We start from the raw sequence: 57671 nt of genomic DNA on the forward strand, positions 1-57671 counted from the left end.
GGATAATTGAAGAGTTCTTTCTTTTTCTTTTTGTTTGAATGAGAAATGTTCTGTCAAGCATTACAATTTTATCTTCAAATCCTGAATCATTTTGCATACTGCTTTCTCCTTTTACAGTGATCCGTTGCCGTCAGGGCATCTGATTTAATAGTTTAAACGTACTTCCGAGTGTCGAACTTTTACTGGTAACTAATACCACTACAAAATCTTTTTCCTTCAGTCTTTTCAAAAACAATCTTTCATTCTCTTCAATATATGTTATATTGACTTCATTATTTTTGAAAAGCAATGCGGCAGTTTTAACCATTTTGAGCAGTTCATCACTGATACTTCCTTTTTTTAAAACCTTTTGCCTTATCGTCATTGAGGTAAAATCAATCAAATAAATTGCTTTGACACCTCTAACACTTTCAAAATATTTAGAATATGCCACTAATATTTCACGGCTTTCTTTGATTAAATCCAACACTATTCCTTTAAAACTGCAATCATTTGATAAAACATCCTTACCTTAAAAGATATTTTATCAAACAACGTGTACAAAAGGAGTGAGCATATAAGAACTCACTCCTTTTCAGTGTATTATCTACTCATATTTTTCAATAGACCATTCACAAAGCCAAGAAGTTGTGGTGTAACTCCTTTAAGATCTTCATTTGTCACATCTAACTCTGCAAGTACGCTCATAAGTTTTTTATAAAACTCTGCAGGTTCTACTGCTCCGGTTTTCATCTCTTCAATATATGTTTTCAAATGTTCTGTTGCCATTGCTACTGCATCTCCCATGCTGATTCTCCTCGTTCACGTCAAAATTTATTAAAATAAAAAAGGTTTAAGTCTTTCATTGCGAAAAACACCTCTATGTCTTTGTTTTTGGTCTTAGAACGCCTGAATATCTTTAACGAACTGTTTCAGCGCAATAACAAGACCGCCCATTTTGTAACCTGATGAAGTTAAAACCGCCAGTGCAATTTCTTCTCCGAGATCTTTTACCGCAACAAATCCGCCGCTGCCTGAAATAATCATTTCATTCAATGCGCCTTTTTCTGTATCTTCCAATGCCCCCATTACGGTAGACAATAACGATGCAGTATCCGCTGCAATAAGCTCTGCATCTCTGTCTTTTACAAAGTAACTTGCCATTTCAAGTCCTTCGGCTGTTGCAATCACTGCACCTTCCAACCCCATTTTTTCGACAAATTTCTGAAGAAGTTCTTCTCCCGATGTATTTAGTTTGCTTACATCAATACCTGTTGACATGTCTAATCTCCTTACGAATTAATTTTTATGAGCGAGTACTTCACTGACTCATAGGCAAATTGTATTCCAATTAAGTTTTAATTCAGTTGATTTAAATCAATCAAATCAATCAAATCAATCAAATCAATCAAATCATGTTATGATTGTGTAAAAAGGAAGGGAGCTATGATCTAAGCTAAAATATGGTTTGGCCATGAATTTGTAGTCTCAATTTATGTATGATGTAAACGAGTTATAAAAATAACATTCCCCGGAAAGAAGTGGGGAATGATTCTTGAATAAATTCAAGAGGAAGCAGTCAGAAAATCAGTTTCTGATTCCCAGGGCATCTTTGATGGTACGCCATCTCTCAAGATCTGTATTCTTGAGATATCTCATAAGTCTTCTTCTCTGACCTACAAGCTTAAGAAGACCAAGTCTTGACGAGTGGTCTTTCTTGTTTGTTTTAAGGTGTTCTGTCAAGTATTTGATTCTTTCTGTTAAAAGTGCAACCTGTACTTCTGTCGAACCCGTATCGTTTTCGCCTTTTGCGTACTTGGCAATAATTTCTGCTTTTTTCGCCTGATCCAAAGCCATAATGACCTCCTGATTGGTAGTTAAATTCTCAATTGATATTCAAAATGAGTGCGCAATCATATCATATTAAACTTACTTGAGACTTATGAGAAAAGAGATGAAAGTATTTGAAACCTCTTTATAATATGAATTGGAGTAAAATACTCCTAATTGATTTGATTAAAGGCAACTATATGTTATTAACACGTGCAACCGAATATGCCCTGCTCTCTCTTGAGTCTATCAGCAGAACAGAAAAACCTATCGGTGCGGAGCAGTTGGCAAATGAACTGGGTATTCCCAAAAGTTTTCTTGCCAAGATCCTGCAGAGCCTGGCAAAACAGGATATTCTTGAGTCACGTAAAGGTGCCCATGGCGGATTTGTACTTACCAAAGACATTCATGATATTACCATTAACAGCATCATTATTGCCGCAGAGGGGAAAGCACCCGCAGTATTTGACTGCAGCAGCTATTCGGATACCTGTCCCAACGGTGCCATAGGTACCTGCGTTATTTCTCCGTTTCTGGCAAACTTTCAGACAAAGATCAACGACTTTCTTGACGGGCTTACCCTCGGTGATATTCTCTGATTCGCTTTGGCGGACAGAGATTCAATTTTTATCTTCAGCAAGGCACACTTTATGCAACAACATATTTATCATCTCTCCCATATCGATCTTGACGGCTACGGCTGCCAATACCTCAGTACTAAATGCTTCGACAAGATCGAATGCTACAATGCCAACTATGGTCCCGAAGTCACTGCACGTCTCGAAGAGATCGTCAAAAAAGTAGAGCAGGACAAATTTATCCACGGGGAGAAGATGGAACCGCTTATCCTCATTACCGACCTCAACCTTACCACCAAGGAGGGGAACTGGATAGAAAAAGAAGTGATACGTATCGGCGCAAAACTACAGCTTCTTGACCATCATGCCACAGGAAAATCTGCGGCGGAACGTTTTGCCTGGTACAAACTCGATACGACAAAGTGTGCTACACTTATCACCTATGAGTGGCTGCAGCAGCATTACGGGTTTGACAAAAGCAACGAATATGCACAGATCGTCAAAGCGATCAATGCCATTGATATCTGGCTCTCCGACGATCCGCTTTTCGAGTATGGAAAAGTGATGCTCGGTATGATCTCCGGAGCCAGAGAGATCAACCGTATCTTGTTCCCGGCTGAAGACAGGGCTTTCAAGCTTTCTCTCATTGAAGCGGCAAAAGAGCGTATCCATATCGAAAATGCCCCGATTATACTCGATGACGATCTTCATCAGATCAAAAAATCTTTTTTCAAACAGCAGCAGAACAATACCAAAGACAATCTTGTCGCTTTCTTTGTCACAGATCTTCTGACAAAAGACAGACAGCGTCTGACCATTCATTACAAAGGATACAAGGGTATCCTGGGATACAATGTCGGCAACACTTCCATTATAGGGAACACTTGCATGGTAAATAACCCCGACTATGACTTCTACATGGATGTCAACTTCAGGGGAAATTTCTCACTCAGAAGCAATAACAGACTCGATGTATCCAAAATGGCTGCCGAAATTGGAAACGGCGGGGGACACCCCAATGCCAGCGGCGGAAAAATAGAAGGCTATAAAGATTCTTTTGTTTATGCCGATGTACGTAAGTTCATACAAAACTATATAGATCAGAAATCTCAGTAGGTTTGGCCTTGCCAAACGCCAAGAGCAAATTCAAACGTACAGTACAATTTCAAATAACTACATATCCACATTGGATTTAACGTTTGGTGGGACCAAACCTACAGGATCATATCTTCACTCTTGCCTCAAGCGCACGCGAAAGCGACATCACATCAATATTCTCCAGCTCCACTCCCGTGGGAACACCCTGCGCGATCTTTGTAAATTTAATGGACAATCCCTGCAGTTTCTCTTCGATATAGAGTATCATGGTATCGGTAGCGATACTCGGGGGAAATGCAAAGATAATTTCTTCCACTCCCTCAACCGCATAGAACAGGTGTGCTTCATCCAGGTCACGTACTTCGGAGATGACATAATATACCCCGTCAAACTGTCTGCTCTCTTCAATGGTCAAAATATCTTTTGCACTTTGAACAACACAGAGTTTTGAACTGTCACGGTAAGGGTCCGAGCAGATCGTACACAGTTCATCTTCACTCATATTGTGGCATTTGCTGCATTTATGAATACTGTTCACTGCTGTTTCGATAGCATGAGCCAGCTTCATTGCGGCAAACCCATCTTCCATAACGGAGTGGTAGGCCAGGCGGATCGCGGATTTTTTTCCTATGGAGGGGAAGGCCCCAAAAGCTTCTACCAGATTCTCGAAAGCTTCTATTTTGTAATTTTTCATTATTGTTCTTTTTGGTCCGTGAGTACGCACCCTACATTATTCTCTATGATAGTCAACCACTTTGGAATATTCCACAACCTCTTTGATGAAGTCGACCGCTTTAAGATGTTCCGGGTGTATGGCATAGGCATCCAGGTTTTCTTTGCTTTCAAATGAGGTAATAATACTGAGATCCATGGCACGTTCTTCTTCGGAAAAATTCATACCTACATCCATACTTCTCAAACCCGGTACCGCACCCATAAGATTTTCAAGCATTTGTTTTGCCTGTATCATATTGGCTTTTTTATTTTCATCTTTAAACTTGAACATCACAATATGTACGATCATTGCTACCACCTGATTTTTATTCGCCATTATAACTAAATTATGGTAGAATTCGCCAAAATTATTCCTTATTGCCATACTATTTATATGGTAATAAAACAGGAGCGTTGCACATGAGTGAAATGGATTATTATGAAGTACTAGAGGTCAGCAGAGACTGTTCAGGTGCGGAGCTGAAAAAAGCGTACCGGAAACTGGCACTGAAGTATCACCCGGACAGAAATCCGGATGACAGGGAAGCAGAAGAAAAATTCAAAATCGTCAATGAAGCCTATCAGGTACTCAGCGATGATGAGAAGCGTGCCATCTATGACCGCTACGGAAAAGAAGGACTTCAGGGACAAGGTATGGGTGGAGGTTTCGGCGGAGCCAACATGGATGATATTATGGATATTTTCAACTCTATGTTCGGCGGAGCCAGCGGCGGCTTTGGCGGCGGTTTCGGAAGAACCCGAAGGGACCCGAGCCAGAAATATGCTCTGGATTTTGAAATGGAACTGCCTCTGGCCTTCAATGAAGCGGTATTCGGCTGCGAGAAGAAAATAGACATCACCTATAAAACCCCCTGTGAGGACTGCGGCGGAACCGGCGCCAAAGATGGTAAGATGGAAACCTGCGACTACTGCGGCGGACAGGGACAGGTACTTATGAGACAGGGGCCGATGCAGTTCGCACAGACCTGTCCGAAATGTCATGGAGAAGGCAGAAAGATCGTCCAGAAATGTCCAAGCTGTCATGGCAAAGGCTACCATGAAGCATCAGAAACCGTTACCATCAATATTCCCGCCGGTGTCGACAGCGGTAACCGTCTGCGTGTACAGGGACACGGCAATGAATCCAGGAACGGACAGAGAGGCGATCTTTATCTTACTTTCTATGTAGAAGAAGATGAACATTTCATCCGTAACGGAAGTGATATTTACATAGAAGTTCCCGTCTTCTTTACACAGGCGATCCTGGGAGAGACCATCTCCATCCCTGCCCTTGAAGGAGAGTTGGAGCTCAAACTCAAACAGAGTACCAAAGATAAAGAACAGTTCATTTTCGAAGGAGAAGGGGTACAGGACGTCCATTCCGGCCGAAAAGGACGTCTGATCGCCCAGGTCCGTATGGTTTTACCCAAAAAAATCAACGATACACAGAAAGAACTGCTTGAAAAACTCCAGGAGAGTTACGGTGTTGAAAGCCGCCCGCACAAAAGTACTTTTGAATCAGCATTTGACAAAGTAAAAAACTGGTTCAAATAGCAGACTAAGTCCGCTCTGCACTTTTCCCCGCAGAAGCTGGGCACTTTCACTTCTATTATTACTTCATTAATAAAACAAGTCTATACTGTAGAATAATTTTTTTAAGGAGTACATATATTATGAGACAGTATGAATCATATCGATGCAATCAATGCGGAAATGTCGTGGAAGTATCACACGTAGGTGGCGGTACGCTTGTATGCTGCGGGGAAGAGATGGAGTGCGTTACCGTTGACCTTACCCTTGTCAATTTGATGAAAGCGGTTGCCGGGGAAAGTAAAGCCCGAAACAAATATGAATATTATGCCAAAGTGGCACAAAAAGAAGGCTATAGAGATATCGCGGCACACTTTCAGCGCGCAGCAAACAATGAAAAAGAACATGCCAAACTTGAACTGGCACTTCATAACCGTATGAAAAACAACAGTGAAGCATCATGGGGTGACACCTTGGCCAATCTCGAAGATGCGATTGCCGGTGAAAGCTATGAAAATCTGACTATGTATCCTGATTTCGAAGCAATTGCAAAAGAAGAAGGCCACAGCGAAGCAGCGCGGCTTTTCAAGAATATCGGTCAGGTGGAAGTAGAGCATGAAAAAATGTACAGAGAACTTCTCAACCGTCTCAGCAAAGGACATGAATTTGCCAGTGATGAAGAGGAAGTCTGGATCTGTGAAGTATGCGGGCATGTCCACTACGGCAAAAAAGCACCGAAGAAGTGCCCTGTGTGCGGTCATCCGGAACCCTACTTTTCCCGCAAGGTAGAGACCAAATAGTCCTGAAACCTACTGTACCTTCTGGTGCAGTACGACCTTGTTCTCTCCCGTTGTCAAATCACCCGTATCATTTGCTGCATCATAGGCAATGACATATATTTCATCCCCTCTTTTCAAATAATTCTTTTCTCCAAATTCGGCATAGGCTGTTGCACCGATGGTGATCAATGCCTGTTTGGGATAACCGCAGGTTTTTAAATGCTCTGCAATATTTTCAAGCGGTCCGAAGTCTTCCTGTGTATTCATTTTCTCGATCAGCCAGTTTTTCAATTTGCCGTAAAAGTAGGAATAGCCCCGCAGCGGCGCATCAACACCATAAGGGTGCAGCACACTGTCACGCTTCACAAAAGAGCAAAGATGGTAGCGGTCCATAATGCCGCCCTCTTCAAATTTATCTATGGGTATCCATTTATCTCCCATTCCTTTGGAATTGGGCCCCCATGACTTTTTTTCAGAAATTTTTTTGGCTCCTTCTTTTCGGATGGTACAGTCATTAAAAGTGGTAAACTTTTCAGCGACCAGATCTGCCACCGTATGATCTTCATCATATACGATAGTAAACAGTACAGCTATTTCAGGCTCAACCTGTGCATTCGCCTCATAATCCGGAAGGTCAAGTCTGTCAGTCCCTATAGAATAAACTCCCAAAAAACTGTCACTTCCCGGGAGATAGAAAGGGAATATCCCTTTAGGCGCATCCGGCTCAGCCGTAACGACATTTTTAAAATCCTCCAGTTCTCCAGCCTGTTCCAAATGGTGGGTAAAATTACCTGCCACACCCAATCCGATTACATGTATTAAATCCATCGCTACTCTCTTTTTTGAATGCTATTATACCACGCAATACACATAAAGTACACAAACTGATCCTATACTGAAACAGAAAAACAGGATAAAGGAACAAAATGCCGGATAAAAAAAAGGATAGCAAAAATATAATATTTGTTTCGATTTTTATTGGTACGATGCTGCTCTTTATGCTGGGTACGGTTATGTATGTTACCAGTCAGGTTGCAAACTGCTCAAGCGCAAAAAAAGCACGAAAACTTTGCTAATATACTAAAAAAAATGATTGTTTTAAAGAGGAGGAACAGGCTGCAAAGCAACCTGTATAAGTAGAAACTTAATTACCTGCAACTGCGTCTTTAAGTGTCTTACCGATTTTGAACTTAGGCGCTGTATGGGCTGGTTTTGTATATGTTTTATTCGTTCCTGGAACTTTACCTGATTTTTCTGCTACATCTACAGTCGAGAATGTTCCGAAACCTACCAATGATACAGTTTCTTTGTTTACAAGTGCTTCTGTCACAGATGCAATAAATGCTTTTACTGCTCTCTCTGCTGCTGCTTTGCTTTCAAATTCTCCGTTTTTCTGTACCAGTTCTACAAACTCTGATTTAGTCATTCTTCTTCCTTTTAATTTAAGATAAAGCTATTATAGCACAATCTAATCTTAAACCATCATAAAAAAAGTACTCATTCTCGGAAAATAGGGGCTTTTTGGGACTTTTATGCCTTATTACTTATATTCTTTATCTTTAATTAAGATAATTGTTATTTTTATATGATATTTGAAGATTAGTATTGAAAAAGTATAATTTTGAGTAAGAATGGTGCGTCAGAGAGGATTTGAACCTCCACACCACTAGGGCACTACCCCCTCAAGGTAGCGTGTCTACCGTTCCACCACTGACGCATTGCGGCTATATAGTTGAAGTACTATAGAAACTTTATACTGAGGGTAACAAAAAGTTGTAGCGGAAGTATACCGCCACAACCTTAAATTCTCTTTAGATTAACCAATGAACGGGTTAGCGTAAAGAGCGATAAGCGCAATTACCAATGTATAGATAACCTGTGCTTCAATCATCGCAAGCGCAATGAACATTGTAGTCATCAGCTTACCGCCAAGACCTGGGTTTCTGGCTGTACCAGCGATTGTTGCAGCAGCAGTATGACCCATACCTACCGCACCACCAAGTGCAGCAAGACCAAGACCGACACCGGCAGCAACTACTGAGTACGCTTTGATCATAGATTCGCCTTCACCGGCAAATGCAACAGCACCAAGTGCCAAGAAAAGTAAGAAAAACTTTTTCATATTAAATCCTTTAAGTTAGTAGAGTTCAAGTCTCTTCGACTGTTTTCCAAAGTCCGTTCGGATAGCGTAACCGCACTCAAAATGAATACAGCAACCTAAACATAAATGCATAGATTTCCCTACTTATCACTTCGTATAAACGGCAGGATTATAACTAAAATCATTTTAATTTATGCTAAAACATCTACCGCTTGCCTGTCAATATTGTCAGCACGCAATACACTTTTATTTGTTACATTTGCTACGTCCGTAGAACCAGCCATTCTGATAATCCATATTGCTTCGGAACATTTCACTGTTCTTGACATAATTGCCGCCTGCCGTAGTACATCCGTCATGCTGTCCCTGTTTGAATTCCGGTGTATGAGATACAGGTACAGAGGATGGTCCTCCTGTACAAGCACTTAAAAGCAATATACCTACGGTTCCTATCATTCCTGTGAATATGCGTTTCATTTTCTTCCTTTTTCTCAATATGTTTTAAAAAATTATATCAGAGAAAATGTTATTTAATGTTAAGTTGCATATAAAGTGAATATAATAATTCAAATTGAACCCAGGAGAAAAGATGAAAAAATTCTTGATGATGAGTATCGGATGGATGCTCTTGACACAATATACACTTGCCGGTGACCCTACAAGCAAAGTGTTCCCGCTCAGTAAAAGCAGATTTGCCGTGGTTGACCATGGAAAAGAAAAGATCGTTGACCTTTCCGGCCAGGACTATATTGTGGTTTCTCTCAGGGAAAAAGGAGCCGACGGAATTGCTTATGCCGTAGACAGAGACGGTGTTGTCTGGTGGGCTGCATCTATCTCTTCCGGAGCCAAAGGGCACGAAACACCATCGGGTATTTTCCCTATTTTCAGAAAAGAACGTTTCTATATGTCAAAAGCACATCCGGAAGCCAGCGGGATCAACAATATGGACTTCTCACTCTGGTTCACCCATCAGGGTCATGCCATTCATATGGGAAATGACGACGGTATGTCCCACGGGTGTATTCACGTAGGTGAAAAGGGGGCTGCAACCATGTTCAAGTGGGCAAAGAAAGGCACCAAAGTAGTCGTTACGAGAGAACATTATCTCCCTTTTGTCTATTATGATCTGAGAAAAAGCGGCTATCATGAGTCTAAAGTCAAAAAAGGGTATATCAAGCAGTATCTTAAAACTATGAAGCCCATAAAACCTCACATGGCTAACTGAGATACGGAGCAGGCGTCACAGAGACACCTGCTTTTTATGCCAGATATTCCGGCGTCGCCAGTTCAACCTTCTTGCCTTTCTGCTCCATAACGACCACACTGATATCATCTCCTTCATGGTAACGTTCATGAAGATCATTTACCCTCTCTTTCGCTACCTTGGAAATATGCAGAAGGGCATCAAAACCATCCGGCATTTCGACAAAGATGCCAAAGTCAACGATTTTTTTGACCTTGCCGACATAAGTTTTTCCTACTTCATACTGCATCTGTTTTCGTACAGGCGCATTGGCTATTTTTTCAATATGTTCTTTAGCCGCAGCTACTTTTTCTTTGTCATGGCCGGAAAGCTTGACACCGCCTTTATCACGGTCAAGATCGATACTCACTTCGAACTTTTCGATAATATCACGAATCGTTGCACCTGCTTTTCCGATAATATCAGCGATCTTTTGGGGGTTGATGCTGAAATGCTCTGTGCTCGGCAGTGCCTGACTCGCTTCCATCTTCTGTTCAGCGTCTTCCATAATCGTTAAAATATGGTCTTTTCCTTTAGCCGCTTTTTCAAGTGCATCTTTAAGGATATTCAAGTCAATTCCGCCCAGTTTGATATCCATTTGAAGTGCGGTAATACCTTTTCGTGTTCCTGCTACTTTAAAATCCATATCACCGTCATGATCTTCCAGTCCCATGATATCCGTCAATACAGCATATTTATCTCCCTCTGCAACAAGTCCCATCGCAATACCGGCTACCAATTCCACCATATCGACTTCTGCTGCACGCAATGCCAGTGCGCCGCCGCATATCGTCGCCATGGAAGAGGAACCGTTGCTCTCAAGTACTTCCGAAACCAGACGGATCGTTCCATCATATTCAAGCGGAAGGACCGGTTCGAGTGCTCTTTTGGCCAAATTCCCGTGTCCCAGTTCTCTTCGACCCGGGGCACCTATGAATTTTGCATCTCCGACGGAATAGCCGGGGAAATTGTAGTGCACCATAAAATGCTCGGTCTGTGTATTTTTATCGGTGATCAATTCAAACATTTGTGCATGCTTTTTGTCTCCGAGTGTCGCAGTGACCAGAACCTGTGTCTGCCCGCGGGTAAAAAGACATGACCCATGTACCGAAGGAAGGATGTTGGTCTCGATACTGATCGGTCTTACCTCATCAAGCTCTCTGCCGTCCGCCCGCAGGGATTTTTCAAGTATCATTGTACGCACGACTGTTGACTTGTATTGCTCCAGTACTTTGGAAACCAGTGTTTTGTCACTCTCTTTTCCTTCCGCTTCCAAGGCTTCCATAATAGCGGTACGTACTTTTTTCAATTCGGTGGAACGTTCGCTCTTTGCCATATGGGAAATAGCTTTTTCTACCGCTTCACTGTAATGCTCTTCTATATAGCTGTAAAGCGCTTCGTCTGCTTTTTCTGCCGCCAGTACAAGGCCAAGCCCTTCTCTCATAGATGGTGCAAATGCTTTTTCAAATGCTGTACTGGCCGATTCAATCGCTTTGGCGGCAAATGCGATCGCATCTACCAGCGCCTCATTCTCAAGTTCGTTGCATTCCTGATGTTCCAGGATCAGCGGCATTCCTCCCATCATAGGATCGATCATATCCATTTCGACATCATCAATCTTTTCTGACGCCATCGTACGCATTTCAATCATTACAATATCTTTGCCGGAACCTACCACAAGCAGGTCAAGGACACTTTCATCCTGCTGGCTCAGTGTCGGGTTGAGTACCAATGCATCATCGATCTTGCCTACTCTGACGGCAGCGATACTTTTTTCGACAGAGATATCGGAAACATAAAACGCTGCATTGGCAGCATGCAGTGCAGCGACCTGCATATCAACCTCACTGTCACTGCTGACCACCATGATCGATATCGTTACAGGATAATTGAACCCTTTGGGAAAAAGCGGACGCAGCGAACGATCCACTATTCGGGAGGTCAGCGTTTCAAAATCACCGGGCTTTGTTTCTCTTTTGATGAATCCTCCCGGTATTTTCGCTGCCGCATAGGAACGTTCCATATACTGGACTGTCAAGGGAAGAAAATCTTCATCAACCGCTTTTTCATCAACTGCCACAGCGGCAATCAGCACCGCTTTCCCCTGCCGGTACATCACTGCTCCGCTTGCCTGTTTGGCAATTTTGTTAAACGCATATTTTTCATCAAGATTATTCAAATTTATTTCGACGATCTGTTCATTCATTGTATTGATTCCTTTTGTTAATTTATATTTTTTTGATATTTTGCCGTTCTACAATCTGCATCACATCTTCATATGCAAGAGCGCCAAATTCCCTATAATAGTATTCTATCGAAATATAGTCCTGTATTTTATAAGGGCAGAAAACGCCATCACACACGGAAAGAAGGTTTTGGTAAACCCCCTTGTCAAGTATGGGTGTGGCAATATAGATGTTTTTCGCATCTTCTCCTATCACTGATTTGAGTGCCACCATCATAGTGAGACCGGTTTCTATGCACTCATCGGCCAGAACAACATATTTGCCGCTTAGAGAGGCAAGCTCTTTTCCCTTTCTGTATTTGTACACATAGGAAAGCACTTCCTCTTCATACTTTCTTTCCGCTTCTGCATAGACATAGTCTTCACTGATCCCAAAGGCATCTATCAGTGCTTTATGCATAACAAGGTCCTCTGTTTCCGAAACCATGGCTATGGCCAATTCATGATTATTGGGTGCCAGAATAGGTTCGGTCAGCAGAATATCCATCTGGGCACCGGTCGCTTTAGCGATCTGGTCCGCAAAATAGACTCCTCCTTCACTCACTCCGATCACTACGGTCTCATTGCTGCGCAGCAGTTCAAGCGGCAGCGTTTCGAGCAGTTTATCTGCTGCATCTTTTCTGTTTTCAAAATAAATATCAGGGTTTGAACTGTTCAGCATGCTGCGCTCCGGGAAATTGTTTACTCACTTCATTTTCATCAAAAGTATAACGAAACTCTTCTATATACTTCATCAATAATGCGTATGCCTGGTTGATCTGATCCATTTTCCGGGGATCACCGCCGAGATCGGGATGATGCCTTTTGGCAAGATATCGGTACTGACGTTTGATATCTGCTTTGGTGACCAGTTTGGGCAGGTCAAGTATTTCCAGGGCAGATTCGATCTCTTGCATGGGGAACGGCATCATTGAAAACTCGCCGATCCGAGACTGACAAACGGTTTAAAATCAAATTGTATATAGAAACTGTTCTCCGTAGTCGCTTCTCCCTCCGGACGGGGAGTAATATCCTGTCTTAATGCAGCATTCACTCCCCAGCAATCCTGTGTATACTTTCCGCCGAAAAGCCACTGTTTGCTTTCTGATGTATCGATATTGTATGTCAGTCCGCCGTATAGCCGGATTTTCTCATTCCACCGATACCCGAAATTAAGATTGATATCATTGGCGGATACCGTCATCATATCATCTGCAAGCTGCTGTTTGAAAGTATGGCTGAGTGAAAAATTATAAGTGTTTTCGTTCAGTGTGACCCGTGTGGAAGATTCCCGGATCTCATGAAATTCAAATGCATAGGTTATGTCACTGTAGAACTGCCACTGATTCCAGTTGTACTGCATTTCATTACTGAGGTCGGAAAATTTGTATTTCCTGTCTACATAATACCGCTGTGAAATCCGCTGATAAAATTTCAAATTCATATGGGTATCATAAAAGTACTGGCTCAGGGAAAATGCATAATATTCTTCTCTCGGTCTGAGCACAAACAATTCTTTCTGCTCTTTGCTCAGCGCATCAAAACCAACAGGACTTTGGTACTCTGATCCTGGCAGGATATATTCAAGAGAGGGCTGAAGTACATGAATAAAGGTATCATACTGCTTTGTCAAATCTGAAAAAAGTTTGGCACTGTGGTAATTATTGAAATACTGAAATTCATTATGGGCATATTCTGCGTTGCCAAAAAATGATTTGTTATAGTAAAGAGTCTCGCCCAGAGAGAGATTGAGAAAATCATCCAGAAAGGCAGTTGTAAATTCAAAAGGTACTTTCATCTCGACCTGTTTCATGGTAGAGCCTTCAATCCTGTCAAAATTTTTCAATTGGGCATCGATGCTGTAGGTAAGATTGTTCCAGATAAGTTTGTCAAGATATTGATGCAGCTGTATTGCCGGAAGCTGCTGAATGGTCTTGTTATTGTTCTCAAGCCTGGTATCAATAAAATATTTTGCATTCAAGCCAAGATAATATGTATCATCGGCCAGAAAATAATTTATTCTGGATTCCTGGATAGGCACCTGTCCAAAATTTCCGAACGTACTTTTCTGAAGGTTCAAATATTCTATATCGTTCAAATAGATCGTATTGACATACAGCTCATCCTCAAACCCTCCTCCCAGAAGATCACTGATGAGTTTGGTTGAATTGTATTGTATCTCTGCCCCGTAATGCGCACGTTTTTGTGTATGATACCGCTGCTGATAGGCTGCACTGTCCTGAAAATATCCTGCCCTTATCTGTCCGGAAGAATGGTCGCTGTCTACAAAACGGAAAGTACTGTACATTCCAAGACTCCGGTTCGTTCGTATCTGCGGATTGAGTTCCAGGTCCATATTCGTACTGATCGCCCAGTAAATCGGCTGTTCATAAATGAGACCTTCATTCGCCCGATATCCTATGAAAGGAAACAGCAGCCCTGAACGCCGCTCCCTGTCTGTTGAAAAAGCCATATAGGGCGTATAAAAAACCGGTACATCTTTGAAATATATCTTGGTATCATACGCTTTCATATATTTTTCTGTACTGTCATAACTTGCACGCGAAGCAACCATTTTCCATATAGGGTCTGTCACTTCACAGCTCGAAAGCACCGTTTCTCCAAACGTATAGTTCCCTTCTTTTTTCTCTGCCTGCTGTGTAAACATCCACACATCATTTTGACTGACAAGAAAGAGCTCTTTAAAAGTGACTTCCCTGCTATTCGTATGTATTTCCATATGAGATATATGTTCTTTGGTTCCCCGGTATCCTATCATCTCAATATCACCGTCAAGCATCAGCAAATGTGTTTCTTTATTGTAAACTACCCTGTCAGCCCTGATGACAGAATCCTGATAATAGACCACGACCCCGTCTGTAGCAGTCACTGTTGTTTTGCTTGAGTTTAAGTGATTTGCCGTAATTTCTATTTTGGTGTGTGCAGCATCTTTCGGAACACTGGAAGCATAGAGAGTACAGGATGCAGCAAAGCAGAGAGGAAGAAAAAGTATTTTTGGCATCATTGACTACTGCAAAAGCGGATAGCATATTTCAACAGAGAGAAAAAAACAGTAGCCTGCGCCTCTTGATGGGTCATTACCTGTCCTAAAGTGCCTGATAAGCAATATCAGTTCGGCACTGTTTTCCGGCAAAATGAACCTGGCCCACAAGCATATAGGCACGTTTCTGCGCTTCCGCTATGCTGTTGCCCAAACCGACACAGACAAGTACACGTCCTCCGGTCGCATAGAGTTTACCCTCTTCATCCCGGCTTACACCGGCATAAGAAATATGCGCATTGCCTTCAAGATCAGGATGATGAATATCATCAACTATGATCTCCGCAGGTTCTGACGATTTATAGGGATAATCTTTGCTTGCCATCACAACACCTACAGCATATTTGTCATAAAACTCGATCTTCGCGGAAGGAAGATCACCCGTCGCCGCTTTGTAAAAAAGTTCACTTGCCGGCGACTTGAGCAGCGGCATCAACTCTTCACATTCCGGATCACCGAAACGTACATTGTATTCAAGTATGATCGGCTCGCCTTTGACCACCATGACACCAATGAAAAGTACACCGGTAAACGGCATCCCTTCTTCTTCCATCCCTTTGAGCGTCGGCTTGATAACGCGTTCGTCCAGTTTTGCATAAATCTCATCATTGACCAACGGTGTCGGTGCGTAGGCTCCCATGCCGCCTGTATTGGGGCCTTCATCATTGTTCAGCAGTCTTTTGTGGTCTTGTGCCGCAGGCAGTACCACATAATCTTTTCCGTCACAGATCGCAAAGACGGAGAGTTCATAACCGTCAAGAAATTCTTCGACCACAATGGAAGTCCCTGCTTCACCGAAAGAGTTTCCCGAAAGCATTTCACCTGCTGCCTTTTTCGCCTCATCACGGCTTTGCGCGATAATGACCCCTTTGCCGCCGCAGAGCCCGTCGGCTTTCACGACGATAGGTGCGTTAAGGGTATTGATGAATTTATATGCTTCTTCGAGCAGATCTGTTTCTATGTATCTCGCGGTAGGTACATTGTGGCGGGCAAGAAAATTTTTCATAAAGATCTTGGAACCTTCCAGCTGTGCCGCTTTGGCCGTAGGGCCGAAGATCGTCAAAGCCCGGGCCTTGAATACATCGACGATCCCTTCAACCAAAGGAGCTTCCGGACCGACAATCGTCAGGTCCACCCCCTTGGCTTCTACAAAATCCGCCAGTGCATTGAAATCACTGATACCCAGGTTCTCGCCCAGCATATCTGTTGCACCGTTTCCGGGAGCGAAGTAGATCTTATCTACATTTTCGTCTTTTTGAAGTGCCAAACCGATAGAGTACTCTCTACCTCCAGAACCTATGATCAATACATCCATGATTTTCTCCGAAAAATTTAAAAGTTAATAGTATAAGCAAGGGGTTTTAGTAGTAGAGATCATTGTGCGTAGAGGATTTTCAAAAAGGTTTGAAGGCGAACTCCCCGTTCGTCAATGGCCTTTTTGGAAGTCCTATGCGTGCAAGAATCACCGCTAATAAAGGGCCCGAGTGGCCGTTCTGTTAAAGTCGGCCCTAAAAAGCCAACGGTGCAGGAGAGAGCAGGCCTTTAGGAGGCAATTTCTCGCGGGTTGCCCCGCTCGAACGAAAATGCCTACACACCAGTCTGCTACATGTCCCACTAAGATTAATGTTGGACCCCATATACAGTTATCGAACCACTCAGGTTAAATAGATTATACCCTATTTGCTGTTAGAAGTGAATAATATTCTGCCTAAAAAACACTTTTTACAGTGATTTTGCTTTTTCAATACAGGCAGAGATCAGAGGTTTGTCCGCCACAGCATAATGTGCTTCCTCCGGCAGATGGGCCAGTGTTGCATTTCCTATCACCACAGCCGTATAGCTTGGATCCCACCTGAAGTTCCGGAGAAAACAATGGATGGTTGAAGGAGAGGTAAAAATAACAATGGCATTTCTGGCAGGCTTCCCATCTTCACCATAGGCGATACAGCCGGTTTCATAAATAATTTGTTCACGCAGTACAATGCCTGCTTTTTGCAGGAATTCTTTAGAATCAAAAGAAATCTCTCTGGGACGGAGATAAAGAATTTTTCTCTCCGAGAACTGTGATATGATATCACGGCTGAGAACAGATCCGTAATAGGATTCAGGATGATACAGTACCTTCCCTCCCAGCATTTCTATCTGTTTTTTTGTTGCCCCGCCTATGGCGATGGAAGGATATTTTTTCCAACGCAGGTCAATTGTATCTGCTGTCACGACCGCCTGTTTGGAGGTGAACATTAAAGTATCACAGTCATTAAAATCGATCGTATCCGCCACCCTTGAGAAGCGGATCATGGGCAGAGAAACAGTATCTGCCCCGGGGGTGGGGGAAAGCAGGTAAATCGGTCTTGTGCCTGACATCAATGACTGACTTTTCCCAGATCGGACAGCGGTTTTCCATGCAGCATGGCTGTATTGATCTCTTCATCGTCATACGGGTCGAAATGCGGGGTGATCATCCAGCGCCTTTTATGATCGAGTTCCATGATCCTGTCTTCCACTTCTTCTGCGATACGATGGGCTTCAAGCAGTGGCATATCAGGCCGAAGCACCATATGAAACTCCACAAAATTCGTGGTTCCGTCTGTTCGTGTTTTCAGCCAGTGATAACTCGTTACTTCAGGATGGGTTGAAATAATTTCCCCGATACTGGCGACCATTTTGCCGTCCAGTGCCTTGTCAAGCAGTATTTCAATACCTTCCACAATAATTTCATACGCTGAGTAGATAATATAGAGGCCGATCCCCAGGCCGAAGATCGCATCAATGGCATGAATATCGGTCAGATAGACCAGCCCCAGCGATAAAAGCACCGCAGCATTGCTCCAGAGGTCCGTTTTGTAATGCAGTGCATCCGCTTTGATCACAAGATTGTCAGTTTCTTTGGAAATACGCAGCAGATACTGAACCAGAATATACGTGACAACAATAGAAAATATCATGGCCAGAATAGAAGGGGTCAACAGTTTTGTCGCACTTTCATGCAAGAGTTTTTCGATCGCCAGATAAATAATATATAATCCCGAAACAGTTACAACCGTTCCCTCTATCACGGAAGCAATCGCCTGAATTTTTCCTTTGCCGTAATGATACGAATCATCCGGGTCTTCTTCCGACTTTTTAATGGCAAAAAAATTGAACATGGATACTGCCATATCAAGAAGCGAGTCGATGGCTGAAGCCAATACCGCTACGGAACCGCTGGCAATACCGATCGTGAGTTTGACGAACACAAGCAGTGTTGCCACACTGGTTGAAACAGCTGTAGCTTTTTTCTGCGGTGACATTTTTTGCGGTAATATCTGTTTTTTCAAGTAATATCCTATAGCTTTGAATGGTGAAGATTATAACATGTGAAAATTAAAATGAAACATATTGGCACAGACGGGAAAGGCCGCCTGTGTCACATTTTATGATACTACTTTTGTTGCAAGATTGGCCACTCTTTGGGCAAAGGCACCTTTGTCTTTCGGCTCCAGACCTTCCGAAAGCTTGGCGGAGTCAAGAAGGATCCATGCAAGATCTTTGAAAAGCGCATCTTCTTTTACATTCTCAAGTTTTTTGATCATTTTATGGTCCGGATTGATTTCAAGAATAAGCGGGATCTCCGGCATCTCCTGCCCCATTTGTGCGAACATCGCCGCCATCCCTGCCATAGGGTCCGAAGCATCTTTGAGTACACAGGATGGACTGTCGGTCAAACGTGTAGAAATCTTCACTTCTTTGACTTCATCGCCCAATATCTCTTTGATCTTGTCCGTCAACGGCTTGAACTCTTTGCTGATCTCCTCTTTTTCCTCTTCCGTTTTGCTGTCCGGTGCTTCTATCGTAGTGATATCCTTGAATGTCCACTCTTTATAGGAACCGATCATAGGGGAAACAATACTGTCCACTTCATTGTCATCCATGATGAGCACTTCAATATTCGCCTTTTTATAAGCTTCGAGCAGCGGTGAATTTCTCAATACCTTCTCATCTTCGCCTACAATGTAATAGATCTCTTTCTTCTCTGAATCCCCGCGTGAAATATAGTCATCAAGGGAGATCATGCCTTCTTCCATAGAACTCTTGTATCTGACGATCTCAAGCAGTGTCTCTTTGTTGGTATGGTCCGTATAGATACCCTCTTTGACCACCCTGTTGTACTGTTCCGTAAATATCTCCATCTTCTCGCTGTCGAGTTTTTTGATCGCCCCGAGGATCTTCTTGACGGAGTTCTGTTTAATGTTGGCAAGGATCCTGTTCTCCTGAAGCAGCTCACGAGATACATTGAGCGGAAGATCTTCTGAATCGATGATCCCTTTGACAAATCTCAGATACGGAGGCAGCAGTTCTTTGTCATCGTCGGTAATGAAAACGCGCTTGACATAGAGTTTTACACCCGGCTGATAGTCCGCTCTGTAGAGATCCATCGGTGCTGTTTTGGGAATATAGAACAGTGTTGTAAATTCATTAGCACCCTCTACCTTGTTATGCAGGTAGGTCAACGGCTCATCATCACCATGGGAAAGGGTCTGATAGAACTCGATGTAGTCTTCCTCTTTCAGTTCGGACTTCGGCAGTGTCCAGAGTGCCGTTGCTTCATTGATCTGCTCGGATTTCTGAACCGTCTTGGTCTCTTTTTCCTCACCTTCGCCTGTTGTCTCTTCTTCTGTATAGTTCAGCATGATCGGATAGGCGATATGATTGGAGTACTTCTTGACAACTTCCTGTACTCTCCATTTGTCAAGGAACTCTTTTTCATCTTCTTTGAGTTTGATGTAAATGACCGTTCCGTGTTCATCTTTCGTGACCGGCTTGACCTCATATTCACCTGTTCCGTCCGTAGAGAACATATAGGCCTGATCTTCTCCGGCTTTTTTCGAAATGACATCGACCTTTTCAGCCACCATGAATACCGAGTAAAAACCTACCCCGAACTGTCCAATAAGATTGGAATCTTTTTTCGCATCACCGGTAAGATTCTCCATAAAGGCTTTCGTACCCGATTTTGCAATGGTCCCGAGATTGTCCATCAAGTCTTCCTCATTCATACCGATCCCGTTATCACCGATCGTCAATGAATTGTCCTCTTTGTCAAGTTTGATGGAAATCTTCCCGCTCCAGTTCTCCTCTTTGAATTTCTCATCCGTTAAAGAAAGGTAATTGAATTTGTCCAGCGCGTCACTCGCGTTTGAAACCAACTCTCTTATAAATATCTCTTTGTTCGAATAGAGCGAGTGGGTCATAAGCTTTAAAAGCTGTCCTATTTCTGTTTGAAACTGATGTTTTGCCATGTGCTTCTCCTAAGTTGTCTTATTTTTGTGGGATTATAGTATATTTTTAGATAAATTTCAAGTTTTCTTGAAAGATACTTTAGCGAAAGTGACTAAAGTATCATTTGTTTCCTGATTTATTCTACTTTTGGTATACTGTTTTTATGAAAAAACTATATTTGATCAGACATGCAAAATCAGACTGGAGCGACCCGGGCAAAAATGACTTTGACCGGGGCTTGAACAAAAGGGGCAAACGCTCCATTTCACTGATGGCAAAAGCATTGAAGAAAAAAGGTATCATGCCCGACCTCATACTTTCTTCTGCGGCAAAACGTGCAAAGAAAACGGCGAAAGGGTTGGCAAAAGTGCTTGGGTATGAGGGGGAGATCATTTTCGATAAGACACTCTATTTCACAGAGCCGGAAGAAATGCTGGAAAGGCTCCGAAATACGGATGAACGATATACGCATATTTTTTTGGTGGGGCATAATCCGGAAATAACCGAATTCAGCAATAGACTGACATCAGAATATATTGATAATATTCCGACACTCGGTATCGTCGGTCTCACTTTAAAGACAAACACATGGAAAGCCGTCAGAACACATCAGGCTAAAATGGACTTTTTCATCTTTCCGAAAATGTTCAGCAGCTAAATCGATCCGTATATTGTAAAATGGTTATTTGGCAGGCGGACATTCCATCTTTTGCTTTTCAGCCAGAAGCTGCTGTTTTTTCCTCGCTGCATCCCTCAGGACAATTCTTTTTTCCACACTGCTCGTGATCCAATAGCTGGGCAGGGTTGCCAGATAAGGTTGTACCTGTGAGGCAGGCAAACTTCTGATCTTGGATGTAAATTTATCTACCTTGACCAGTTTTTCGTCAAGAACGATACATTCACTGGTCTTTTTGCCGCTGTCAACAAACGGTATATCCGGTGTCTGGTTACATCCCGTCATAAACATTCCCACTACAGGAAGTGCCATTATTAATGTTCTCTTCATCAATATCCCCTTTTTTGGAAATAGTATAGCAGGAATTAGCTGAAGGGGGAAGAAAGGCTGTGACAGCAGATAGGTGTCCGTCAGAAGTGACTAAACACCCCTCACAGATGCAATAAGATGTGAAACAGGATAATGCCATTAATTTGCCGTATCTTTGACCGAACAAAACGAAACCGTTTGGTCAAAGATGTAGTAAAGCATGAAAGTCACTTGCCCTTAGTTTGTATCAGGTTTGGATGTTTGTGCGAAGGAGCTTATTCAGAAGTAAGTGACTGCGTCACATCATCCAAAGATGATGCAAAATAAGGAGCAAGTTATTCCCATTCGATGGTGGCTGGTGGCTTGGAGGAAATATCATACACCACACGGTTGATCCCGTCGATCTCATTGATAATGCGTCTGCTCATTCCTTCCAGTACATCGTGCGGTACGTGCGCAAAGGTAGCCGTCATGCCGTCGACAGATTCTACCATTCTGATACAAACGGTATTGTCATAGGTACGGTTGTCACCCATCACACCCACTGACTGTACGTTCAGAAGCACGGTAAATGCCTGCCATACTTTATCGTAGTAGCCGGTCGCTTTGAGTTCTTCCTGCATAATAGCATCTGACTCACGAAGCAGGCTGAGCGCTTCTTCGTTCACATCACCCATGACACGAATAGCCAGACCGGGACCAGGGAAAGGATGTCTGCCTATCATGTCTTTGGGAAGCCCGAGTTCAAGTCCCAGCTTTCTGACCTCATCTTTAAATATCTCTCTCAAAGGTTCTACGAGCTCAAAGGTCATCCAGTCCGGAAGCCCGCCCACATTATGGTGTGATTTGATGGTTTTGGAAGGACCTTTGACGGAAACAGACTCAATGACATCCGTGTACAGTGTTCCCTGTGCAAGGAAACTGACATCGGTATGCTTCTTCGCCTCCTCATCAAAAACTTCTATAAATTTCTCACCGATCACTTTTCGTTTCGTTTCAGGATCGGTCACACCCGCAAGTGCTTCCATGAATTCTTTTTTTGCATCAATAGTGATAAGGGGGATATCAAGCATTCTGAACATCGCCTGTACCTGCTCCGCCTCATCTTTGCGAAGGAGTCCCTGATCTACAAATACACAGATAAGCTGTTCTTTGGGAAGTGCTTCATGCAGCATCGCCGCAACCACCGATGAATCCACTCCGCCGCTTACACCGCAAAGTACTTTTTTGTCACCGACCTGCGCTCTAATTTCTGCGATCTTCTCTTTAGCGAAAGAGCCCATATTCCAGGTACTTTCGCATCCGCAGATATGCTTGGCAAAATTTTTCAGCATTTGTGTACCTTCTTGCGAATGATGGACTTCGGGATGGAATTGAAAAGCATAGATCTTGCGATTTTCATCAGCAATGGCCGCATAGGGCGAATTTTCACTGGTACCCACCACTTCAAACCCTTCAGGAAGCCTTTCCGCCCTGTCACCGTGACTCATCCATACAATAGAATCCTGTGTCACATTTTTGAAAATGGGAGAATGTTCATTCTCGATATGCAGTTTTGCTTTGCCGTATTCATGATGGTCTGCGGGAATAACAGAACCGCCGAAATGCTGTGTGATCAGCTGCATGCCGTAGCAGATTCCCAAAATAGGCAGCCCCAAATCCCAAATAGCATCATCCGGTTTGTAGGCGTCCTCTGCATAGACAGAAGCGGGTCCACCGGAGAGAATGATCCCCTGCGGTTTTCTTGCTTTGATATCTTCAATCTTTTCACGATATGGTACAACTTCAGTATAGACACCCGATTCTCTGAGTTTGCGTGCAATGAGCTGCGTGTACTGGGAACCGAAATCCAGAACTAAGACAGGTACTTGTTTCATTAATGACATCCTTTAATTATCCGATATGCAGTACGATAAACTGGAAATACCAGACTGCTATTGAAATGATATATCCGACCAGAATGGTCCAGGCATATTTCATATGGGAGCTAAACGTATAGATACCTTGCAATTTGCCCATGACACCGACACCTGCTGCCGATCCGAACGAAATGAGTGAACCGCCCACACCTGCGGTCAGGGTTACCAGCATCCACTGTTCTTTGGCAAATGCACCCATATTCGGCTCTGCCTTGAGTACTGCGGACATTACCGGAACGTTGTCGACTACAGAAGAAAGGAAACCGACACCGATATTCACGCTTGTCGGACCGAATTTATCGTACAGTGCCGTGAAGTATTCGAGGAACCCGAGAAAATGAAGGCCCCCGACCGCCGCAAGAATACCAAAGAAGAAGAGCAGTGTATCATTCTCTATGTGCGCGATCCATGAAAAAGCATTGAGCTTTGTCGGACCGGAATTCTGATTAATGTAGTACACATACATTTTCAAAAGTGCCAGACCAAACATCATTCCCCACATGGCAGGCAGATGGAGTACCTGGTGTGAAACAACAGCCAAAACGATCGTCAGGGCGAAAAGACCGATAATCTGTTTTCCGCCTTCAAGGATCACTGCTTTTTTCTCTTCTGCATTGAACGGGGGCTTGCCCTCAGGCACAAAACGGCTTAGAAGAAATGCTGTTACATACCACCCAAGGATAGACGCCGGGAAAAGATAGAGGAATTCATTGAAGGCACCTTTTCCGTCCACCCATACCATCAATGTTGTAATATCGCCGAACGGAGACCAGGCACCTCCGGCATTGGCAGCGACAACGATATTGATCGCTCCGGGAACCAAAAAGGCTTTATTCTCCTTGTCGATCGTGATCAGTACGGTTGAAAGTATCAGTGCCGTTGTCAGGTTGTCTGCCACAGGAGAAATGAAAAAAGCCAGCAGACCCGTCACCCAGAAAAGCTTTTTATAACTGTAGCCCTTGGAAACAAGGTTATAGCGAAGTGCCGAGAACACACCACGGTCGATCATGGCTTCAATGTATGTCATGGCCACCATCAGGAAGAAGAAGATACCGGCGATCTCATAGATCAGCAGTTCAACCTCATGCTCCAGCCTGTGTCCGTCAAGTCCGTTCATAGCATAATAAACCCCGATAAGCATAAAGATACCTGTACCTGCAAGCAGGGCCGGTTTTGCTTTGTTGATCTGGAACTTGTCTTCTGCGGCGATGAAATAGTATGCGGCGACAAACAGGATAAGGGAAAGTATCCCCACCCACGTCGTCGTCAAATCCAAATGTGCTGCTGCTTCTGTCATTCTTTCTCCTGTATATATGGTACTGTACATCGTACAGTCTTACTCAGACTCGATATAGTGCGACCCCAGAGATTCCGTACGCGCCAATGCCGCATCCACAATGGCAGATGCGGTATTGAGACGCAGTTGAAGCAGTCGTCCTATCTCATGGTTTTTCATATCATAGATCAGATTTTTCGCCTCAAGAAGTCCCCGGGTCGTTCTGATAATCCCTATATCCTCCCACATCACCTGACGCAGTTTCTGTTTATAGGATTTATCATTTTCTTTGTGCAGAATATTACCGTAATCTTTCTCAAATTCAGGTGTTTTTATCTGCTGGTGTTCTCTGCCCAAGAGGTGATCGACTGCACGCTTGGCAAAAACCGCTGCTTCAAGCAGCGAATTGGAGGCAAGACGGTTGGCACCGTGTACGCCGGTGCGTGCTGCTTCACCTATCACATATAGCCCTTCCATACCTGGAATGCAGCCGTTCACATCGCATTTGATCCCTCCGTTGGCATAGTGAAAAGCCGGAGAAACAGGCACTTTGTCTTTGGGAAAATGATATCCCAGTCCGGCAAAAGTATGTGTAATATTCGGAAAACGGTGTTCAAACCATTTCGCTTCGAACATCGAGAAATCAAGATAAGCCTGTTTTCCCGTATTGCGTTTATGCTTGAAAATACCCCTGGATACAATATCCCGGCTGGCAAGCTCCCCACGTTCGTCATATTCAAACAGAAAACGCTCTCCGTCTTCGTCTATGATGTGGGCACCTTCCCCGCGAAGCGCTTCAGTCAGGAGAAGTTTTCTTGCAAAAGGTGTATCAACAAAAACTGTCGGGTGAAACTGCATGAATTCCATATCGGCAAGTTCAATCCCTTTTTCCACACAAATACCGTGAATGTCGGCAGAGACCGTACGGGAATTGGTATTGTACGCATAAAGCGACCCCACCCCTCCGGATGCGATGATCACATCATCCGCATAAATGGTCGTCGGTTCATAATTGACCGTTGCCTTTACACCGTAACATCTTCCGTTTTCGATGAGCAGATCATAGACCAGCGTGTTTTTCTGCAGCTTGTGCCTGTTCTGCAGCATCATAAAGTAGTGCATATAACGCCCTGTTGCATCCCCGCCGGCATGGATAATACGTGCTACCGAATGTGCTGCTTCTTTGGTATAGAGCAGTTTTCCGTCCGCAGCACGGTCAAATGCCATCCCTTTGGCAATAATATCCGGTGTCGTCTCGAGGGAAGTCCGGGAAAGTATTTCAACTGCTTCTTTTATATTATGATATGCACCTGCAGCCATCGTGTCGGAGACATGCAGGGGCACGTCGTTTTCATCCAGTGCTGTCGCCATTCCGCCCTGAGCATAAAAGGTATTGCATTCCCAGGGAATATCTTTACAGACCACCAATACTTTTTTGCTTTCTGGAAGCTGCATAGCGGCATACAAACCTGCAATACCCGCCCCGATTATCAATACATCATACTTATTCAAAAAGATCCTTTGTTCCGCAGGGTGCTCAAAGCTCCTCTGTATTTTTTCATTTCTTTGTCTGATTGGTATCCGGCACATAGACCGGATTTGTCTTGTAACCGCATCCCGACAAAACGATACAGCAAAGTGATGCTATAATCATTGCATGAAAAAAGCGTCTATGATTCTCTCTCATCTTACCGACCAACCTCAGTTTAAATCTTTGAAACAGCATGCCTGTTACAAAAAATATCTCTCCCTGCTTGGTGCAAAGTGGCAAAAAGCCATTGCATTTGTCTACATACGGAACGAGACACTTTTTGTAGCCGTAACACATCCGGGCTTCAAAATGGAACTCAATTATAATAAAGATATATTAAAGAGCGTATTAACACAGCTTTCCGACATAGACAAAAGCTGTAAAATGCTGCGGGCACAGAAAGTGGTGGTCTTCCACAGCAAATACCGTTCAGTCATCCAACACAGCAGTCAAAACGCTACCGTTCCGTTCTATAATGAACTGGCTTCCCCTGATTTCTGTATTGAAAGCCTGGATGAAGACATCAAGGCCAAATTCGAAGCCATCAAAGCACAGATCCGGGGGCAGCATTCATGATTTCCACCATCAAATCCCTTCCCCCTTCTCCGGGTGTCTATCAGTATTTTGATGCACAGGACAGACTGCTGTATGTCGGAAAGGCCAAAAACCTCAGGAACAGGGTCAAAAGCTACTGGCGTTTTACCCCTGATTTTTCTGTCAACCCGGCCCAGAGCCCCCGCATTATCAAAATGCTGCATGAAGCGGTACGCCTTGACTATGTTGTTGTCGGGAGCGAAGAAGATGCGCTCATTTTGGAAAATTCCCTGATCAAACAGCTGAAACCCAAATACAACATCCTGTTAAGGGATGACAAGACCTATCCGTATATCTATATCGATGAATCACAAGCCTATCCGCGTTTTGAGATCACACGCAAAGTGGTCAAAGGCAGAGATATCACCTACTACGGCCCTTTCCCTTCCGGAGGAAGAGCCCTTTTTGATGCCCTGTATGAAGTCTATCCTCTGGTACAGAAGAAAGCCTGTCTTCGCGAAGGCAAAGCCTGTCTTTTTTTTCAGATACACAAATGTCTTGCCCCCTGTGAGGGGCGTATCTCTCCGGAGGAGTACAACCAAATCGTACAGGAAGCCAAAACAGCCATTACCAAACGAAGGAAACTGACAGATGCCCTCAAAGAGAAAATGGGCAGGCTGGCCATTCAGGAACGTTTTGAAGAGGCAGCTGCACTGCGTGACAATATAGAAGCGATCTCGGCACTGACCGTTCGTTCCGACATCGACCTTGCCAAGCAGACGGATCTTGATATTTTCGCTATTCTCAACGGTGATGAACGGGGCGTGGTCGTCAAGCTTTTTATGCGCCAAGGCAAAATTATCTCCAGTGCCTATAACTACTTCAGGCATACCCATATTTTTGAAGAGAATGAAGCCTATAAACAGGCACTGCTTGAATTTTATACGATAGACACTCCCCAGACTGCCCAGACGATTCTTACCGCCCACCGTTTTGCAGATGCCCCGCAGGTAGCACAAACACTCAGCAGCCGTTTCGGAAAAAAGATCGTCATAGAAAACCCTCTGCGGGGAGCCAAAGCAAAACTGACCGAGCTGGCACTTCAGAACTGTCGGGAACTGCTGCGAAATACCAAAAGTGATACTGTAATGGAACAGAAGATCGCCGATCTGCTCGATCTCTCTGTCATACCCTACCGTATTGAAACATTTGACAATTCCCATATGATGGGAGCCGCTACGGTCGGCGGCATGGTAGTATGGAACGAAAACAAATGGGACAAAAATGCTTACCGCCGCTATACACTGCATGCGCGTGACGAGTACGGACAGATGAGCGAAATGCTGAAGCGGCGTATCGAACATTTCAAAACGGAACCGGCACCGGACCTCTGGATTCTCGACGGGGGACAGGCCAACCTCAACCTTGCCTTTTCCCTGCTCAAAGAAGCACAGATCAATTTAGATGTCATAGCGATCGCCAAAGAAAAACTCGATGCAAAAGCACACCGTGCCAAAGGTGCCGCCAAAGATATCCTCTATACAGCCGGCGGCATCATCGAACTCAAACCGGGAGACAAACGCCTGCACTGGATACAGCGGCAGCGTGATGAGGCACACCGCTATGCCATCACGTATCACCAGAACAAAAAGCGTAAAGAGGACACACAAATTTCCCTGCTCAAGCAAAAAGGCATCGGTAAAGCCACCGTAAAAAAACTCATCGACTATTTCGGTACCTTTGATGCTATTAGGAATGCTTCGGCGGAAGAGATAGAGAAAGTTACAAATAGGAAAATTTCCAGTATTATCAAAAATAATACTGAAGAATTGTAGCCTATTTGATATTTTTTACTAAAAAAAGAAGCTTTTTCATGGCATTTTCAGATTAATTGTACTAAAGTCTTATTATAGATTCTACTAATCTCTGCCGGAAGACTGCATTAAGGGAGGAAAATTCATGACACGTCCTGATCCTATAGATCAAGAATACAGATTCAAAGACGGGCTGATCGTAAGCTCTACAGACCTTAAAGGTATCATTACTTATGCAAACCGTACTTTTTGCAATATTGCAGGCTATACCAAGCAGGAACTCACCGGAAAGAACCATAATATCGTACGGCATCCGGATATGCCAAAAGCGGCGTTTAAAGAATTGTGGGAAACGATACGTTCCGGAAAAGAATGGACAGGGATCGTTAAAAACCTCAGAAAAGACGGGCTCTACTACTGGGTTTATTCCCACATCACACCTGTTATGAACGAAGAAGGCGAAATTACCGGCTATACTGCTGCAAGAAGACCGGCCACAACAGCCGAAATCGAAGAAGTAGTTCCAGTCTACAAAGCATTGGTCGAAGAAGAAAACAAGTAAACAAGGAGTTGTTCAAAAGATGTATTATATCACAAACCAAAACGACCAGATTATCGCTGCAAGTTCCGCCCTGCTCGACCTTCTCAAGCTTGAGAATGCAGATGCGCTTTACAGGCAGATAGCGCTTAATGCCATTGAATTCTCGACAGATGAGGAGGGCATTACTGTCAAAACACCAAAGGATGAGGCACACTACCATGCAGACCGGGAAACACTTTCAAGTGTTCTGGGTACAATGACGCTTGTCCGTCTTACGACAGAGATCTTTACCGAAAATACGGTGGTAGAGCAGCCAGTCCTGCCCGAAAAGGCGGAAGAAAAAGAAGATGACTTCTCTCTGCTTGATGATGACGAAGTACTTTTTGGGATCAAAGAAGATACTGTTCAGGACGATATCAGCATGCCGCTTGAAGTCAAAGAAGCAGAAAAAGAAGCAACAGAGGAGGAAGAAGAAAACGATCTTTTCGATCTGATCCTCCCGAGCAAAGCCGAAGAGACGATCGGCGAGATAGAAGACAAAGAAGTGACAGCCAAAGCCTCTGCCCCCGTCTATATAGATGTCGAACAGATTTCAAAAAACATAGGTATTTCACAAGAGGATTACAATACTTTCCTTACGGAATATATTGACACAGCCCTCTCCCTTGAAGAAGATCTTAGAAGTGACGATAACAACAAACGGACCGCGGCAACACATACACTCTTTCATCTTTCCAATGTATTACAGCTCCCCATCATCACAGAAATCATTGAACAGCTCAAATATACGGAATCCGAAGATATAGACAGTTCCATACAGCATTTCTACGATACGCTGAGCAGGCTGACCACTTCCAAACCGGAAAATACAGAGAAAAAAGAAACAACGGTTTCCGTGGAAAGAGAAGAGGGTCCATCAGAAAACTTCAAAAGTTTCGGTACGATCGATCTTTCAGATGTGAAACCCATTCATTTTGATTTTCAGGTAGAAGAGGCAGCCAAAGAACTCAGCCTGCCGCCGGAACTGATCGAAGAATTTATTCATGATTTTATCAAACAGGCACATGAAGAAACAGATAAAATGCTGAAAGCCTATGAAAAAGGCGACCTTGATACCATTCAGAAGATCGGCCATCTGCTCAAAGGTACCGCAAGCAATCTTCGGATCAATCCGCTCTCAGATACACTTTATGAAATACAGTTCTGTGAAGACAGCAGCCAGCTCGAAAAGCTGATTAAAGACTATTGGGCACATTTTATCTCTTTTGAGACCCAGTTTAATCTCAAATCAAAATAAAAGGAATTGAAACAATGACTATACGTAACCGACTTAAACTCGTAGCAATGGTACCTATTATACTCCTTATCCTGCTTTCAAGTTATTTCTTTATCACTTCCTATCTGAACTTTGAAAAAGCAAATGCACTCAAAACCGTGCTGGCGAACAATGCCGTTTTGAGCAAATCACTGACTGCCGTCGGTAAAGAGCGGGGATTAACCGCACTGTACATGGGAAGCGGCAGAAAAAGCTTTTCCGAACCGCTTGCCAAACAGAGAAAAAGTACAGACATAACATTTTCGCAGCTCAAGCGTTCTCTTCAGACAGATGAAACAAGTTATCTCCCTTTTATACTTGGTGTCCTCGGTGAAAGAAACCTCGTCGACAACCAAAAGTACAAGGCCCTGCTGAGAAACCTGCCTAAAATTTCCAAAATCAGAAAAGAGGCAGACACAGAGGGAACTTCTTTCAAAAAAGTATTCTTTGACGGATATACAAATACTTTGTCCAGTCCGATTTTCAGCAATATGCTCCAAATCAAAAATTTTGCACTTGACAATAAGATTTCATCTCTTATCTCCACCCTGACCCAGCTTTACACGGTCAAAGAGAATGCCGGTCTGGAAAGGGGATTTGTTTCCTACTATATGACCAAGCGTGCTTCCATGTCATTTGAAGAGATCGCACTATGGGACAAATTCAAAACAAAAGCAAACAGTTTCAATATTAATGAAATAACAGACAAGAAGCTGCGCCGGGATGTTCGTGCCATTCTTGATGCACCCAAAGCAAAAGAGGCCCTTAAAGAACTTGCGGAAACATCTTCTGCCATTCAGACCGATGTTGATAACGGCGACTACCAGGATGAACCTATTGACTGGTTCAGACTGCAGACACAGAAAATTGCACTTTTTTCCAAAGCGGAACTTGTCATTTCAAATGCACTCTGGAAAAAGGGAGAGACATACCTTCAGGAACAGTTGACGCTGCTTGCCATCGCCACAGCCATACTGCTACTTGCATTGATCCTTGCCTACCTCGGATTCACGACCACGAGGGACATTACAAGAAACATCAAAGAACTTGAAGATGTTTTGAACAAAGCCGTAGATGAAATGAAAAGCAGTGAGCATTATCTTGCATCCGATACTGCCTATATTGAAAATATTGACCTCGATACCCATGAAGGAACCAAAGAAGCATACCGCTTCCTTGAAACACTGGTCGACACCGCCAAGGAAGATAAACTGACAGCCCTGCAGGCCAATGAAGCCAAATCCCTCTTCCTTGCAAACATGTCACATGAGATCCGTACACCGCTGAACGGTATTGTCGGATTTACCGAAATACTCAGGAGTACAGACCTCAATGATGAACAGAGAGAATTCCTTTCTATCATCGACAAAAGTTCCGAGAACCTCCTGAGTATTATCAACAATATTCTTGACCTTTCCAAAATCGAAAGCAACAAAATTGAAATTGAAAATATCGTATATGACGCAGCAGAAGAGTTTGAGAGTGCTGTTGAGACTTATGCGGTCGGTGCTTCGGAAAAAAATATCGACCTGAATTTCTATATGGATCCTGCCATCAGTCCAAAACTCAAAGGCGACCCTACCAAGATAAAAGAGATCCTGATCAATCTTTTGAGCAATGCGATCAAATTTACAAGCTACGGCGGAGAGATCAACCTTGAGATCCATAAAGTACAGAATGAAGATGAAAAAATGCCGCGTATCAAATTCTCTGTACAGGACAATGGTATCGGTATGACCAAAGATCAGCAGGAACGTATCTTCGATGCCTTTTCACAAGCAGATGTTTCTGTCACCAGAAAATACGGCGGTACAGGTCTCGGCCTGACTATTTCAAGCCAATTCGTCGAATTGATGGGCGGGACACTCGAACTTGAAAGTGCCAAAGACCAGGGAACCACCTTCTTCTTCACTATTCCTGTTGAAGAAGTTATTTCTACGGAAACGAATTATGCGCATGCCTTTAAAGATATGGTCATCGGGAAATATCAGCAGGAAATCCCCAGCAAGCTTGATACGTATCTGGCTTCCTATTTTGAGTACTATGGACCGGAAGTCAAATACTTTGAAACGATTGATGAACTCCGCGACCTCAGTCAGCTGAATGAATGCAAAACATACTGGATCGATCTTGACAAAGCAAAACAGAATATCATCGATGCCCTTGCACATATTGACAAATCACAACTGATCGTCATTGCAAATGTCACCAGCAGAAGCAAGATCGAAGCTATGGACATAGACCAAAGCAATGTCATCTTTAAACCTGTTACCCTGACCAAGCTCAAAGAAATACTTGTAAAAAGTGCCGACACGGTACCTCAATTGACAGAAGAAGCGCTTCCGACACATGCAACCATGTTCGATGCCAAGGTACTGGTTACCGAAGACAATATCATTAACCAGAAACTTATCAAACGTATTCTTGAAGAACACGGCATTACAGTCGATCTTGCCAACAACGGACTGGAAGCCTTTGAAAAACGAAGAAACAACCCCTATGATCTGCTCTTTATGGATATTCAGATGCCTGTCATGGACGGTATTGAGGCAACACATGAAATCCTGGATTATGAAGAAGATGAGGAAGTACCCCATGTACCGATCGTTGCACTGACTGCCAATGCGCTTAAGGGCGACAGAGAAAGGTTCCTTGGTGAGGGAATGGATGAATATATCACCAAACCGATCGAAACAAGTGAACTGCTTTATATTCTCAATAAATTTCTTGCCTCTAAAGCAAAAACCGTAACAGTTGAAGAGAAAAAAGAGCAGCTTGACGAAGCAAAACCACCTGTACAGGAAATCCAACAGGAAGAAAAAACAGTTGAAACAGCCGCTGACGAGGCGATCATTCCTTTGGATGATGTCATCACCCCTGATGAAGAAGCACATGCAGAGAAAGATATTCTTATTGCAAAAAAATTCATTCTTGAAAAGCGGGTGCTGGCAAAAGTGCTGGACAATCTCGGGTATCATTACGTGATACTCGATGATCCTGAGACACTGGAAAGCGAAATTGCATCCGGAAAATACGATATTGTATTTACCGATGAAGATCTTGCCGACAAGAATCTCAGCGAAAAGAACGGGAATCTGGCTATAATCACATCCGTGAATTCTAAAGAAGAGATTGAATCTCTTATCAATAAATATAGAGGATAGTACATATGGGATTAAAAGTATTGGTTGTTGATGATGATTTTATCAACAGGAAATTATTACAGACTCTTTTAAAGAAGAATCCTATGGTAACAGATATTATTGAGGCGGAGAACGGTTCTGACGCATTGGAGAAAATGAAAAAAGATCCGGGCATCAATCTTATTCTGCTTGACATCATGATGCCGATCGTAGACGGAATAGAGTTCCTCAAGATCTTTAGACTCGACATGGCAAATGCCCATATACCGGTCATTGTACTCTCTACAGACGATACAAGAAAAACGGAAGTGTTTGACAATGGAGCCAATGATTTCCTTAGAAAACCGATCAAAGAAGAAATGCTTTCTGCCAAGATCGAGCAGTGGAGCAGCTAAGCCGATAGACTGTCTATCGGATTTATCTGCGGAATCATCCTGCAGATACTGCGTTTTTAAAGCAGCGCTTCTTTCAGTACTTCGTCCACATTGGACACACCAATGATTCTAATATGTTTTTTCACTTCATTCGGAATATCATCCAGGTCACGTTCATAATTTTTCTGCGGGATAAGCGCTTTGGTCACACCTGCCTTGTATGCGGCAATAAGCTTTTCTTTAAGTCCGCCTATAGGAAGTACTTTCCCGGTCAGTGTCACTTCTCCTGTCATCGCTACCCTGTTGTCTATTTTTCTGCCGCTTAAAATAGAAGCAATGGCTGTTACCATAGTAATACCGGCACTTGGACCATCTTTGGGCGTTGCACCTTCGGGGACGTGGATATGGAGGTCATAGCGCTTATAGACTTCACTCGGGTCTACGTTAATACGCTCTTCCCTTTCTTTGGGGGTATGGGGAATGCAAGACGGTGTTATGGGAAGTTTTTTTTCATCGATAAGTATTTTAACGACAGAATGGGCAATACGTACTGACTCTTTCATAACGTCGCCGAGGCTTCCCGTAAGCTGGAGCATCCCCTTCCCTTTGATCTTGATCGCTTCAATGGTCAACACGTCTCCGCCGACCGCTGTCCAGGCAAGACCGCTCACGACACCCACCTGGGGCTTTTTATCCACCAGCGATATCTCGAAAACTTTTTTGTCGGTAAAATGCTCCAGGTTTTTCTTGGTGATCGCAATATGGTCTTTGCCCATATCTTCAAGCAGCATACGGGCAGACTTTCTCATCAGTCCTGCAATACGCCGGCGGAGGTTTCTTACCCCGGCCTCCCGGGTATATTCGTCTATCAGTATTTTCAATGCCTTGTCTGAAATACTGAATTCCCTGCGTTTCAGAGCATGTTTTTTCAGTTCCTGGGGGATCAGGTAGCGTTTGGCGATCTCGAATTTCTCTTTTGGCGTATAGGAATTAAGTCCTATGAATTCCATTCTGTCACGAAGCGGTGCAGGAATACGTCCTACATCATTGGCCGTGGCAATAAAGATCGCTTTGCTCAGATCGATGTTGAAATTCAGATAGTAGTCCCTGTACTTGCTGTTCTGCTCCGGGTCGAGTATCTCGAGCAGTGCCGCTGTCGGGTCACCCCGCATACTGCGCCCTATTTTGTCTATCTCATCCAGTACAATCACCGGGTCCATACTTTTTGCCTCTATGAGACCCTGTACCAGACGGCCCGGCATCGCACCCACATACGTTCTTCTGTGCCCTCTGAGTTCATTGACATCTTCCAGTCCCCCCAGCGCAATACGTACAAGCGGCCGGCCAAGCGCTGTAGCAATGGAGTTTGCCAAAGAAGTCTTTCCTACACCCGGAGGTCCGGCAAAACAAAGAATGACACCGCCTGCTTCTTTCTGTTTAATGCCCCTGAGCTCTGCGAGTTCCCGTACAGAAAAAAATTCTACGATACGCTCTTTCGGTTTTTCCAGAGAATAGTGGTCTTTATCGAGCTCTCTGGAAACGTCTTTGACACTTAGATTTTTCTTGGTCAGTTTGCCAAACGGCAGCTCAAGTACCCACTCCAGATAGCTCTGAAGCACATTGGCATCCGCAGAATCCGGGTGCATGCGTGCAAGACGGTCAAGCTGCTTGCTGATCTCCATGAAAGCATCTTCGTTCATATACGGTTTAAGGGCTTCTACCTTTTCTCTAAAGGCAGCGATCTCTTCTTCTCTCTGGGTATCCATTCCCAGTTCATGCTGTATCTCTTTGAGCTGTTCTTTCAGAAAATATTCTTTATTGGTCTGCTCGATCTTTGTATGTACTTTGGTGCGGATCTCCCGCTGGACTTTGGCAGATTCTATTTCGGAGCTTACCACATCTATAAGCTCCAGCAGCCTTTTTTCAATATCCGGTTCGACATAAAGTGCATAGGCCACATCTTTGTCAAGCTTGAGCATCGAGGAGACAAGGTCGGCAATGCGGTTGGGTTCATCGTTTTCTTCGATGGTGCGTACCAGATCGGCAGGGAAATGGCTGCTGAGAGAAGAGAGTATCTTGATCTTGTCACGAAGCACCCCCATCAGAGCATCTACTTTGAGCGGGTCATACTCGGAAGGTTTCACAATATCGATCAACGCTTTGTTAAAATCACCTTCTACCGGTTCAAGCATTTTCCCTCGTGCAAGTCCCTGAAAAAGTATTTTCACTCTTCCGTCAGGAATGTGTACTTTACGCATAATAGAACCTATGACCCCTACACGGTACATGGCATCAAAATCACGGCTTCCTTCTTTTTCGGGAACAGACGAAGTCACGAAAAGCAGAGAATTGTTTTCCATGGCATCTGTCGCCGCATCGATGTCTTTCTGGTCTGTCAGAAAAACAGGACTGATCATAAAAGGATAAAGAAAAAGCTCATCTTCCACCACAATAGGCAAAATAGCCGGAAAATCGTCATAATCACTCAGTTGCACTATACATCCTTTGGTTTTTCATTTTAATAGAGGGGACCTCTATATCAAAAGTCCACGCTTTTAGTCGAAGATCTCTCCGATAATGCCTTTCTCAGGCGGCGTAATATCTGCCATTTCAATGACTGAGTCCTTGTTCTTCGCCCTGTATATTTTTGCTGCTTCAGGTTTGCCGGTACGGGCATACAGTGCAGCGATATTTTCATTGAGCAGATACTGCGCCATATACAGACGCACAAGGATCGTCTGTACAAGCGGATTATAGACAGAGTCCGGATAGCGCATCAGATATGTTTTTGCACCGTTGATACTGTCCATAATAAGTTTCTGGTCTTTATAGACATCTTTAATACCCAGGAATGAGGCTTTTAGCTTAAGATACTCAATGTAGTTGCGGTTCTTCTCCCCGCCGAAACGCTTGTTGTACTCGTCAAGATAATACCCGGCAAGCAGGTATTCCTCTTCGTCCATGTGTGCAACAGCAAGCATCATCATAGCTGTTTGCATCAAAGGTGAACGCATATGTTCACTTTTGAGTGAAATATAGTAAGCATCTGCTTTGTCCATATTCCCCGCTGAAATGCTGTCCCCTATCTTCTGGTACCAGTAGAGTGCCGGTTTATTGAACTCCGCTACTTCATCATCATCTTTGGCACATCCGGCCAAAAAAAATGCTAACGCCATACCTATCAAAATACTCTTTTTGAAATTGAACATTTTTACCCCGTCATTTTATAAATCTTATAAACACTATAATATCTCAAAGTATGTAAGAGGTCTATTAGAGATACTCAAAAAATGATTTGGCACCTCCTTTTTTCTTTTATGCTATAATTAAAAAAAGAAAGGTTTGCAGTGCAGAAAGAACATATTCTCACTTACTTGACCGATATAAAAGATGAACTTACGAAAAAGGGAATTGAGAAGATAGGACTTTTTGGCAGTTTTGCAAAAGACAGTGCAGGACAATTGAGTGATATTGACATTGCGATAAAGCTAAAAAAATCCTATTTGGATGAACATGATGTCTGGGAATACTTCAGGTTGATCGATACAATTAAAAATAGACTTTTTTCACGATTTTCAAAAAAGGTCGATATTTATGATCTTGACAGCAGCAGTGATATCAAAAACTGTATTGAGAAAGAGATTATTTATGTCTAATCCCTACGATAGACTAAAAGTCATACAAAAAAAAATCAATTTCATTGAAACTATCTACCGGGAAGATGGGTCCATTACAAAAGCCCTATCGGATGAAAAGCGCTCAAGAGCATCCATTTTAATGTATCTGACTTCCATCGCAGAACAGTTCAATAAGCTTGCAGAAGATGCCGAATTTGATATATTACGCCGATTTCACAAAGATGATCTCAAAGGCAGTTATGATGTCAGAAACTATATCGCTCATGACTATGAAGGTGTCAACCTAAGTGTCATCGAACACATTATCCGAGATAAACTTCCCAAGATAAATACAATTGTTGAACAACTGCTTTCCCCGATAGAAAAAGTTGCAAGAGCACAGAAACAGGATTCTGTGGGTGATGGATGTGCAGATGATGGGTTAAAATAAAGGCTACCGAAACTAAAATAATCCTCTCTTCACCTGAATCGTTTGAATACCTCTTTGAAGTCTATTTCAAGAGCACAGTCAATCGTCTCGAAAAGCAGTTTTTCATTGGTAAAATCACCCACTTTAGTATATTTGTCATTTTTTAAGGTATACACTTTTGCCTTGAGGTCTTCAGGGTATACCATCAGATAATAATCAACTTTTTCAGCTTCGTAAATATCAAATTTCACTGTTTCATCTTTTTTCGCAGTGGAGGGGCTGAGTATTTCTATAATTATTTTGGGAGATTTTGTCAAATACTTTTCCCCATCGTCATTGCAGCTAAATACAATATCGGGCCTTAATACGGTTGTATCCGAAACCTTCCAATCATTCTCGAAAGAGACGATACATTCGTTGCACGCTTTTTCCTCCAGTGATTTTCTGAGCGCATAGATGATTTCTGTCGCTATATTTTGATGGATACGCATAGGAGCCGGAGCCATTGAGATAGCCGCCCCCTCTATCAGCTCCCACTCACCTTCCCATTTTTTGTAGTCGTCATATGTATAGTTCAACAAAGTTGCAGTTGACATCAAATCTCCTTTTGTTGGCTGTCTGCTATTATACCACAAAACAAAAACTACGTTTTTCTTCGTCCCCATGTCCACATTAGGTATGTACCAGTATTTGTACCATGTACCATACCATAAGGTACCCCTCTTTGATACCCAAAACAAGATCATTGTTTTCAAAGTGCTTTGAATAGCATTGGCATCACCTGACCCCTTTATTCTTTATTCTTTATTCTGTCGTCATTGTACCGCTGACAACACAGTTGACAGACAAAACCTATCCTTTGCGATACAGCATACCCAAACGCAACAAACTGATGGAAAATTCAGAACTTTTATGCGATCAGATAAGAGCGATAGATATTAACCGTATTATCCCTGAAAAACTGGCATCTCTTACGGCGAAAGAGATGCTTGAAATCGAGCAGCATATTCAAATAATATTGGATTTTGCACAATAAAGGGTACCTTCTTCACCCCCAACATCTTCGTTAGGTGTGTATAATGATGGCAGTCTGAGATGCAATCGCAGCATTAAAAAATCTTATTTAATATTTGTTTTATCTTAGCTATGATATTCTATATATATAAAGTATTGCATTTAAGAAAAGGCCTAACTTGCTATAAAGCAAGGACGGAAAGCCACGGGTCTTAAAAGAGACAGCCTGATTGTAAGTTATAAAACTTATCACATCCTTGTCCGATGTAGATACGAATTTTACCCTGTCGTACAGATGGGGTTTTAAAGGTGTCATGATGAAAACATTAAATTCTTGTTGGGGGTATTTGCTCCTCTCGATGCTTCTACTCACTTTTTTCAAAAACAGCATTAAGCACTATCGCTATCGCCTAATTCCCATAACTCTAACTCTATTCTCAGGAAAAAGGAGTTGTTTATGAAAAGATTCATTATTTTATTGAAAATTACTTGTTTATTTATATTGAATTATACGAATATATACGCATGGAATAGGTTTGACGGCGGTAATATTGAAATTGATGTAAACACTAATTTTTCCCTTATTTATGGGGGAAGTGGTACTTCCGTAAAAGGAGATTTCGTCGCAACAGGCAACACAATTATGGATGGCGATAAAAGTACCAACTATTTTGCAGGATCAACCCCTCACATGCTGCACCAAGATTCCGAAATCGATGCGCTGGGAACAAGTTCTAAAAACAGGAATTCTTCTTCTGCCACACTTTCTCTGCCAAGTTATGTTACCAAAGACCATATCGTGTGGGCAGGTCTTTTCTGGCAGGGCCAGATACATGATAGTGCAAACAATACAAATCAAGTAAACAGCGATGTCAGAGGTTGGAATACCGTTCATATGAAAACACCTGATGGAACGGTACATGAGATATCTGTTCCTCCCAGCGGAAACAACAATCCAACACATACCGCTTACCATTATGCCTATCAAAGAGGTGGCAAATACCGTTTTTTCTATAGTGCCTATGCTGATGTTACGCAAATAATAAAAAATGGCGGATATGACAACAGCCATAAAACTTTTACTGTAGGAAATATCAACTCTACCGATAGAGCAGATAGTGGAACATGGATGTACTTCAGCCATATCAATGAAGCCAATGGGGGACAATGGTATGGCAGTAACTTACGTATGGGACATTTTGGCGGCTGGAGCCTCGTAGTGGTATATGATGTAGATCAGCAGACCATGAATGACCATTCTGATGTTAAATATAAGAATATCTCTATTTATAACGGATTTGACCAGTTTCTCACATGGGGAGGAAGAAGAGATGTACCCTTTGAAACCTCGATCCATCTCGAAGGTTTCAGAACACCTTCAAATGGTGTTATTTCAAGTAAACTTCTCTTCTTCGGCGGGGGAGGAGACTACGGAATGGCCAGTGATACCCTCGCTATTGAAGACGGGGGAAATCGTGGTTCCTATGAAGATTTGACAAATAACTGGAATAGAGGTACACAAAAATTCAATGGAACCTTTACCAACATGAACACTCTGATCAATCCTTCCAAGTCATATTATCAGGGGATAGATCTTGATATTTTCGATACTTCAAACATGATGGCCCATGCCCAAACAGATACCAATATCAAATTCGGTGTTGTCTATAATGCTTCCAAGCGTTACTGTGACCAGGTCTTTCCACAGGTACTTGCATTCTCCACGGAACTCTATATGCCTAAACTGTGTTATGACTATACAGTAAGAATGGGAGATTACATAAGGATACCGTCAAAGAACCGGGAGATCAATGCTTCTATCATATCGGATGAGCTGCCGCTCAATCTAAAAATACTGTTGAGAAGCCAGGAAGCCGACTTTGATCTTCTTGATGCACGCATGCAAATTGACTTCACCCCTTTAAGCGGGTCACTGGGGATCTTGCGCAAACCAAACACTGCGGAGGTTTCACCACCAAATATCAATGCCTACATACCGGTTGACTCCAATGCAAGCGGCTTCTTCCCTATTGGCCGTGGTATTACGCCGCACAGTGCAGAACCCGGGGGTAAAATTTATCCTCTGGAAAGTAATTACGCAAAGACATCCTATACATATACGCATACCAATGATCGTATTGATGCAAAATTTGATATTGTGCTTCAAACGGAAATCAATTTTGCGGGGAACACCAGGGTACCCTACAGGCTTTCAACACAGGGTACAATTGAAAAATGCCCCACCAATGCAGCCTATGATCCTATTTGGAATATATTTAATGCCGAAAGAACAGACAGTTATAAGTATGACCCCGTTAATGAAGCATACCTGCGCTATCCACTCTATACCCAGATTGCAGGCAAGGACTACGCTGTAGATATTGTCAGATATCAGGAAGGAGATCTCAGCAATCCGTTCCAAGACAAGAACAATACTGTCGTAGAAGTCGAACTCATTGATGCCGGCAGTTTTGACAATAACAGTTCCGTCGGCTTTGACAGTATTTGTGAAGAGCCTGCCGCACTGGGAAGTACCAACCACGGTACATTTATAAACTTTTACAATACTGACCGTATCGAGATCAATATTCCTGACGATATTGATGGATATGACAACGAGATCGCTCTTGAAAATGCTGCCTTCAGAATGTGGATATTGACCCATGAAGTCAATGCGACTACGGGAGAAAGAGAAATTATACACCACAACTGTACTTCTCTGAATGGAAGCTGTTTTCAAAACCTGTATGCCAATACGGTCTCAGCGTATGACACAACTTCTTTATGCAGCAATGACTGTTCATCCGGCAATGAGCTGGAATGCTATATGTGTATGCGAAAATATTTTGCGACACCTGTCTGTTCGAGAGACAATTTCTCGGTACGCCCTGACGGCTTTAGAATTGCCATCAGTGACAACAATGAAAGCACTTCGTCCCTACCGGTACCGGTAATGCTCATACAAAATAACAGTGAGGCAAAAGATTATGCTTCTTCCGTCAAACCATTTGAGCTTGCAGCCGGCTACAGGTATCCTTTTGAAGTCAATGCTACCTTGTATCAGACCGGCTTGAAATCGACCGGATACTACAACATAGACTTTTTTGCCAGACAAAACATAACACTCATTCCGAATGTGAGTAACAAATCCGGCGTACTGAGTGCTATGGAATTTACGCAGCAGAGTGATCCGTGTATCGACAAAACCCATCGAAGTCTTGGGTTTAGAATGATCAACAGTGAAATTGACGACAGCGTTACACTCCCGGATGTTCTGCCGCCAAGCGGCCAGTACCCCCAGATCAATGTCGGTACATACAAGCTGTGGATCGTAGATGCGAACTGGACAGAAGTCGACCAGGCATACTCTGCCAGAAAACCTGTATTTAACAACCGCCCTACCAATGACTGTATCGATTCCGATGCCAACCATATTGTCAATGACGAGGGCAAGATCGGATGTCTGACTTCATCGACCATTAAAGAAGATAATTCCAATTACTTAGATCTCTACCTTGACTTTAACCCTTATCGGTTTGACCTTTCAGGTATTACGCTGAAGAACAATCCCGATATAGACCAAAGCTGGCTCTATTTTAATAATCTCGCGAATGATAATAATGATATCGGTATGGCCGCCAATGTCAAGGGTATTATCAGTGCTGTAGACAGAGACAATAATATCACGACAAACTTTACTGCCGGGTGTGCAGCTAAAGATGTTGAACTGTGGATAGAAGGGAACGTGACTGCCGACAGTGTTACACCCGACTCTAACATTTCTGCGGGAGTCTCCACTGAGGCAAACGGGATGTCGCTGCAGCAAACACTGGTCGATATTGGTAATTCTGACGGCAGTGATGTGGAAACAGACAACAACCTGACACTTGAAGCAGACAATTTTACTTCCGTAGAAGAAGGCAATGCAACGGTAGACCTTTATATCAACTTCGATAAAAACTACACAACCCCTTCCAATCCTGTACAGGTATTTTTCAGTGATGTGAATGCTTCTTCTCCGGGTGCATGGTCACATGCACAAATGAAACAGCATTATATACCCGACGGAAATCAGCAGCTGGACAGCAACCGTATCTTCCTTTATGCCAAAGTTGCACCTAAGCTGGGTGATGAATATATCATTACCTACGACAATAACTATACTACTTTCCTGAGGGTTGATGTTTACTGTAACGACACTGCTATGATCACATGTTATGACTTACAGCATGTCGATGATACAAACACCAGCAGAAATATTCTGGGAGTGCAGGAGGAACTGCACAATACAGGACCGGCTGCCTGGTATCGTATGGAAAACCATATAGCAGCATTAGACGGCAATGTAACAAGGCTCAAAGCTGATCATAACGGCATAATAGAACTGCCTATCAATACCGATATTACATTTGATTCCAACGGGTCAACATCTGACCTGACATTTACATATCCGTACGGACAGCCGCGACCGGGTAATTTTGTCATTACCATAACCCCTGATGCATGGTTGAAATATAACCCGGACCCTGCCAAGAAAGGCTTACCTGAATTTTCTATACACTATCTCCTGCAGGGGCTCAAGTGGAAGGGTGAAGGCAGAACCGGGCATGTGATAGGAACCGATCCGTATTCAGGAGAAAACAAGAGGCTGAACTGGTGATACATATGTGCAATGCTTTTAAAAGACGCCTACAAAGACCTGCTGTTGCTATGATTGAACTCATCTTTGCCATTACTATCATGGGAATTGTACTTATGAGTGCACCTATGCTGGTGAGCCGTTCCGTACAGAGCAGTTTTACCGCACTGCAGCAGGAATCAATAGCAGCAGCTTCTGCCCAAATATCTATGATAATGACTGCGGCATGGGACCATAACGATGCCAATACTACGATCGGTATGCCTGTTCTTCATACCGATAGCGGCACAGGGGCAGTATCTCCGCTTATTGTAAACTGTACCACAAATGCTCCTGTCGGCGTAAGCAGCAGGAGCGGGCGATTTTGTAAAAATACCCGAATGCCTTCCTATTGGTGGGCAAGTCCTATTGCCCTTGACAGTGCTTATGAAGACATCGATGACTTCAATGGCCTGGAGGGAAATGTCACTCTGTATAACAGTGAATCCTATGATTCATCCCGAGGTGACTATATTGACAAGAACGTCAAAATAGCAGTAAGCGTGTCTTATGGAGATGATGTACCGAGAAATGCAGGGGGAGGCCTCTCTGGCGGCTATAAGAAAAACACCACTTTCTCCAATCCGTTCAGGACTTCCACTACCGCTACAACAAGCAATATAAAACTGATCAGTGTTACGCTTACTTCAAACAATCCATCGAGTGAATTAAGCAATAAAAATATTACGTTAAGCGCATTTATGTGCAATATCGGTGCCCCTGAAGATCTTATAAACAACAAGGCAGGATTATGAATATAAAAATGTTTCAAAACAGAAATGCCTTTTCTCTCATAGAATTGATTTTAGTCATCGTTATTTTGGGTATAGTCGGTTCCATCGGATCTTCTATTATTTCTGATGTATTCAAAAACTATATTTTACAGCGTGCCACACAGCGTGCCAGCCTGAAAACGGAACTTGCCGCTCAGCAGATAGCCAATTTTCTGAGTTATAGAATTCCGCACACAACATTGGCAAGAAATCCAAACGACCTTACTGATTCTATTCTGGTAACCGAGGTTGATCCGTCTCTTGGCGGAGATGAAGACAACATACATACCGTACTGGAATGGATTGGTGCTGACAACGACAGCTTTACGGCATCGAGAATTCCGGGATGGAACGGTTTTTGCGATATAGCCGATTCCAACCAAACTTATATTAAAACGCCCGGATCTAATTTGAACCTGGCACGGAGCGTCATTAAAAACCTTTCCAATAATAGAATTAACTTATTTAATACTACTACTCCCAATGTTGCTATCTTTTTCAGAGATGTGCTTTATACCAAAAACCCGGATAAAATTTACGATGTAAAGAGCTGTATGGGAATGACCCCCGGTAGTGATACAAGCTGTATTTCAACCGTACGAAGAACACCGACAGGAACAAATGCCTACAAAAAACAGACACTGAAATTTGTCAGTGGTTCTGCAACACAAAAAGTGCTTGCAGAGCACTATAAACTTGCCTGGACCGCCTATGCCATCGTGCCTTTCAGCCACAACAGCAATACGCCCTGTGCCAGGGGTGAATCTCACTGTGACCTGAAACTGTTTTACAATTATCAGCCCTGGGACGGAGACACGCTGGACTTGGGAGCCAATTCAAACATTCCCCATGCCACCCTCATTACCAATGTAACAGTATTTAAATTTGCCGAGCTTGGCAGTACACTTAGGTTCAAACTCTGCGCACAGGAAAATATAGGCGGAGACTACAACGTTACTATCTGTAAAGAAAAGGCGATAATACTATGAGAAAAGCATTTTCAATGATCACAGCCATTTTTGTCATTGTCATGATGGCTTCTGTAGCCATGCTTGTTTTTAACATGTCCGGCAAGGTCACCAAGTCCACCTCATTTCAGTACAGGGAAGAACAAGCTGCACTTCTTGCCAAGAGTTACACTGAACTTGCCGTACTTGCCGTCATCAATCATGACCGGAACAGTACCGGAGTATGCATACAAAACATCAATGGTGTAGTCAAAGGTATCACACCGGGAGGGGGAATACCATCAGGAATAAGCAGCACGAACGGAGGAGGATATTTAGTACAGACACGTATATATTATATCGGGAATGATCTAAACAAAACAACAAACATAGGAAGCTCATACTGGCTCAATAAAACCATGCCTCTCAAAACAAACTATAATACCACCACTCCACCACTGGATGATGCAGTTGCGGCGATTATAGTAGATGTTTCTGTCAGATATAAAGACCCCGATGTTGTAGAAGCCTACACTCTGTCCCACGGTGGTTCAGCCCCATCATCAAGGCAAATCCCCTGGGTAACCTATCACCGCAGGACACTTCAAAAAATATGAAAAAAGGATACTCTATGCGTCGAAATGCGTTCACACTGATTGAACTCATCTTTGTTATTATTATTATTGGCATTTTAGCAATGATGGCATTACCAAGAATGAGCCGTGATATTCGACAGGAAGCGGCAGACAACATTCTTTCTGCCATACGCTTTACCAAACAGATGGCATTGATAGATGATAAAACTTCTACCTATGGCCATTGGCAGAAAAAATTATGGGCCATACGCTTTACCGATGCCGCAGATTATCAAAATACTTTTTATACCATCGCTACCGATGACAATAATAATACGGTCATCAGTAAAAATGAAGCTGCTATTGACCCCACAAACGGAAAATATCTCTATAACAGCAGCGGAAGTTTTGCTTCGCGTGCAAGTGATGAAAGCCCCAATATCTTCATAGGACATAAGTACGGAATAAACCGTATTACATTCGGCGGCGGCTGTGCTTCTGACCAAAAGCATATAGCATTTGATCAGCTTGGTCGTCCTTTTAACGGTATAGGCAATGCAAAAAATAATTATGCAAAATACATACATTCAGACTGTACGATAACGTTTGGTTTTGCAGACAGCAGCGTAGAAGATTTGAACATTGTCATTGAAAAACAAACCGGTCATGCCTACATTGTTGGTCAGCCAAACTCTTAAAACGGATTCCATTTACCCTTCATTAAGTTACTTAAGTTACAATTAAGCATGGAGAATAAAGAGCCTCTCCGGCTTTCTCCGTATCTTACATTTAAAGGATTTATCATGAATAAAAGTATTACAGGAAGACATTTTGAACTGACCGACGCTATTAAAGCGTATGCAGATACTCTGCTGGATGGTCTTAAAAAATATCATCTCGATATTACATCAGCCAATATCGTTATTTCAGCAGACGAAAAGAACGGAAAAAAAGGTTTTGCTGTAGAGTTCATTGTAAATCTGAAAGACAAGAACACCATTGTCATCACACAGGTAGACAAAGATGTCTATGCTGCACTGGATCTTGCGAGCGAAAGAGTGAAAAAGAGCCTCAGAAGACATAAAGACAAGATCAAAGATCACCGGATCATGAGCTTCAAAGACATGGGGGAAGAAGCAGAAGCTGTTTCAGAAATAGCAACAGAAGACGTTGAGATCGTACCTATGGACCTTGAACTGCACAAACCGCTTGACTTCGACGAAGCCATCGATGCCCTCCGAGAAGAGAAAAAAAGACAATTCATCGTCTTTAACGACTATGACGGCCATATGAGAGTCATGTATAAAAGAGCCGACGGCAAATTCGGCCTCTATTAATCAGGTACCCACAAGGGGCACCTCTACGATTTACATAAATATTCGTCTCCGTAGGGGCAATCCCTCGTGGTTGCCCTCATATCCATGATAATATTTATTTTTCATCCATGGCAAATGGTACCCCTACGATTTTTCAACATTTTTGATACGCATCTTCGCATACGCTACAACGGATTCATCTTCAGCCATATCGAGCCATTTGAAACGCTGTCCGCTCTGAATGGTACCATCGAGTATGTCTCCGCTGTCACGGAACTTCAAGTCAAGTTTGGCGATGTCGAAGCCGTTGGTGGTCTGTGCAAACTGTTCAAGCCTGAAATTTTCTGCGTTATTTGAAAAAAGATAGCACCAGCTTTTCAGACCGTTGCGCCCTACCCGTCCCCTCAACTGATGCAGAGTTGCCAGTCCAAGCCGTTCAGCACCAACAATGACAATAAGAGTCAGTCTCGGTAGAGAAATGCCGACCTCTACCACGGTAGTGGCCAGAAGTATGTTACCCTTCTCTCTGAAATCAAGCAAAACTTTCTCTTTTTGTTTGTCTTTCCCGTGCGTGACATAAACATTTTCAAAACGCTCTTCCCAAAATTCCCTGCTTTCATCAAGTGACTGGTAAGGGACTTCACTGCTCTCTTCTACCAGCGGATAGACAATGAGCACCTGGTGCTTCTGTGCGATCTCCTCTTTAATATGGTTGAGTAGATCGGGAAAATCTTCTCTTCCGACAGTCTGTGTCAGGACTTCTCTCTCAAAAGGAGTTGTAGTAATGAGAGAAACATCCAGCAGTTCGGACTCCATCATCGCCTGGGTTCTCGGAATAGGTGTAGCAGAAAACTGAAGATAGTGCGGTTTCCTCTCTCCTGGGCTTACCAGTGCTTCAAGGCTTTGGCGCTGTTTGGTACCGAAACGGTGTTGTTCATCCACCATGACCAGCGAAGCTTCCGGCAAATCTTCTTTGAACAGCAGGGCATGTGTGCCTATGATGAAGTCGGCCTCCTTGTAAGTGCCTTCCGCTTTCCCCTGCATCACCAAAGCGATCTTGACATTTTTTGGCAAATGTTTGCAGGCTTCCTCATAGAGCTGAAGCGCCAGCAAGGAAGTGGGAGCCATCAGAATGCTTTTGTGCGGCAACGCCATCATCGCCGATGCGAGGATCACCATCGTTTTTCCTGAACCCACATCACCGACGACCATCCGTTTTGCCGCTTTATCCTCCCGGGAAAGATCCTGCTGTATCTGTGCTATGACACTCTGCTGCTCTTTAGTGAGCTTAAAGGGAAGGTTTGAAACAAAAGGTTCAATACTCCCGTTCAGTGCACGCAGCGCAGGGAAATCTGTTCTTTTGCCGCGCAGTTTTCTCAAATGATTATAGGCTTCGACGAATTTCAGTACCTCAACGATCTCAGGCTTGAAATTGCCGTTCTCATAAACCTCGTCCATCTTTTTGGGAAAATGGACACGCATCAGCGTCGCCACCTCTTTGGAGTCCAGCCCCTCATCAAAAAAATTTTTCTCCGTGATGTATACTTCCATCAAGGAGGCGATCTCGCTCTCTTTGAGGACAGTCTTGTATTTGGGTGTGATCTTCCCGATCTGTTTGATGGACTTCGGCTGAGGCATCTGCAGATACCCTTTATATTCATCGAGTCTGCCCTGAATGACATGCGACGAGCCTGCTTCAAAGAGTTTATGATGGTAGGACGTGACACGGAAGAATGTGGAAGAGAGCCTGCGTCCGGACTGTGTCAAAAGAAAGGTCACCCTCAGCTTTCCTCCGTACACACTGCTCTCGATCACTTTGGCTTCGAGCGTATGTACCTTGCCTATCTCCAGTGTCGTTGAAAGCGTGGTATCGTTGTAGGAGGCCGGGACGATAAGCGCAAGATCGAGCAGCGAATAGATCTTGAGTTTTTTAAAAAGCTGTTTCGCTTCTTCCACGATGGACTCCGTCAAATGAGAAATGAGAAGTGGAAAATGAAAAATTCCGACTACTTGGTTTAAAGTATATCAAATTAATAGGAATAAAAGAGGAAAATATGTCAGATTGTCATGTTTATCGCGCAGGGTGCTGTGCCCGACGGCACCTTTGTGTGATCAAATGTTTAATTGGTGCTGTGAGGACACAGCACCCTACACAGAATGTTTCTACTTTTTCGTCACAATAGAGAAAGAGAGTTCTGAGAGTTCTTTGTGGGAAGTGATGAAATCGTTCATCTCATCCAGTGTCACCGTTTCGATCTTTTTCAACTGCTCTTTGGAAAAGCCAAGCGGCCTGCCGTAATAAAATTCATTATAGGCTCTGTTCAGTCTTTGGCTGAGTGTTTCTGTTCTAAGCGGTTCGCTGCCTACAAGAAACTTCTTTGCCGCTTCAAGTTCTTCAGCGGTGATCCCTTTGCTGACAAAATCGTCCACCACTTTCTGTACCAGTTTTTTGGCTTCATCCTGCGTACTGAGTTTTGTCTGAAGATACCCACTGAGATAGGAAGCATATTTGGTACGTCTGAGCATCGCATAGGCACCGTATGTCAAACCCCTTTTCACACGTATCTCTTCCATCAGCCTCGAGCCGAAACCTGCCCCGCCGAGAAGGTACTCTGCAATCTTTGCTTTGTACTGGTCCTTCTCTTTGTAGGAGTAGTTGAACGGCGCACCGAAATAAATGTATGCCTGCTGTGTATCTTCAGGTGTGATCACTGTCTCTTTTTTGTCGGAAGCTGTAAAATATTTTATCTGCTCCCGTTTCACTTTCGGCAGCAGCGGCAAAATTTCATGTGTGTATTTTTCCGCATCCTCCAAAGAGAGGTCGCCCCCTATCACCACGATCGCATTGTCATACCCCAAATGGGAAGATATGAAATTTTCAATATCGTCAAGTGTGACAGATTTGACACTTTTTACCGTGCCGTCATAAGGCCTGCCCAGCGGAGTTCCCTTAAAAAGTTCTTCTCTCAGCTTTGTTGCGGCTATATAGTCAAAATCACTCTTTTTCTGTGTCAGCCAGCCGATCTTCTGGCGTTTGACCTGCTCCAGTGCTTTCTGGGTATAGTTGGGGTCTTTCAGCAGTTCCCTGAGCCTTTCGACAGCATAGGGAAATTCACTCTTGAGCGAGGAGACTTCAAACACAAAACTTTCCCTTCCCACATGTGCAGAGATATCTACCGCATGCGCATCGAGTTTTTCGGCAAAACCGACACTGCCGTCTTTTTTCGTACCTTCATTAAAAAGTTTGGACGACATATCTGCCAAACCGTCTTTGGTTTCACTCAAATGTCCTGCGTTGGTAAACACAAGCTGCAAAGACACAATGGGAATAAATTTTCCTTCCTCAAATACCACAGGTACCTTTGTATCTTTGATCGTGATCTCTTTTGCCGTATCTGCCATGAGTAGTCCTTGTAACATTATAAATAGCATTATTATTTTTTTCATTTATACCTCGTAGGGTGTTGTGTCCTCACAACACCATCTGTATTTTGAATCTATATTCGGTGTTGTCAGGGACAACACCCTACCGCTAAAATCTTTCCAATATCTCATACGCCGTATTGCGTTTTGCCGGTTTCTCTCCGATATCTTTAATGAGCCGTATCATCTCTTCCTGATTCATCTCGTTCTTCGCACCCGCAGCGGAGACCACATTTTCTTCCATCATGGTCGAGCCGAGATCGTTCGCCCCGAAAAGCAGTGCCATCTGTCCTATGTAGGAACCCTGTGTGACCCATGAACTCTGGATATTCGGTACATTGTCCAGAAAAAGACGTGCAACGGCAAGATAGCGCAGATACTGGTTTGATGTGGTTTTGGTAATAGTCGGCAACTCTCTTTTGAGCTGGGTATGGTCACTCTGGTACGACCACATGATAAATGCTCTGAAACCGCCCGTCTCATCCTGAAGCTGACGTACATGCTCCCAGTGCTCCACGATTTCTCTTGTCGTCTCTACGGTTCCGTACATCATCGTAGCCGTAGATTTGATGCCCAACTTATGGGCTTCTCTGTGTACTTCCAGCCAGGTATCTTTGTCGAGTTTCTTGGGTGCGATGATATCCCGTACCCTGTCAGAGAGTATTTCAGCCCCCGCACCGGGAATGGAACTGAGCCCTTTGGCTTTGAGCCGTGCCAGTACTTCGGAGATACTCAGATTGGAGCGGCGTGCAATATAGTCTATCTCAATGGCAGAAAAACCGTGAATAGTGACCTGCGGATATTTTTGGTGAATGTGCTCCACCAGGTCTTCATACCATTCAATCTCCAGTTTGGGATGTACCCCGCCCTGGAAGAGTATCTGCGTTCCTCCGATGGCGACAAGTTCATCGATCTTCTGATCGATCTCATCGAAAGTGAGGATATAGGCATCTTCTTTCTTCTCATGCGTATAGAAAGCACAAAATTTGCAGTCGACCCAGCAGATATTGGTATAGTTGATATTTCTGTCCACGACAAACGTGGTCACCCCTCTGGGGTGCATCTCTTTTTTGCGTGTAAGGGCCATTTTGCCGAGTGTTTTCAGGTCGGCTTTCTCTATGAGCTCTACAGCTTCGTCGATGGTCATTCTTTTTTGCATGGTTGTCGTCATTTTCAATCCTATTGCATGGGCAACCACAAGGGATTGCCCCTACATTCTTTGAGGTGTTATATTGCACCTTCCGTAGGGGTGCCCCTCGTGGGTACCCTGAAATTATCCGGGATTATTTCCCTATCGCGTCCAGAACGCCGTTGATGAACTGTGGCGACTTCTCGTCCGCAAGCGATTTGGCAAGCTCCACCGCTTCGTTGATGATGATCGCTCTGTCCGTCTTGGCGACGAGTATTTCATAGGCACCGAGACGCAAAATGGCTTTTTCTACTCTCCCGATGCTTTCATAGTCCCAGTCGCTCAAATGTTTCTCAATTTCCGTATCGAGCATTTCAAGGTTTTGTATGGTCCCGTCAAAGAGTGAATGTGAAAAATCCCTCTGCTTGTTGCGTATCTTGTCCTCTTCAAGTATTTCATCCGAGAATTTCGCAATATTTTCATTGCCCAAATCGTAGGCATAAAGTAAACCCACTACTGCTGTTCTTGCCTGATGTCTTGTTGCCATCTGTTTTTTCCTTTGCACAGCGGATCGCTCCGCCAAAATCATAAAGACGGGTCATCCCGCCCTCTGCAGTTTGTATCAGTCCAGTTCACCATAAAGGTTGATCAGCTCGATCAGTCCGACCATAGCCTCAGCACCTTTGTTACCGGCTTTCGTTCCCGCTCTTTCAATTGCCTGTTCAATGCTGTTGACGGTCAATACCCCGAATGTTGCCGGTTTTCCGTGTTTGAGTGTCACATTGGCCACACCTTTGGTCGCTTCTGCCGAAACATAGTCAAAGTGCGGTGTTGCCCCTCTGATCACTGCACCCAGACAGCATACGGCATCGTATTTGCCTGAAGCCAGTGCTTTGTCAAGTGCGAACGGGATCTCAAAAGCACCCGGTACCAAAATAAGGTCGAGGTCTTCAGTGTTTCCGCCGTGTCTTGCATAGGCATCTTTGGCACCTTCTACCAGCCTGTCGGTAATAAAATGGTTGAATCGTGCATTGATGATCGCTACTTTTTTACTTCTGTCTACAGAAAGATTGCCTTCTACTATTTTCATTTTTATCCTTTATGTTTTATCGGTGTATTCGTAGGTTTGGCCTTGCCAAATATTTAATTTCAGCTCAAGCCAAAGAAAAAAGCTTTTCATTCAAAAAATATTTTATCTTGGCGTTTGGCAAAGCCAAACCTACCTCATCCTATTCTACAATAGAACGGATCGCATCGATTTGTTCTATCAGTGTGTCAAGTTTTTGCAATTCTATCATATTTGGGCCGTCACTCAAAGCAATACCGGGATCAAAGTGGGTTTCAAAAAAGAAACCGTCTACGCCGACCGCTGCCGCTGCACGCGAAAGATAAGGCACGAATGAACTGTCACCGCCGCTGCTTGTACCGCCGCTTGCAGGCATTTGTACCGAATGTGTCGCATCGAAGATGACCGGTGCGAACCGACGCATGGTCACCAGCCCGCGCATATCTACCACCAGGTTGCCATAGCCGAAACTTGATCCGCGTTCAGTCAGCCAGACATGGTATTTTTCAGCATTCTCGTATGTCACTTCACCGTCAAATCCTCTGGTTTTAAGGACTTTTGCAACAGAGTGTTCCATTGCCGCAGGGGCAAGGAACTGCCCTTTCTTGATGTTCACCACAGCCGAAGTCTTCGCTGCAGCTACCAGCAGATCGGTCTGTCGGGACAAAAATGCCGGTATTTGCAGTACATCCGCTACCTCTGCCGCTGCCGCAGGCTGAGTGTAGTCATGCACATCTGTCAGTATTTTGTAACCGAACTCTTCTTTGACTTCGGCAAGCATTTTCAGCCCCTCTTCCAGTCCGGGACCTCTGAAACTGTCCAGACTGGTACGGTTGGCTTTGTCAAAACTCGCTTTAAAATAAAAGTCTTTGGTACAGTCGTCATGGTATTTGCCCAACGCTTCGGCAATACGCATCACATTGTCACGGCTTTCAAGGACACAAGGTCCGGCGATCAGTATCATTTCTTTCCTTCGATCCGAAGAGATTCTACGGTTTCTCTTTTACCAGAGCCACTATAAGCCCTGAGATAATCACAAGGATTATACCCAAAATTGTCCAAAAACCCGGTATGGGATCTCCCAAAGCGATCCCGATGATCATACCAAAAAGGATATTGGTATAGCTTATCGTCCCGACGATACCGGCTTTGGTCAATTCATAGGCTTTGGTCATCAAAAGCTGGGAGAGGGTTGCACTGATACCCACTGCAATGATAAAAAGCCACTGTACTCCTCCGGGCATAACGAACGGTGCAATGATCCAATCCCACTCTTCACTGACCGTAACCACACTGCCTATGGCCATGAAGAGCAGCGGTCCGAGCGTTCCAACAAGCATAAAACTCATTACGATTGCACGGGTGTCATAATATTTGCGCAGTTCCCTGATGGATGTATAGGCAAGTGCCGCACCGACACCGGAAAAAAGACCGAGAATATCATATTTGTTGAACACACCTCCCTCGGGCTGTGCGATCATTATAATGCCGGCAAAACCAAGTGCCAGAGCGATCACGGCACTCCAGTGAAGTTTTTCCCTCAAAAAGATCCAGGCAAAAAACGCCACGAACAGCGGTGACGTTTTATTGTAAGTGATCGCTTCACCAAGAGGGATCTTTCCCATAATGTAAAAATAGGCAAGCAGCGCGAGAAAACCCATGGTCCCCCGGAAAAGAAGCAGCAGAGGTTTTCCTCCATCCTGTTTGAGCGGTACTTTCCAGATGGCCGCGCCAATAAGCACTACACCGAAGACATTACGAAAAAAAGTCACTTCCAGCGCAGGAAGCTGCTGCGTCAGCAGTTTGGCAAAGCCGCCCATGACACCGAAACTCAATGAGGCAAGAAGCATCAGCAGAATACCTCTGTCAAGATTCTTGATCTTCTCTTTCATATGCAACCTTTAGCCCGATTCTGTTTTTGGTGGAAGTGTAGCATAATTGGGTAAAAGGGAATGCATACCGCATGCAGACGGGGCTACTTTATTCTTACCGCTTTGAGATCACCATAGAGTATCAAGTCTTTCAAAACAGCTTTCTGGGCTATGCCGTCTTTTCCTATGGCAAGCATCAGCTCTCCCCGATTGCTTTCAAACAGTTTCTGGTAGACAATGGCGGTCAGATAGGAAAAATCTCCTTTCCCGAGCATTTTTTCATAGCGCGGGTATGCTTTTGCGGGAGGCACGATCACTGTCACTTTCCCTCCCTGCTTTTCTGCACCTACTGCTGTCAATTCATATGTTTTTGGAAGCAAAAGAGTCACTTTTGAAGGCAAATTGAAATAGAGCGTCAACAAGTCATCTTTACTGTAAAAATCAAGTATTTTACTGGAACGGCCGTATACTTTTCCCTTTTTTTTCTTGACAGTTGTCTTGGTCACCTTCTGTGTTTGATGGTCTATCTCATATATTTTGGTTTCAACCTTGCCGCTGTGGCTCCTGCGCACCCTGAAAGAATCTGAAACAAGCATACCTTCTTCGATATGTCCTCTGCTGATATATTTTTCCTGACGATTTCCGCTCAGACGCTTTACAATGCCCGTAGTTCTGGCATTGATCTCAATGAGGTAGGCATTGCCGTGGGTTTCAAGGTGGGCATCGCAAATACCGAGCTGACCGAACACTCCGTAACTTATGCTGTATCTTGCATCGAGTACTTTGGCTTCCATGACACTGGCCAGCAGCAGCATAAAAAGCAGACCCAAAACAGTTTTTTTCATTTTTGCTCCTAATTGACCCGGAAATATGCAATAAAAACCACTTCAAATTCTATTGCATAATCCGGCTTGAACAATATTTTACTATAATTGTGTGTATAAAAAGTGAAGGGGAGGGGGAAATGCCGCAAACACTCCAAACACAAGGCAATGTCACAAACACCGGTATTACCGAAGCCATACCAAAGGAACTCAATGTCATCAATGTCCTCGATACAGATATCATAGGTACGGTGCAGACACAGCTTTCACCCTACTATGAGGCACATCCTATTCTTGCAAAAACGTTCTGGGGGATCCCTTTTGCCAATCTTGCTGTAGCTGTCATTCTCTTTTTTCTGATACTCGGACTGCGCAAGTTTTTCACCAAGATCGTACTCGTTGCATTGCAAAATCTTGCAAAACGCTCTGCAACATTCTATGATGACAAGGTGATCTCGGCACTCAAAGAGCCTGTACGGTTTACCTTTATTGTCATTGCCCTGCATGTTTTCTTTCTGCTCACGTTCAAAGAGACACCTTTTATCGTAAAAATACTCGATACCCTCATTATTTATACTGTTTTCTGGGCTATTCTTGCTGTCACTGAAGCCCTCCGCGGACTCATTTACAGTGCTACAGGAAAATTCAACAAAGATCTTTCCAAAGAGATGGGCAACTTTATACTGACCATTTTAAAGATTCTCATTGGAGGTATAGGCCTTGGAGCCATGCTGCAAATCTGGGGGGTCAATGTCACGGCCCTCATCGCCTCGCTTGGGCTGGGCGGACTTGCCTTTGCTCTCGCCGCCAAAGATACTGCTGCCAACCTTTTCGGTTCTTTCGCACTGCTTGCAGACAAATCTGTACGCATCGGAGAATGGGTCAAAATAGGGCCGGTAGAGGGGGTAGTAGAGGATGTCGGTATGAGAACGACCAAGATACGCTCTTTTCAGAAATCGCTCATTACCGTACCCAACCAGGTCGTCGCCAATACACCCATAGAAAATTTTTCGCGCAGAGGCATTCGACGTATCAAAATGGATATCGGCCTGACTTACGGTACGTCAAGCGGGCAGATCACAAAGATCGTTTCCGATATTAAAAGTATGCTGCAGGAGAATGAAGGTATCGCGCAGAATGAATCACTTATGGTCAATTTTACCGCTTTTGGGGACAGTGCCCTCGACATATTTATTTACGCATTTACCCATACCGCAAACTGGGCCAAGTATCTTGAGATCAGAGAAGATATCCACCTTAGGATCATGCAGATCGTCGAAGAAAACGGATCGGGCTTTGCCTTTCCTTCACAAAGTATTTATGTGGAATCCCTTCCTTCGGAAAAACAGTAATACTCCTGTGCTCTGCATTATTTTCTGCTATAATTGCAACAATTATCTACAGAAAGAATATTTATGCAAGCACACAATTTAAAAAAAGTAGCCATACTCGGCCGTCCCAATGTCGGAAAGAGTTCCCTTTTCAACCGTCTGGCAAGACAGAGAGATGCCATTACTTCCGATATCTCTGGAACAACGCGCGATATCAAAAAACGTATCGTAACTATTTCGGGTGACAGGGAATTCGAAGTGATCGATACCGGGGGGATAGACTACTCCTCCGAACTCTTTTCCAAAGTAGCGGACTTCTCGCTCAAAGCGGCCAAAATGGCCGACGTGATCATCTACATGGTCGACGGGAAAACCCTCCCCGATGAAGAGGACAGGGAACTCTTCTACAAACTGCAGGAACTGAACAAACCGCTTGCTCTCGTCGTCAACAAGATCGACAATGACAAAGAGGAGGAGCGCTACTGGGAATTCCTCGAATTCGGTGCCGATGCCACCTTCCCGATGTCTGTGAGCCACAACCGCTACTTCAATGACTTCTACGCCTGGCTGGAGCAGTATATCCCTCATAAAGAGGAGAAAGTACCGCTTGAACTCACAGAAGCTGAGGTCGACCCTTTCGAGGAGATCGTACGCGACATCAACAGTACCGTTGAAGAGGTGGACAACAAGGTCAGCGTCGCCATCATCGGACGGGTCAATACGGGGAAAAGCTCCCTGCTCAACGCCCTGCTCGGAGAAGAACGCTCCGTGGTCTCTGATGTGGCGGGTACGACCATCGACCCGATCGATGAGACGATCGAACACAATGACTACGAGATCACTTTCGTG

57 protein-coding genes, 1 tRNA gene and 1 riboswitch (1 of these 59 running past the window's edge) are annotated in these 57671 nt (G+C 43.7%); of the genes, 24 read left to right on the forward strand and 34 right to left on the reverse strand.

The genetic code is table 11. From position 1 onward, the window contains the following. Positions 1-130: 130 nt before the first annotated feature. From F8L24_RS10820 to rpsO, 4 genes are all read right to left on the reverse strand, one after another. The gene (locus tag F8L24_RS10820; RefSeq protein WP_294955464.1) at positions 131-466 is read right to left on the reverse strand and encodes a hypothetical protein; all 336 of its coding nucleotides are present in this window, start codon (positions 464-466) and stop codon (positions 131-133) included. Positions 467-582: 116 nt separating this feature from the next. Beyond that, positions 583-786: a hypothetical protein gene (locus tag F8L24_RS10825; RefSeq protein ID WP_294955465.1), complete on the reverse strand. Its 204-nt coding sequence runs from the start codon at positions 784-786 to the stop codon at positions 583-585. 93 nt (positions 787-879) lie between these two features. Continuing rightward, positions 880-1260, reverse strand: coding sequence for a roadblock/LC7 domain-containing protein (locus F8L24_RS10830; RefSeq protein ID WP_294955466.1), 381 nt, complete (start codon positions 1258-1260; stop codon positions 880-882). Between the two features lie 306 nt (positions 1261-1566). Further along, positions 1567-1836 (reverse strand): 30S ribosomal protein S15, encoded by a 270-nt coding sequence (gene rpsO / locus F8L24_RS10835; RefSeq protein WP_294955467.1) that lies wholly within the window; start codon positions 1834-1836, stop codon positions 1567-1569. Between the two features lie 173 nt (positions 1837-2009). Here rpsO and F8L24_RS10840 point away from each other — a divergent pair, with 173 nt between their 5' ends. Both F8L24_RS10840 and F8L24_RS10845 read left to right on the forward strand, forming a co-directional pair. Next, entirely contained in the window at positions 2010-2408 is a 399-nt protein-coding gene (locus F8L24_RS10840) for an Rrf2 family transcriptional regulator (protein ID WP_294955468.1), read from the forward strand. 51 nt (positions 2409-2459) lie between these two features. Further along, complete coding sequence (locus F8L24_RS10845; RefSeq protein ID WP_294955469.1) at positions 2460-3503, forward strand: DHHA1 domain-containing protein; 1044 nt, start codon at positions 2460-2462, stop codon at positions 3501-3503. A 106-nt stretch (positions 3504-3609) separates the two neighbouring features. On the opposite strand, the gene recR is transcribed toward F8L24_RS10845, so the two are convergent. Continuing rightward, positions 3610-4179: a recombination mediator RecR gene (gene recR, locus F8L24_RS10850; RefSeq protein ID WP_294955470.1), complete on the reverse strand. Its 570-nt coding sequence runs from the start codon at positions 4177-4179 to the stop codon at positions 3610-3612. Between the two features lie 36 nt (positions 4180-4215). After that, on the reverse strand, positions 4216-4509 hold the full coding sequence (locus F8L24_RS10855; protein WP_294955471.1) for a Dabb family protein: 294 nt from the start codon (positions 4507-4509) through the stop codon (positions 4216-4218). Between the two features lie 110 nt (positions 4510-4619). On the opposite strand from F8L24_RS10855, the gene dnaJ reads away from it, so the two are divergent. Together dnaJ and F8L24_RS10865 are read left to right on the forward strand one after the other, a co-directional pair. Next, a complete protein-coding gene (gene dnaJ / locus F8L24_RS10860) occupies positions 4620-5753 on the forward strand; it encodes a molecular chaperone DnaJ (RefSeq protein WP_294955472.1) in 1134 nt (377 codons plus the stop codon). Positions 5754-5872: 119 nt separating this feature from the next. Then, positions 5873-6529 carry a ferritin family protein gene (locus tag F8L24_RS10865; RefSeq protein WP_294955473.1) on the forward strand — a complete coding sequence of 219 codons (657 nt, stop codon included), beginning with the start codon at positions 5873-5875 and terminating at the stop codon, positions 6527-6529. Positions 6530-6538: 9 nt separating this feature from the next. Here F8L24_RS10865 and F8L24_RS10870 read toward each other — a convergent pair whose 3' ends face one another. Then, positions 6539-7336, reverse strand: a complete 798-nt coding sequence (locus tag F8L24_RS10870) for a DUF5718 family protein (RefSeq protein WP_294955474.1) — start codon at positions 7334-7336, stop codon at positions 6539-6541. 98 nt (positions 7337-7434) lie between these two features. Between F8L24_RS10870 and F8L24_RS10875 the strand changes: the two genes are divergently transcribed. After that, positions 7435-7584 carry a hypothetical protein gene (locus F8L24_RS10875; RefSeq protein ID WP_294955475.1) on the forward strand — a complete coding sequence of 50 codons (150 nt, stop codon included), beginning with the start codon at positions 7435-7437 and terminating at the stop codon, positions 7582-7584. A gap of 68 nt (positions 7585-7652) precedes the next feature. Here the strand turns inward: F8L24_RS10875 and F8L24_RS10880 are convergent, their stop codons facing one another. The 4 genes from F8L24_RS10880 to F8L24_RS10895 form a co-directional block, all read right to left on the reverse strand. Then, positions 7653-7934, reverse strand: coding sequence for an HU family DNA-binding protein (locus F8L24_RS10880; protein ID WP_294955476.1), 282 nt, complete (start codon positions 7932-7934; stop codon positions 7653-7655). Positions 7935-8140: 206 nt separating this feature from the next. Beyond that, positions 8141-8225, reverse strand: a tRNA-Leu gene (locus tag F8L24_RS10885). Between the two features lie 99 nt (positions 8226-8324). Further along, positions 8325-8630 carry a F0F1 ATP synthase subunit C gene (locus tag F8L24_RS10890; RefSeq protein WP_012083643.1) on the reverse strand — a complete coding sequence of 102 codons (306 nt, stop codon included), beginning with the start codon at positions 8628-8630 and terminating at the stop codon, positions 8325-8327. A 225-nt stretch (positions 8631-8855) separates the two neighbouring features. After that, positions 8856-9086, reverse strand: coding sequence for a hypothetical protein (locus F8L24_RS10895; RefSeq protein ID WP_294955477.1), 231 nt, complete (start codon positions 9084-9086; stop codon positions 8856-8858). 112 nt (positions 9087-9198) lie between these two features. On the opposite strand from F8L24_RS10895, the gene F8L24_RS10900 reads away from it, so the two are divergent. Then, positions 9199-9834, forward strand: coding sequence for a L,D-transpeptidase (locus F8L24_RS10900; protein WP_294955478.1), 636 nt, complete (start codon positions 9199-9201; stop codon positions 9832-9834). A gap of 34 nt (positions 9835-9868) precedes the next feature. Here the strand turns inward: F8L24_RS10900 and F8L24_RS10905 are convergent, their stop codons facing one another. From F8L24_RS10905 to htpG, 8 genes are all read right to left on the reverse strand, one after another. Continuing rightward, the gene (locus tag F8L24_RS10905) at positions 9869-12058 is read right to left on the reverse strand and encodes a polyribonucleotide nucleotidyltransferase (protein ID WP_294955479.1); all 2190 of its coding nucleotides are present in this window, start codon (positions 12056-12058) and stop codon (positions 9869-9871) included. Between the two features lie 22 nt (positions 12059-12080). Beyond that, a complete protein-coding gene (locus F8L24_RS10910; protein WP_294955480.1) occupies positions 12081-12758 on the reverse strand; it encodes a phosphoribosyltransferase family protein in 678 nt (225 codons plus the stop codon). After that, entirely contained in the window at positions 12736-12993 is a 258-nt protein-coding gene (locus F8L24_RS10915) for a DnaJ domain-containing protein (protein ID WP_294955481.1), read from the reverse strand. Before F8L24_RS10915 ends, F8L24_RS10910 begins: the two co-directional genes overlap by 23 nt. Before the next feature lie 11 nt (positions 12994-13004). After that, on the reverse strand, positions 13005-15098 hold the full coding sequence (locus tag F8L24_RS10920; RefSeq protein WP_294955482.1) for an LPS-assembly protein LptD: 2094 nt from the start codon (positions 15096-15098) through the stop codon (positions 13005-13007). A gap of 85 nt (positions 15099-15183) precedes the next feature. After that, positions 15184-16452 (reverse strand): phosphoribosylamine--glycine ligase, encoded by a 1269-nt coding sequence (gene purD, locus F8L24_RS10925; RefSeq protein ID WP_294955484.1) that lies wholly within the window; start codon positions 16450-16452, stop codon positions 15184-15186. A 407-nt stretch (positions 16453-16859) separates the two neighbouring features. Next, on the reverse strand, positions 16860-17501 hold the full coding sequence (locus F8L24_RS10930; RefSeq protein WP_294955486.1) for a uroporphyrinogen-III synthase: 642 nt from the start codon (positions 17499-17501) through the stop codon (positions 16860-16862). Further along, the gene (locus tag F8L24_RS10935; protein ID WP_294955547.1) at positions 17501-18427 is read right to left on the reverse strand and encodes a cation diffusion facilitator family transporter; all 927 of its coding nucleotides are present in this window, start codon (positions 18425-18427) and stop codon (positions 17501-17503) included. Before F8L24_RS10935 ends, F8L24_RS10930 begins: the two co-directional genes overlap by 1 nt. Positions 18428-18550: 123 nt before the next feature. After that, positions 18551-20416 carry a molecular chaperone HtpG gene (htpG, locus tag F8L24_RS10940; protein ID WP_294955487.1) on the reverse strand — a complete coding sequence of 622 codons (1866 nt, stop codon included), beginning with the start codon at positions 20414-20416 and terminating at the stop codon, positions 18551-18553. A 143-nt stretch (positions 20417-20559) separates the two neighbouring features. Between htpG and F8L24_RS10945 the strand changes: the two genes are divergently transcribed. Next, positions 20560-21054, forward strand: coding sequence for a histidine phosphatase family protein (locus F8L24_RS10945; protein WP_294955489.1), 495 nt, complete (start codon positions 20560-20562; stop codon positions 21052-21054). A gap of 24 nt (positions 21055-21078) precedes the next feature. Here F8L24_RS10945 and F8L24_RS10950 read toward each other — a convergent pair whose 3' ends face one another. From F8L24_RS10950 to F8L24_RS10965, 4 genes are all read right to left on the reverse strand, one after another. Beyond that, on the reverse strand, positions 21079-21402 hold the full coding sequence (locus F8L24_RS10950; protein WP_294955490.1) for a hypothetical protein: 324 nt from the start codon (positions 21400-21402) through the stop codon (positions 21079-21081). A 314-nt stretch (positions 21403-21716) separates the two neighbouring features. After that, positions 21717-23258 carry a glutamine-hydrolyzing GMP synthase gene (guaA, locus tag F8L24_RS10955; RefSeq protein WP_294955492.1) on the reverse strand — a complete coding sequence of 514 codons (1542 nt, stop codon included), beginning with the start codon at positions 23256-23258 and terminating at the stop codon, positions 21717-21719. Positions 23259-23274: 16 nt separating this feature from the next. Next, positions 23275-24597 (reverse strand): sodium:proton antiporter NhaD, encoded by a 1323-nt coding sequence (gene nhaD, locus F8L24_RS10960; RefSeq protein ID WP_294955494.1) that lies wholly within the window; start codon positions 24595-24597, stop codon positions 23275-23277. Positions 24598-24636: 39 nt separating this feature from the next. Continuing rightward, positions 24637-26088 carry an FAD-dependent oxidoreductase gene (locus tag F8L24_RS10965; protein WP_294955496.1) on the reverse strand — a complete coding sequence of 484 codons (1452 nt, stop codon included), beginning with the start codon at positions 26086-26088 and terminating at the stop codon, positions 24637-24639. 202 nt (positions 26089-26290) lie between these two features. Here F8L24_RS10965 and F8L24_RS10970 point away from each other — a divergent pair, with 202 nt between their 5' ends. The 6 genes from F8L24_RS10970 to F8L24_RS10995 all read left to right on the forward strand — a co-directional run bounded on the left by F8L24_RS10970 (position 26291) and on the right by F8L24_RS10995 (position 33849). Next, positions 26291-26683 (forward strand): hypothetical protein, encoded by a 393-nt coding sequence (locus tag F8L24_RS10970; RefSeq protein ID WP_294955498.1) that lies wholly within the window; start codon positions 26291-26293, stop codon positions 26681-26683. Then, positions 26680-28476 carry an excinuclease ABC subunit UvrC gene (gene uvrC, locus F8L24_RS10975; RefSeq protein WP_294955499.1) on the forward strand — a complete coding sequence of 599 codons (1797 nt, stop codon included), beginning with the start codon at positions 26680-26682 and terminating at the stop codon, positions 28474-28476. The genes F8L24_RS10970 and uvrC overlap by 4 nt, the downstream gene beginning before the upstream one ends. 124 nt (positions 28477-28600) lie before the next feature. After that, positions 28601-29017 (forward strand): PAS domain-containing protein, encoded by a 417-nt coding sequence (locus tag F8L24_RS10980; protein WP_294955501.1) that lies wholly within the window; start codon positions 28601-28603, stop codon positions 29015-29017. A 19-nt stretch (positions 29018-29036) separates the two neighbouring features. Next, a complete protein-coding gene (locus F8L24_RS10985; RefSeq protein WP_294955503.1) occupies positions 29037-30293 on the forward strand; it encodes a hypothetical protein in 1257 nt (418 codons plus the stop codon). A 14-nt stretch (positions 30294-30307) separates the two neighbouring features. Further along, positions 30308-33475: an ATP-binding protein gene (locus F8L24_RS10990; RefSeq protein WP_294955505.1), complete on the forward strand. Its 3168-nt coding sequence runs from the start codon at positions 30308-30310 to the stop codon at positions 33473-33475. A gap of 5 nt (positions 33476-33480) precedes the next feature. After that, positions 33481-33849, forward strand: a complete 369-nt coding sequence (locus tag F8L24_RS10995) for a response regulator (RefSeq protein WP_294955507.1) — start codon at positions 33481-33483, stop codon at positions 33847-33849. 56 nt (positions 33850-33905) lie between these two features. On the opposite strand, the gene lon is transcribed toward F8L24_RS10995, so the two are convergent. Both lon and bamD read right to left on the reverse strand, forming a co-directional pair. Further along, a complete protein-coding gene (gene lon / locus F8L24_RS11000; protein WP_294955509.1) occupies positions 33906-36323 on the reverse strand; it encodes an endopeptidase La in 2418 nt (805 codons plus the stop codon). A gap of 60 nt (positions 36324-36383) precedes the next feature. Further along, a complete protein-coding gene (gene bamD, locus F8L24_RS11005; protein ID WP_294955511.1) occupies positions 36384-37037 on the reverse strand; it encodes an outer membrane protein assembly factor BamD in 654 nt (217 codons plus the stop codon). A 138-nt stretch (positions 37038-37175) separates the two neighbouring features. Here bamD and F8L24_RS11010 point away from each other — a divergent pair, with 138 nt between their 5' ends. After that, positions 37176-37484 (forward strand): nucleotidyltransferase domain-containing protein, encoded by a 309-nt coding sequence (locus F8L24_RS11010; RefSeq protein ID WP_294955513.1) that lies wholly within the window; start codon positions 37176-37178, stop codon positions 37482-37484. Next, positions 37477-37896: a HepT-like ribonuclease domain-containing protein gene (locus tag F8L24_RS11015; RefSeq protein WP_294955515.1), complete on the forward strand. Its 420-nt coding sequence runs from the start codon at positions 37477-37479 to the stop codon at positions 37894-37896. Before F8L24_RS11010 ends, F8L24_RS11015 begins: the two co-directional genes overlap by 8 nt. Before the next feature lie 29 nt (positions 37897-37925). Here the strand turns inward: F8L24_RS11015 and F8L24_RS11020 are convergent, their stop codons facing one another. After that, on the reverse strand, positions 37926-38471 hold the full coding sequence (locus tag F8L24_RS11020) for a Uma2 family endonuclease (protein ID WP_294955517.1): 546 nt from the start codon (positions 38469-38471) through the stop codon (positions 37926-37928). A 221-nt stretch (positions 38472-38692) separates the two neighbouring features. On the opposite strand from F8L24_RS11020, the gene F8L24_RS11025 reads away from it, so the two are divergent. The 7 genes from F8L24_RS11025 (at position 38693) to raiA (ending at position 47199) form a co-directional block, all read left to right on the forward strand. Continuing rightward, positions 38693-38911 carry a type II toxin-antitoxin system PemK/MazF family toxin gene (locus F8L24_RS11025; RefSeq protein ID WP_294955548.1) on the forward strand — a complete coding sequence of 73 codons (219 nt, stop codon included), beginning with the start codon at positions 38693-38695 and terminating at the stop codon, positions 38909-38911. A gap of 140 nt (positions 38912-39051) precedes the next feature. Beyond that, positions 39052-39127, forward strand: a riboswitch (cyclic di-GMP riboswitch). A gap of 405 nt (positions 39128-39532) precedes the next feature. Then, on the forward strand, positions 39533-43549 hold the full coding sequence (locus F8L24_RS11030) for a hypothetical protein (protein WP_294955518.1): 4017 nt from the start codon (positions 39533-39535) through the stop codon (positions 43547-43549). Positions 43550-43599: 50 nt separating this feature from the next. Next, entirely contained in the window at positions 43600-44322 is a 723-nt protein-coding gene (locus F8L24_RS11035; protein ID WP_294955520.1) for a hypothetical protein, read from the forward strand. Continuing rightward, positions 44319-45329: a type II secretion system protein gene (locus F8L24_RS11040; protein WP_294955522.1), complete on the forward strand. Its 1011-nt coding sequence runs from the start codon at positions 44319-44321 to the stop codon at positions 45327-45329. Before F8L24_RS11035 ends, F8L24_RS11040 begins: the two co-directional genes overlap by 4 nt. Beyond that, positions 45326-45904 (forward strand): type II secretion system protein, encoded by a 579-nt coding sequence (locus tag F8L24_RS11045; RefSeq protein WP_294955524.1) that lies wholly within the window; start codon positions 45326-45328, stop codon positions 45902-45904. The genes F8L24_RS11040 and F8L24_RS11045 overlap by 4 nt, the downstream gene beginning before the upstream one ends. Before the next feature lie 14 nt (positions 45905-45918). Continuing rightward, a complete protein-coding gene (locus F8L24_RS11050; protein ID WP_294955526.1) occupies positions 45919-46560 on the forward strand; it encodes a prepilin-type N-terminal cleavage/methylation domain-containing protein in 642 nt (213 codons plus the stop codon). Between the two features lie 105 nt (positions 46561-46665). Beyond that, positions 46666-47199 carry a ribosome-associated translation inhibitor RaiA gene (gene raiA, locus F8L24_RS11055; protein WP_294955528.1) on the forward strand — a complete coding sequence of 178 codons (534 nt, stop codon included), beginning with the start codon at positions 46666-46668 and terminating at the stop codon, positions 47197-47199. A 123-nt stretch (positions 47200-47322) separates the two neighbouring features. On the opposite strand, the gene recG is transcribed toward raiA, so the two are convergent. The 8 genes from recG to F8L24_RS11095 form a co-directional block, all read right to left on the reverse strand. Further along, positions 47323-49134 carry an ATP-dependent DNA helicase RecG gene (recG, locus tag F8L24_RS11060; RefSeq protein WP_294955529.1) on the reverse strand — a complete coding sequence of 604 codons (1812 nt, stop codon included), beginning with the start codon at positions 49132-49134 and terminating at the stop codon, positions 47323-47325. Between the two features lie 207 nt (positions 49135-49341). Continuing rightward, positions 49342-50580 carry a pitrilysin family protein gene (locus F8L24_RS11065; protein ID WP_294955531.1) on the reverse strand — a complete coding sequence of 413 codons (1239 nt, stop codon included), beginning with the start codon at positions 50578-50580 and terminating at the stop codon, positions 49342-49344. Between the two features lie 130 nt (positions 50581-50710). Then, positions 50711-51772, reverse strand: a complete 1062-nt coding sequence (locus F8L24_RS11070; RefSeq protein WP_294955533.1) for a dehypoxanthine futalosine cyclase — start codon at positions 51770-51772, stop codon at positions 50711-50713. Positions 51773-51884: 112 nt separating this feature from the next. Continuing rightward, positions 51885-52277: a transcription antitermination factor NusB gene (nusB, locus tag F8L24_RS11075; protein WP_294955535.1), complete on the reverse strand. Its 393-nt coding sequence runs from the start codon at positions 52275-52277 to the stop codon at positions 51885-51887. Between the two features lie 75 nt (positions 52278-52352). Continuing rightward, positions 52353-52820 (reverse strand): 6,7-dimethyl-8-ribityllumazine synthase, encoded by a 468-nt coding sequence (gene ribH / locus F8L24_RS11080; RefSeq protein ID WP_294955536.1) that lies wholly within the window; start codon positions 52818-52820, stop codon positions 52353-52355. Between the two features lie 139 nt (positions 52821-52959). Beyond that, complete coding sequence (gene kdsA, locus F8L24_RS11085; protein ID WP_294955550.1) at positions 52960-53784, reverse strand: 3-deoxy-8-phosphooctulonate synthase; 825 nt, start codon at positions 53782-53784, stop codon at positions 52960-52962. A 1-nt stretch (position 53785) separates the two neighbouring features. Beyond that, positions 53786-54688: a DMT family transporter gene (locus tag F8L24_RS11090; protein ID WP_294955538.1), complete on the reverse strand. Its 903-nt coding sequence runs from the start codon at positions 54686-54688 to the stop codon at positions 53786-53788. 83 nt (positions 54689-54771) lie between these two features. Continuing rightward, a complete protein-coding gene (locus tag F8L24_RS11095; RefSeq protein ID WP_294955540.1) occupies positions 54772-55512 on the reverse strand; it encodes a DUF3108 domain-containing protein in 741 nt (246 codons plus the stop codon). 119 nt (positions 55513-55631) lie between these two features. Here F8L24_RS11095 and F8L24_RS11100 point away from each other — a divergent pair, with 119 nt between their 5' ends. Continuing rightward, on the forward strand, positions 55632-56843 hold the full coding sequence (locus F8L24_RS11100; protein WP_294955542.1) for a mechanosensitive ion channel family protein: 1212 nt from the start codon (positions 55632-55634) through the stop codon (positions 56841-56843). A 63-nt stretch (positions 56844-56906) separates the two neighbouring features. Continuing rightward, on the forward strand, positions 56907-57671 hold the 5' portion of the coding sequence (gene der, locus F8L24_RS11105) for a ribosome biogenesis GTPase Der (RefSeq protein WP_294955544.1). The gene runs 636 nt beyond the window's last position; 765 of the gene's 1401 nt are visible here — the first part of the coding sequence; it begins with the start codon at positions 56907-56909; the stop codon falls past the right edge of the window.

Source organism: Sulfurovum sp., from assembly GCF_015493435.1.
Classification (GTDB): Bacteria; Campylobacterota; Campylobacteria; order Campylobacterales; family Sulfurovaceae; genus Sulfurovum.

Coding starts and splice junctions, on each gene's coding strand:
- F8L24_RS10915 (WP_294955481.1), bottom strand. CDS start 12,993: ATGCAAGAGATCGAATCTGCCCTGGAAATACTTGACCTGCCCAAACTG.
- ribH (WP_294955536.1), bottom strand. CDS start 52,820: ATGAAAATAGTAGAAGGCAATCTTTCTGTAGACAGAAGTAAAAAAGTA.
- uvrC (WP_294955499.1), top strand. CDS start 26,680: ATGATTTCCACCATCAAATCCCTTCCCCCTTCTCCGGGTGTCTATCAG.
- F8L24_RS10935 (WP_294955547.1), bottom strand. CDS start 18,427: ATGTCACCGCAGAAAAAAGCTACAGCTGTTTCAACCAGTGTGGCAACA.
- htpG (WP_294955487.1), bottom strand. CDS start 20,416: ATGGCAAAACATCAGTTTCAAACAGAAATAGGACAGCTTTTAAAGCTT.
- F8L24_RS10845 (WP_294955469.1), top strand. CDS start 2,460: ATGCAACAACATATTTATCATCTCTCCCATATCGATCTTGACGGCTAC.
- F8L24_RS10945 (WP_294955489.1), top strand. CDS start 20,560: ATGAAAAAACTATATTTGATCAGACATGCAAAATCAGACTGGAGCGAC.
- F8L24_RS10950 (WP_294955490.1), bottom strand. CDS start 21,402: ATGAAGAGAACATTAATAATGGCACTTCCTGTAGTGGGAATGTTTATG.
- F8L24_RS11040 (WP_294955522.1), top strand. CDS start 44,319: ATGAATATAAAAATGTTTCAAAACAGAAATGCCTTTTCTCTCATAGAA.
- F8L24_RS11100 (WP_294955542.1), top strand. CDS start 55,632: ATGCCGCAAACACTCCAAACACAAGGCAATGTCACAAACACCGGTATT.
- raiA (WP_294955528.1), top strand. CDS start 46,666: ATGAATAAAAGTATTACAGGAAGACATTTTGAACTGACCGACGCTATT.
- dnaJ (WP_294955472.1), top strand. CDS start 4,620: ATGAGTGAAATGGATTATTATGAAGTACTAGAGGTCAGCAGAGACTGT.
- F8L24_RS10985 (WP_294955503.1), top strand. CDS start 29,037: ATGTATTATATCACAAACCAAAACGACCAGATTATCGCTGCAAGTTCC.
- F8L24_RS11020 (WP_294955517.1), bottom strand. CDS start 38,471: ATGTCAACTGCAACTTTGTTGAACTATACATATGACGACTACAAAAAA.
- F8L24_RS11050 (WP_294955526.1), top strand. CDS start 45,919: ATGCGTCGAAATGCGTTCACACTGATTGAACTCATCTTTGTTATTATT.
- F8L24_RS10920 (WP_294955482.1), bottom strand. CDS start 15,098: ATGCCAAAAATACTTTTTCTTCCTCTCTGCTTTGCTGCATCCTGTACT.
- F8L24_RS11090 (WP_294955538.1), bottom strand. CDS start 54,688: ATGAAAGAGAAGATCAAGAATCTTGACAGAGGTATTCTGCTGATGCTT.
- F8L24_RS10880 (WP_294955476.1), bottom strand. CDS start 7,934: ATGACTAAATCAGAGTTTGTAGAACTGGTACAGAAAAACGGAGAATTT.
- recR (WP_294955470.1), bottom strand. CDS start 4,179: ATGAAAAATTACAAAATAGAAGCTTTCGAGAATCTGGTAGAAGCTTTT.
- F8L24_RS10900 (WP_294955478.1), top strand. CDS start 9,199: ATGAAAAAATTCTTGATGATGAGTATCGGATGGATGCTCTTGACACAA.
- F8L24_RS10990 (WP_294955505.1), top strand. CDS start 30,308: ATGACTATACGTAACCGACTTAAACTCGTAGCAATGGTACCTATTATA.
- guaA (WP_294955492.1), bottom strand. CDS start 23,258: ATGAAACAAGTACCTGTCTTAGTTCTGGATTTCGGTTCCCAGTACACG.
- F8L24_RS10905 (WP_294955479.1), bottom strand. CDS start 12,058: ATGAATGAACAGATCGTCGAAATAAATTTGAATAATCTTGATGAAAAA.
- F8L24_RS11015 (WP_294955515.1), top strand. CDS start 37,477: ATGTCTAATCCCTACGATAGACTAAAAGTCATACAAAAAAAAATCAAT.
- F8L24_RS10890 (WP_012083643.1), bottom strand. CDS start 8,630: ATGAAAAAGTTTTTCTTACTTTTCTTGGCACTTGGTGCTGTTGCATTT.
- F8L24_RS10910 (WP_294955480.1), bottom strand. CDS start 12,758: ATGCTGAACAGTTCAAACCCTGATATTTATTTTGAAAACAGAAAAGAT.
- F8L24_RS10825 (WP_294955465.1), bottom strand. CDS start 786: ATGGGAGATGCAGTAGCAATGGCAACAGAACATTTGAAAACATATATT.
- F8L24_RS10875 (WP_294955475.1), top strand. CDS start 7,435: ATGCCGGATAAAAAAAAGGATAGCAAAAATATAATATTTGTTTCGATT.
- F8L24_RS10995 (WP_294955507.1), top strand. CDS start 33,481: ATGGGATTAAAAGTATTGGTTGTTGATGATGATTTTATCAACAGGAAA.
- F8L24_RS10855 (WP_294955471.1), bottom strand. CDS start 4,509: ATGATCGTACATATTGTGATGTTCAAGTTTAAAGATGAAAATAAAAAA.
- purD (WP_294955484.1), bottom strand. CDS start 16,452: ATGGATGTATTGATCATAGGTTCTGGAGGTAGAGAGTACTCTATCGGT.
- F8L24_RS11070 (WP_294955533.1), bottom strand. CDS start 51,772: ATGACGACAACCATGCAAAAAAGAATGACCATCGACGAAGCTGTAGAG.
- F8L24_RS10930 (WP_294955486.1), bottom strand. CDS start 17,501: ATGTCAGGCACAAGACCGATTTACCTGCTTTCCCCCACCCCCGGGGCA.
- F8L24_RS10980 (WP_294955501.1), top strand. CDS start 28,601: ATGACACGTCCTGATCCTATAGATCAAGAATACAGATTCAAAGACGGG.
- F8L24_RS10840 (WP_294955468.1), top strand. CDS start 2,010: ATGTTATTAACACGTGCAACCGAATATGCCCTGCTCTCTCTTGAGTCT.
- F8L24_RS11065 (WP_294955531.1), bottom strand. CDS start 50,580: ATGGCAGATACGGCAAAAGAGATCACGATCAAAGATACAAAGGTACCT.
- F8L24_RS11030 (WP_294955518.1), top strand. CDS start 39,533: ATGGATGGCGATAAAAGTACCAACTATTTTGCAGGATCAACCCCTCAC.
- F8L24_RS11045 (WP_294955524.1), top strand. CDS start 45,326: ATGAGAAAAGCATTTTCAATGATCACAGCCATTTTTGTCATTGTCATG.
- F8L24_RS11095 (WP_294955540.1), bottom strand. CDS start 55,512: ATGAAAAAAACTGTTTTGGGTCTGCTTTTTATGCTGCTGCTGGCCAGT.
- nusB (WP_294955535.1), bottom strand. CDS start 52,277: ATGGCAACAAGACATCAGGCAAGAACAGCAGTAGTGGGTTTACTTTAT.
- F8L24_RS10870 (WP_294955474.1), bottom strand. CDS start 7,336: ATGGATTTAATACATGTAATCGGATTGGGTGTGGCAGGTAATTTTACC.
- F8L24_RS10895 (WP_294955477.1), bottom strand. CDS start 9,086: ATGAAACGCATATTCACAGGAATGATAGGAACCGTAGGTATATTGCTT.
- rpsO (WP_294955467.1), bottom strand. CDS start 1,836: ATGGCTTTGGATCAGGCGAAAAAAGCAGAAATTATTGCCAAGTACGCA.
- nhaD (WP_294955494.1), bottom strand. CDS start 24,597: ATGACAGAAGCAGCAGCACATTTGGATTTGACGACGACGTGGGTGGGG.
- F8L24_RS10865 (WP_294955473.1), top strand. CDS start 5,873: ATGAGACAGTATGAATCATATCGATGCAATCAATGCGGAAATGTCGTG.
- F8L24_RS10830 (WP_294955466.1), bottom strand. CDS start 1,260: ATGTCAACAGGTATTGATGTAAGCAAACTAAATACATCGGGAGAAGAA.
- F8L24_RS11035 (WP_294955520.1), top strand. CDS start 43,600: ATGATTGAACTCATCTTTGCCATTACTATCATGGGAATTGTACTTATG.
- bamD (WP_294955511.1), bottom strand. CDS start 37,037: ATGTTCAATTTCAAAAAGAGTATTTTGATAGGTATGGCGTTAGCATTT.